Below are 57671 nucleotides of genomic sequence, written 5' to 3'. Positions count from 1 at the left end.
CATCGCGCTCGGCGCCGAGCTGACGCTGCGCAGCAAGGCGGGACGTCGCACGATCCCGCTCGAAGCCTATTTTCTCGACTATCGCCAACAGGATCTGCGCCCCGGCGAATTCGTCGAAAGCCTGTGGATTCCGCGGCCCGGCCCCGACGATCTGGTCCATATCTCCAAGCTTACGCGGCGTTTCGACAGCGATATCTCGGCGGTCTGCGGCGCGTTCAAGCTGACGATCCAGGACGGTCGCATCACCGCGGCCCGCATCGCATTCGGCGGGATGGCGGCGACACCGCGCCGCGCGCGCGCCTGCGAGACAGCGCTCACCGGCGCGGCCTTCACCCGCGCCACGATCGAGGCCGCGGCCGAGGCGCTGCACGGCGATTACACCCCGCTCACCGACGTCCGCGGCTCGAGCGGCTATCGGCTCGAGGCGGCGGGCAATCTGCTCCGCCGCTTGTGGCACAAGGCGCAAGGCGAGACCGTGTCGGTGCTCGATCTGGAGCACGCGCATGGCTGATCGCGCACCACGCCTGCCGCTCCCCGCCACGCGGTCGCGCCCGCACGACAGCGCCCGCCTGCATGTCAGCGGCGCGGCGGGCTATGCCGATGACGGCCCCGAACCGCCGGGGATGCTGCATCTTGCCTTCGGGCAAAGCGCGCAAGCGCACGCCGCGATGCGCGCAATCGACCTCAGCGCGGTACGCGAGGCCGAGGGCGTCATCGCAGTGTTCACCGCCGCCGACATTCCCGGCGCGAACGACGTCAGCCCGGTCGCGCATGACGACCGGCTGCTCGCCGACGGCGAAGTGCTGTGCGTCGGCCAGGCGATCTTCCTCGTCGCCGCGACCAGCCGCACCGCGGCGCGCAAGGCCGCGCGGCTCGGGCGGATCGACTATGAAGCGCGGCCCGCTCTGCTCTCGATCGCGGACGCCCGCGCGGCGGCATCGCAGATCGAACCGACCCAGCGCATGGCGCGCGGCGATGCGGCGGCGGCGCTGGTCACCGCGCCGCATACGCTGTCGGGCGGGTTCGATCTGGGCGGACAGGATCATTTCTACCTCGAGGGGCAGGTCGCGGTCGCGACGCCGGGCGAGGACGGGCAGCTCCATGTGCTCAGTTCGACCCAGCACCCGAGCGAAGTGCAGCATCTCATCGCGCACATGCTCGGCCGCAGTTCGGCCGATGTCACGGTCGAGGTCCGCCGGATGGGCGGCGCGTTCGGCGGCAAGGAGACGCAAGCCGCGTTGTTCGCCGCCGCCGCTGCGCTCGTCACGGTCAAGACCGGGCGCCCCGCCAAATTCTGCTGCGACCGTGACGACGACATGGTGATGACCGGCAAGCGTCACGATTTCCGGATCGATTACGACGTCGGGTTCGATGCCGAGGGGCATCTCCTCGCGCTGCAGCTGCGCCTCGCCTCGCGCTGCGGCGCGACGGTCGATCTCTCGCCCGCGATCAACGACCGCGCGATGTTCCACGCCGACAATTGCTACTGGCTCCCCGCGGTCGAGATCGTGTCGGAACGGCTCAAGACGCACACCGTCTCCGCCACCGCGTTTCGCGGCTTTGGCGGCCCACAGGGGATGATCGCGATCGAGCGCGTGATCGACGCGGTCGCGCACGCCCTCGAACGCGACCCGCTCGAAGTGCGGATCGCGAACCTGTATGGCCCCGGTCGCGACACGACGCCCTACGGCATGACCGTCACCGACAATGTTGCGCCGGGTATCATCGCCAAACTCCGCCGCGATTCGCGCTACGACGAGCGGCGCGCCGCGATTGAGGCGTTCAACGCGTCGCATACGGTGCTGAAGAAGGGCATCGCGCTGACCCCGGTGAAGTTCGGGATCAGCTTCACCACCACGCACCTCAACCAGGCCGGCGCGCTGGTGCTGGTCTATGCCGATGGCAGCATCCAGATCAATCACGGCGGCACCGAGATGGGCCAGGGCCTCTACGTCAAGGTCGCCCAGATCGTCGCCGACGTGTTCGCGGTGCCGCTGGCACAAGTGCGGATCACCGCTACGCGGACCGACAAGGTGCCCAACACCTCGGCCACCGCCGCCTCGTCGGGCGCCGACCTCAACGGCATGGCGGCGTTCAACGCGGCGATGACGATCCGCGACCGCCTCACCGCCTTCCTCGCGCGCAGCTTCGCGTGCGAGGACGATGCCGTCGCCTTCACGCCCGACGGCGTGGTCGCCGGCGCGGAGCGGATGAGCTTCGGCCAGGCGTGCCGCAAGGCGCATATCGGCCGGATCTCGCTCGCCGCGACGGGCTATTACGCCACGCCCGACATCGCCTACGACCGCGCGGCGCATCACGGGCGGCCCTTCTATTACTTCGCGTATGGCGCGGCGGTGAGCGAGGTCGCGATCGACACGCTGACCGGCGAGCACAAGGTTCTCGCGGTCGACATCCTCCACGATGTCGGGCGCTCGCTCAATCCGGCGATCGACCTCGGGCAGATCGAGGGCGGGTTCCTGCAGGGGCAAGGCTGGCTGACGACCGAGGAACTGGTGTTCGACGCGAAGGGCAAGCTGCTGACGCACTCGCCCGCGACCTACAAGATCCCGACCGCATCGGATCGGCCGCGGCAGCTCCGCATCGGCCTGTGGGACGGCGAGAATGTCGAGCCGACGATCCACCGCTCGAAGGCGGTCGGCGAGCCGCCGTTCATGCTCGCGATCTCGGTCTTCTCGGCCCTCACCGCAGCGGTCGCCGCGACCGCGCCCGCGCAGCGCGACCTTCCGCCGCTCGACGCGCCCGCCACGCCCGAGGCGATCCTGCGCGCGATCGCCGCGCACCGGGCCGCGGCATGACCGCGTGGCTCGGCTGGCTGCGCGAGGTCGCGGCGCACACGCCGTCGGCGCTGGTCCATGTGCTCGCGAGCGAGGGCTCCGCGCCGCGAGGCGCGGGCACGCGGATGCTGGTGACCCGCGATGCGCTCTACGGCACGATCGGCGGCGGACAGCTCGAATATCGTGCGATCGAGCAGGCACACGCGATCCTATCGCTGCCGCCGGGAAGCTGGCGGATCCAGGATTATCCGCTCGGGCCGCTGCTCGGCCAATGCTGTGGCGGTCGCGTCCGCCTCATGATCGAGCATATCGATCCCGCGCGGCTCGGCTGGATCGCCGATGCGACCGAGCAGCGCGTGCTCGTCTCGACCTTGCACGCCGACCGGATCGACCGCCACGTCCGCACCGACGCGGTCGCGCAGCACCTCTCGGCTCGTGGCGACCGTCCGCGCACCGGCAGCAGCTTTGCCGAGATCATCGGCCAATATCGCCGCCCGCTCTATCTGTTCGGCGCCGGCCATGTCGGCCAGGCGATCGCGCGGCATGTCGAGCATCTGCCCTTCCGGCTCGCCTGGTTCGACACGCGTCCGGTGTTCGATTCGATCGACGGGGTGGCGGTGGTACCCGAAGCCGCGATCGAGCAATGCGTCGCCGAAGCCCCCGACGATGCCGCGATCGTGATCCTGACGCACGACCATGCGATCGACTATCGCCTGACGCGCGCCGCACTACGCCGGACGCAGACTGCGTTTGTCGGGCTGATCGGATCGGCGACCAAGAAGGCGCGCTTCGCCTCGAGGCTTGCCGAGGACGGGCTCGACACCGAACAGCGCGCACGGCTGACCTCGCCGATCGGAATAGCCGGCGTGACCGGCAAGGAACCCGATGTCATCGCGATCGCGACGCTCACGCAATTGCTCCAGCTCGGCCGCGCGGCATGAGTGTGCGCGGCTTTCGCGGTGAATTGCTCTTGGTCGCGCACGATCCGCGCGATCGTGCCGATGCGATCCGCCATGAGCCCGATGGGCTGCTGATCGTCGAGGACGGGATCGTCGTCGCACGCGGCCCCTATGCCGATCTGGCGCCGCTGTATCCCGGCGTCGCGATCGAGCCGCTGCCCGGGCTGATCGTCCCCGGCTTTATCGATGCGCATATTCACTATCCGCAGATGGACCGGATCGCGTCGCACGGTGCGCAATTGCTCGACTGGCTCGACCGGCACATCTTCCCCGCCGAGAAGGCGTTTGCCGACCGCGCGCATGCCGATGGCGTCGCGGCGGCGTTCCTCACCGAATTGCTGCGCAACGGCACGACGAGCGCACTGGTGTTCGCGACCGTCCATCCGCAGTCGGTCGACGCGCTGTTCGACGAAGCCGCGCGCCGCAATATGCGGATCATCGCGGGCAAGGTGCTGATGGACCTCGGGCCAGAGGGCCTCGCCGATACCCCGCAGTCGGGCCGCGCCGAAAGCGAGGCGCTGATCCGGCGCTGGCATGGCCACAAACGGCTCGGCTATGCGGTGACGCCGCGTTTCGCGCTGACCTCGTCCGATGCGCAACTGGCCGATACCGGTGCCCTGCTCGCGGCGCATCCCGGGGTGCTGCTCCACACGCATCTTGCCGAAAATCTCGGCGAATGCGCCGCCGTCGCCGAGCGCTTCCCCGACGCGCACGATTATCTCGACGTGTACGATCGCTTCGGGCTGGTCGGCCCGCGCTCAATCTTCGCGCACGGCGTCCATCTGTCCGACCGCGCTTGCACCAGAATCCACGAAAGCGGCGCTGGGATAGCGGTGTGCCCAAGCTCGAACCTGTTTCTCGGATCGGGCTTCTTCGATTTCGGTCAAGCCGACCGGCACGCGGTGCGGCTCGGGCTAGGTACCGATGTCGGCGCGGGGACGTCGTTCTCGCTGCTATCGACCGCGGGGCTGGCCTATCAAGCGGCGCTTGCGCGCGGCGATCGGCTCGATCCGTTCCGCGCGCTGTATCTTGCGACCGCAGGCAGCGCGGACTTGCTCCACATCGCGGACCGGGTCGGCAGCCTCGAACCCGGCCAGGAAGCCGATTTCGTCGTGCTTGATACAGCCGCCACGCCCTTGCTCGCGCGCCGCACCACTGGCGCGAGCCTCGCCGAACGGCTGTTCGCACTCCAGATCCTCGGCGACGACCGAGCGATCAGCCGGACCTACCTGCTCGGCGACTGCGTATGGGACAAGCACGCCGACCGGTGACGCGCGCGCCTGCGCACAATTTTGCAAGCGCGCGTCGAATTCATTGCGTTTGATGGCATGCGGCGCGCCGGTAGATTGCCCGCATGACCCGTATCCGCCAGCTCCTCTTCGCCTGCGTCTGCCTGCTCGCGAGCATCGCGCCCGCAACAGCACAGCCCGAGCGCCGCAAGCTCATCATCGACGACGAAGGCTTCGCGCTGATGCACGTCATGCTGCTCGAGGCGCCCGACGTCGATGTGCTCGGGCTCACCACGGTGTCGGGCAACGTCTGGGTCAACCGCGCGACCGCCGAGGCGTTGCGCGGGCTCGAGATCCTCGGGCGCAGCGACGTACCGGTCGCCGCCGGCGCGACCTATCCGCTGATCAATTCGGAAAAGCAGACCGAACGCTGGGAGGCGCTGTACGGCAAGCTGACCTGGAAGGGCGCATGGATGCAGCATTGGGTCGAGCCGACCGCGCAGAGCACCCCGCCCTACCATGGCCCGAACGACCCGCTCGATCTGGCCAACGGCAATCCCGTGACCAAGCCGTCGCCCGAGATCGCCGCCAATTTCCTGATCCGGATGGTGCATCGCTACCCCGGGCAAGTGACGATCCTGGCGAGCGGCCCGCTGACCAACCTCGCGCTGGCGCAGCGGCTCGACCCGGGCTTTGCGGGACTCGCCAAGGAGCTCGTCTATATGGGCGGGAGCCTCAACCCGCAGCAGGTGCTCGACACCGTCTCGGCGGCGCAATTCGCACGCGAATTCGTCAACACGCCGCGCCGCGAGTTCAACATCCGCTTCGACCCCGAGGCGGCGAGCATCGTGTCGCGCAGCGCGTGGCGTAAGATCACCATCGTCCCCGTCGATCCCTCGACCGCGACGCAGCGGACACAGCAGTTGCTCGACCGGATGAAGGCGGTCGCCTCCCCCGCGCTCGCGCGCTTCCTCGCGCGATTGGAGCCGGGCTTTCCGTTATGGGACGAGATCGCCGCCGGGGTGTGGCTCGATCCAAGCCGCGTCACCGCGCGCGAAACGCTGTTCGTCGATTACAACACGCAGTTCGGGCCCGGCTATGGCGATCTGCTGTCGTGGCGCGCTGGGTATCAGCCGGGGCTCGGCGAGCAATCGGCCGAGGTGGTGCGCAAGATCGACCCAGCGCGGCTCGAGGCGTTGATGGTCCGCCTCGTCACCACGCGCGCCAGATAGACGCCCGCCGTCAGGCGAGGCGTTCGGGCACCGACATCGCTTCCTCGACGATCGTCTCGCTCATGCCGACGGCTTCCCATGGGAACACGAACCAGCGCTTGTCGTCGGCGCGATCGATCGTCTTGGCGTGATAATCGACGCGGACCTGCGAGCGGACATTGTCGAGCAGCACGGCAAAGCGCACCTGCGTGCTGTCGCAGCCGGAATCGGCGAGCAAGCGGCGGATATCGGCGATCGTCCCGCCGCTGTCGTTGATGTCGTCGACGAACAGCAAGCGGACGCCATCCGCGCTCTTTGCCGCGACCTTGCTGAGCAACTCTTCGGCAAAGCCGGGCACCTTCGACGAATGATCGATCGACAGCATGTGGACGTTGAGCGCGTGCGACAGGAACACCGCGGGCACCAGACCGCCGCGCCCGATCCCGACCACGAAATCGGGCATCCACGCTCCGCGCGTGACGGCCTGCGCCACGGCGAGCGTATCGGCGACGAAATCGTCGTGCGCGATGTAGAAAAGCTCTGGGCTGGCGGCGGGGCTCATGGCGCGACACTCCAAATGGCGGCGCAATGCGCGGCCGCCGAAGCGAGGCCGGTTATCGCGTCTGATCGATCAGGGCAACCGGCGCCGCGCATCACGCGGGCCCTGCCGCGACCGGCTCGATCGAAGCGGGATAGCTCAATTGCGCAAAGCCGTGCTCGATCTCGCTCAGCACCAAACCCGCGGCGTGCGACGGCGTGCGCGCCGCGGCGGTGCACAAGGCCAGCGTCATCGGCCGCAGGATCGGATCGGAGATGCGCGTGAACGACAACAGCCCGCGCTTCACCTCGGTGATGATGTCGAGCGAGGTGAGGATCCCGATCCCCACCCCCTGCAGCACCAGCGAGGTGATCATCTGGATATTGTCGGACGCGACCTTCTTGTCGAGCACGACGCCCGACGTGCCCTCGAGCACCGCGATCTGCTGGTACATGGCAAGCGGCTCGGCGGGCACGACCAGGGGCGAGCCGACCCCGGCCGAGAAGCGCGCCTCGCGCCGCTGGCCGAACGGATGCCCGGCGGGCGTGACGAAGCCGAGCACGACATCGACGAACGCGCGCACGGTGATGTCGCGGAACGATTGCGGTTCGAAGAAGATGCCGAAATCGACCTTCCCGCTGGCGATCGCGAGTCGCACCGCGTCATTCTCGAGCACCTTCACGCCGATCGAGATGCCGGGATAGCGGCTCTGGATCGACTGGATCATGGCGGGCAGGAAACCCTTGGCGAGCGCGTCGATCACCGCGATGTCGACATGCCCACGCTTGAGGCCCTGCAGATCCTCGATCTGCGCGCGGACGTCGGCCATGTTCTTCTGCCAGCGTCCGCCCGCCGCCATCATGATCTCGCCTGCCGCGGTCAGCCGCAGCCCGGTCGGCAGGCGCTCGAACAGCGGCATGCCGATATCGGCCTCGACGTTGAGGATCTGCCGATCGATCGCCGATGCCGACACATTGAGCTCGTCGGCCGCCTTCCGGATCGAGCCGAGGCGACCGACAGCAATGAAATAGCGCAGAAAACGGGAAAACGCGGGCATACCACTCTAACTTTTGCAACACTGTGTCGAATTCATTGCATTTGCTCGCTGCAGGTCAAGCGATTACCACTCGAACTGTCAAAAAGTAGCGCAGAAACATCCGGCCCGACACGATACCAATAATGCGGCCGGCGTTCGAAGCGTAACGACGATCAAGTGGCAAGCCGACCCGCTGTGGTTCTGGCAACAAACCCTGTCGCCTCAGTCATTCCAGACAATAGAATTACACGCAGACGAACCGCGACTTAGATGTCACCGCGCAGGTTCATTTCAAATGCGTTACGAATATGTATTTACACTTCGATGACGGCAACGATAGTTTGTGCAACGCAACAAATTGGCGGGATCGAGCTACCGGCCCGCCAAATCACGCACAACGGCCCGGGGGGATAACCGGCCGTTGGTTCACCAAGGGGGGAATTCCGGACCATGACAGAGACTTCATTCGCTACGGGCACGTCGCAGGCAGCAGCATCGCACGGGCGCTTGCGCAGATCGGTGCTGAGCGCGGCGGCACTGTTGTGCTGCACCGCGATGACCGCGCCAGCCTTTGCGCAGACCACGCCCGAGCCCGACGCGCCCGCGAAGACGGATGCCGACCAGGACATCGTCGTGACCGGTTCGCTCAACGCGATGCCCGACAAGAATGTCGGCTCGATCTTCGGCTTCAACAAGACGCTGGTCGAAACGCCGCGCTCGGCCTCGACGATCAGCAGCGAGCAGATCGAACGCTTCGGCATCACCGACATCTATGATCTCGTCGCGCAGGCGCCGGGCACCTTCACCAACTCGTTCTTCGGCGTCGGCGGCGCGCTCGATATCCGCGGCACGCCGGGCGAGGTCTATTTCCGCGGCGTCCGCCGGCTCGACAATCCCGGCAACTATCCCACGCCGATCGCCGCGTCGGACCGGATCGACATCGTGCGCGGGCCAGCCTCGCCGATCTATGGCCCGTCCAAGACCGGCGGCTATATGAACTTCGTGCCCAAATCGGCGCGCGTGAAGGGCGGCGCGCTGCTCGACCATGCCGAGGGCGAGGTCAGCTACACCGGCGGCAGCTGGTCGTATAACGTCATTAAGGCGCAGGTCCGCGGGCCACTGCGCGTCGGCGGCACCGAATTCGGCTACAGCCTGTATGGCGAAGTCGAGGATTCGGGCAGCTATTATCGCAACATGTCGACGCGCAACGTCGTGCTGCAGGCCGCGTTCGACAATCAGATCACCGATCGGCTGCGTGTCGAATTCGGCGGCATGTACCAGAAATATGACGGCCAGCAGAATGGCGGCTGGAACCGCCTGACCCAGGCGCTGGTCGACAACGGCACCTATATCACCGGCTCGGCCAAGCCGCTCGACACCAACGGCGACGGCCAGATTGCGCCGAACGAGTTCACCTCAGTCGGCACGTTCTCGCCCTTCGGCACCTTCGCCTGTGGCGGGGGCAGCACGTCGGCGGCATCGTTCACCAACGCCTGCTTCACCGGGACCTATCCCTATCTCGGGCTGACCAATACCGGCACGACGACGCTCAGCCGCAAGAATGTGCTGACCGGCCCGAACGATTTCCTCAAGAACGTGGCGAAGACCGGCTATTTCGACATCATCTTCGATGCCGGCAACGATCTCGAGATCAAGAACCAGCTCTTCTACGACGGCATCAGGAACGACAACAACAACGCCTATGGCTTCTCGCAATTCCATCGATCGTATGTGATCGAGGACAAGATCGTCGCCTCGAAGACGATCAAGAGCGACATCGGCACCTTCTCGATCCAGGCCTCGCCCTCGATCCGCTACACCAAGTTCCTCCACGGCGATGATTTCACGTTCGAATATTTCCACCGGGTCGATCTGTCGGTCGGCTACACGCCACTGTCGGACCGGCTGCTATCGAACGAATGCGGCTGCAACTATACCGACTATCTGAAGGGCCATTATACCGATTACGGCGCAGCGGCTTTGGTCGATCTTGATTTCGCGTTCGGCCTCGATGTCATCCTGGGCGGGCGCTACGACCAGATCGACGTCAGCTCGACCAACATGCTCGGCAAACTGCGCGTCGCGACCGGGGTCGCGCAGTCGGGCTCGGGGAGCAAGGGCGGCTGGTCGTACAATGGCAGCATCTCGTACAAGCTGCCCTTCGGCCTGATCCCCTATGGCACGATCTCGCGCCAGACCACGGTGATCGCCGGCCAGGGCTCGGAAATCGCCGCCGCTGACGCGACCGGCGGGACCTTCATCACCGCCTCCAAACTCTATGAGGGCGGCATCAAGGGCAGCTGGCTCAACAACAAGCTGTACGCCGCGCTGTCGGTCTACAAGCAGGAGCGCGTCGACCACAACATCCAGTCGTCGACCGTCAACCAGTCGGTCGAGACCCAGGGGCTCGAGGCCGAGGCGCGCTGGTCGGTCGACAAGCACCTGCTGCTGACCGCCGCCTATACCCGCACCAAGGTCTATAATCTGACCTTCCTCGATGCCGGTTCGACCTTCAGCTTCTTCGGCATCGGCGATCTCGTAAACGTGACCAACCCGACGCTGTTCCTCGGCGGGCAGCCGGGCGGGCTGGTGCCGATCCCCAACAAGGAAGCGTCGCGCCGCCAGGGCATTCCGACCAACCTCTATTCGGCGACGGCGTCCTATGCGTTCGACAACGGGCTCGCCTTCACCGCGAGCCTTGCACAGGTCGACTCGGTCTATTCGGGCCAGTCGCGCGTCGTGAAGCTGCCGGCTTATACGCTGGTCGATCTCGGCGTGTCCTATGCGCGCGACAATTGGCTGTTCCGCGTCGTCGTCAAGAACGCGACCGATGCCGTCTATTACCGCGCGAACTTCACCGAGCTGTTCGGCAGCACGATCGTGCTCCCCGAAAAGCCACGCAGCTTCCAGGCGAGCGTGACCTACAAGTTCTGATGCGCCGGCGGGCACCGGTTCGCGCCGGTGCCCGCCCCGCCCTATAACGCCCCCGTAACGCCGCAGCGTTCCCGACCGTCGAAGGCCATTGTCATGCGTTTCCCACTCCGCGCGATGCTGTTTGCGCTTGCCGGGCTCGGCCTGGTCGGCGGCGTCGCCGATGCGCGCCCGCAAGCGCCGGCCCCCGTCGCCGATTGCCAGCCCGGCGGCCCCTGTTCGCACCCGCTTCCGGTCCGCATCGTCATCGTCACGCTGTTCGAGATCGGCAAGGATAGCGGCGACGTCGCGGGCGAATTCCAGCTGTGGAAGGAGCGGCGCCACCTCGATGTCCGTATCCCCTTCCCCCAAGGGTCGCACGATCTCTATTACAATCCCGACAGCCAGATCCTCGGCGTGGTGACGGGGGTCGGCAACATCCGCTCGGCCAATACGACGATGGCGCTCGGGCTCGATCCGCGTTTCGACCTCCGCCACGCCTACTTCCTCGTCGCCGGGATCGCCGGGATCGACCCGCACCACGCGTCGATCGGCTCGGCGGCATGGGCGCGCTTCCTGGTCGATGGCGATCTCGCGCATGAGATCGACGCGCGTGAAATCCCCGCCGACTGGAAGACCGGCTATTTCCCGCGCGACAAGAAGGGCCCGAACGACACCTCGCCGCCCAAGCCGTCGGGCGAAGTGTTCGAGATCAATCCCGCCTTGCGCGACTGGGCTTACACTCTGACGCGCGATGTGGTCCTGCCCGACGATCCGCACATTGCCGCCGAGCGCGCGCGCTATGTCGGCTATCCGATGGCGCAACGCCCGCCCTTCGTGCTCACCGGCGACAATCTCGCCGCGCTGACATTCTGGCACGGCGCGAAGATGACCGATTGGGCGGCCGACTGGGTACGCTATTGGACGCGCGGGCAAGGCATGTTCGTCACCTCGGCGATGGAGGAAACAGGCACCTATCAGGCGATCCTCGGGCTCGACAGGATCGGGCGCGTCGACAAGAACCGCTTCATGGTGCTCCGCGCGGGCAGCAACTACACGATGCCGCCGCCGGGCGTCGACGCGGCGACCTATCTACTGCGCGAGAATGAAGGCTATGCCGGGCTCGAGGCCTCGGTCGAGAGCCTGTACCGCGTCGGATCGAAAGTGGTCGACGAGCTCGAGGCGCATTGGCCGAAGTACGAGAAGACCGTCCCGCAATGACGCTGAGCGTCATCGCGCATGCCGAGAGGCTCGTCTGCGTCGATGATGCGCGGCGCGAGATACCCGACGGTGCGATCGGCTTTCGCGGCGGCGAGATCGTCGCGGTCGGCACGACCGCCGAGCTCGCAGCGCTGATCGCCGAGGCCGACAGCGTGATCGATGCGCGCGGCTGCGTCGTGACGCCGGGCCTAGTCAACACGCACCACCATCTGTTCCAGTCGCTCACCCGCGCGGTACCGGGGGCGATCAACGCGCCGTTGTTCGGCTGGCTCAAGCGGCTCTATCCGATCTGGGCGCGGTATCGGCCCGAAGACGTGTTCGCGGCGACGCAGCTCGGGCTCGCCGAACTGACGCTGTCGGGCTGCACGCTCAGTTCGGACCATCTCTATCTGTTCCCCGACGGCGTGACGCTCGACGATACGATCGCCGCGGCGAGCGAGATCGGCATCCGTTTCCACCCGACGCGCGGCGCGATGAGCGTGGGCGAGAGTATGGGTGGCCTGCCGCCCGACAGCCTGGTCGAGGACGAGCCGGCGATCCTCGCCGACACGATCCGCGTGATCGATCGCTTCCATGATTCCGCACCGGGCGCGATGGTGCGTGTCGGCGTGGCCCCCTGCTCGCCCTTCTCGGTCAGCCAGGGGCTGATGCGCGATTCAGCGCTGCTCGCACGCGATAAGAAGGTCATGCTCCACACGCATCTCGCCGAGGATGCCGACGATGTGGCTTTCTCGCTCGAACGCTTCGGCTGTCGGCCCGGCGAATATGCCGAAAACCTCGGCTGGACCGGCCCCGACGTATGGCACGCGCACTGCGTCCAGCTCGACGCACAGGAAATCGCCTTGTTCGCGCGGACGCGCAGCGGCGTCGCGCATTGCCCATGCTCGAACTGCCGGCTCGGCGCCGGGATCGCACCACTCCGCGCGATGGTCGCGGCCGGGGTGCCGCTCGGGCTCGGCGTCGATGGCTCGGCGTCGAACGACAGCGGCAATTTGCTCCACGAGGCGCGGCAAGCCTTGCTGCTGCAGCGCGCAGTCGGCGGCCCCGCCGCGTTCGATCCGCGCGCCGCTTTGTTCCTCGCCACGCGCGGCGGTGCCGAGATGCTCGGTCGCCACGATTGCGGGTCACTCGAAGTCGGCAAGCGCGCCGACATCGCGGTCTGGGACATGGGCGACGTCGCGAGCTGCGGCGCATGGGACTTGGTCGCCGCACTGATCCTCAGCCCGCCGCCGGGCGCGCGCGACGTGTTCGTCGAGGGCCGCGCGGTCGTGCGCGACGGCGAGCTCGCGCAGGCCGACCGCCGTACGATCCTGCGCGCGGCGGCGCGGTCGCGCACGCGCCTCATGGAGCTTGCCTGATGTCCGAGCTGATGACGCGCGAGCAGGCGCGCGATCCCGACTATTTCCCCGGGTTCGCCATCGCAATCCCGCTCGGCATCCAGCATGTGCTGGCGATGTTCGTCAGCAACATGACGCCGGCGATCATCGTCGCGGGTGCGGCGGGCTTCGGCTATGGGTCGAAGGATCCGAGCGCGATGATCTATTTGATCCAGATGTCGATGCTGTTCGCCGGCATCGCCACGCTGATCCAGACGATCGGCGTCGGCCCCGCAGGCGCGCGGCTGCCGCTCGTCCAGGGGACGAGCTTTGCCTTCCTGCCGGTGATGATCCCGATCGTCGCCGGGCAAGGCCCCGCCGCGATCGGCGCGCTGATGACCGCGGCCTTGTGCGGCGGGCTGGTGCATACCGCGCTCAGCTTCTTCGTCGGGCGGATCCGCTTTGCGCTGCCGCCGATCGTCACCGGGCTGGTCGTGCTGATGATCGGCCTCTCGCTGATGCGGATCGGGGTGCAATATGCGGCGGGCGGCGTGTCGGTGCAGGGCAGCGCGGCCTATGGCGCGGGCGAGAGCTGGCTGCTGGCCGGGGTCGTCGTCGTCGTGACGCTAGGCTTCAGCTTCTACGGGCGCGGCATCGGATCGAGCGCGGCGGTGCTGATCGGCCTGATCGCTGGCTACGTCGCCGCCGCCGCGCTCGGCAAGGTGTCGCTCGCACCGATCGGCAACGCGGATTGGGTGATGCTCCCCTCGCCCTTCCATTTCGGCTTTGCGGTCTCGGCCTCGGCGATCGCCGGGTTCGTGCTGATGGGGTTCATCTCGGCGATCGAATCGATCGGCGCGGTCTCGGCGATCTGCGAGGGCACCGCGCAGCGCCCCGCCACCGACCGCGAGCTGATCGGCGCGACCTGCGCCGACGGCGTCGGCACCGCGATCGGCGCGGTGTTCGGCGCCATGCCCAACACCTCGTTCAGCCAGAATGTCGGGCTGATCGCGATCACCGGGGTGATGAGCCGCCACATCGTCACGATCGGCGCGCTGTTCCTATTGCTGTGCGGGCTCGCGCCCAAAGTCGGCGCGGCGATCATCACGATCCCGATCGAAGTGCTCGGCGGCGGGGTGATCGTGATGTTCGGGATGGTCGCCTCGGCGGCGCTGTCGATCCTGTCCGAGGTCGACTGGAGCCAGCGCAACATGCTGATCTTCGGCGTCGCTCTGTCGGTCGCGGTCGGGCTCGAGCTCGAGCCCGGCGCGGTGGCGCATTTGCCGACGACGCTGCGGATCCTGGCGACATCGGGCGTGCTGCCTGCGGCGGTGATAGCTGTGGTGCTCAATCTGGTCGTGCCGCACCCAGTGAAAGAGCTGGCGGCGGCGTGATCGCTCCTTCGTCACCCCGGCCCTGTGCCGGGGCCCACCGTGCCACGCGCACACCACCGGCAGAACGCGCATGCCGGTAGACCTTGGAACAAGTCCGGGGTGACGGAGGAATGCGTTAGCGCCGCACCGCCTCGAACACCGCCAGATCCCGCTCGAGCGCCGCCTGTTTCGCGGCCTTGGGGTTCGCCGCGAGGAACGTGGCGCAGCCCGGCGACGTCGCCACCCCGCACACCGTCACCCGCGCGCAACCCGCACGATCGCGCCACAGGCTCGCTCCCGGGAGAAACGAGTATTGCAACCCATCGCGCACGATCTGCTTGAGATCGGCGTAGCGCAGATGCTGTTCGGTGACCGCGCGGACATATTCGTTGGTCATGTCGGAACGCGAGACGCCCTCGTCGTCGGTCGACAGCACCACCGGCACCCCCGCCGCGCGATACAGCGAAAGCGGATGATCGCGCCCCTTAACGCCCAGGATCACCGCGTTGCTCGTCAGGTTGATCTCCACCGCAACGCGCTCGCGCGCCATCCGCGCGAGGAGTGCGGTCGCGTCGGTCTCGTACGCGATATCGACCCCGTGGCCGATCCGGCGCGCACCCGCCACCGCGACCGCATCGCGGATGTGGAAGGCGAGATCGCGTGGCGGCACCAGCCCCATCGTCAGCTCGCCGGCATGAAGCGACAGACCCACGCTCGGATGCCGCGCCTTGAGGAAGGCTATCATCCGCATGTGCAGCGCATAGTCGCGCACCGCGACCGGATCATGCTCGGGCGCGGCGATGTTGATCCCGACGAAGCGCGGATCGGCCTCCGCGACCGCGAACCCCAGCGCGAGCTGCGCAAACACCGCCGCGGCCGGCAGCGTGCGGATCGCGGTGTAGAGATAGCGCGTCTCGACCCCGCACGCGGGCGCGGGCGTCGCGCTGCGGCACCCGTCGATGGCGGCCGCCTTGGCCTCGGTCTCGTCCAATTCGGCGCGGACCTTGGCGACCGCACCGGGCAGCATCGGCGCGAGCCGCGCGGCCATCGCCGCAAAGTCGCTCGCGTCCGCCACGCTGCCCAGCGCGGCGACGGCGGCGACGGAGGTGTGCGACCCCGCACCGAGTTCGATGTAGGACACATGGTCGGCCGCGGCCTGTTCACGCGTCAGCGCAAGCGACGCCCCGTTATTGCCGCGCGACGCCGCCGAGAACGCGTCGAAGGTCGCGAAGAAGCGGTCATAGCCCGACACGCTCCGATCGCCGACCCCGGATTCGAACCCGCGGGTCGAGAAAGCATCGATCGCGCGGCTGTAGCGCGGATAGTCGCGCTCGAGCCCGGCGGCGGGGACGCGGTTGGGCGCGTCGCACGGAGGATCGACGACGCGCCAGCTGTCGGTCGCGATGCACAGCCCGCCTGCCGCCGCCCAGCGCAGGAAATCCTCGGCATAGATCGATCCGCCATTGTGATTGTGGAGATCACCACCCTTGGGCATTTGCGCGAGGAAGATGCGCAGCCGCGGCGGGCTGTCGGCGATCCGGTCGAGCGTGGCAGCGGTGCGCGCTTCGTCGGTCGCAGCGGGTGGCCCGGATGCCACCGCCGGCGTCGCCCATAACGATATCGCGACCAGAACCGCCTTGCGCATGTACGTACCCCCCCGGCCGCCGATCGACGCAGGCCTTCTGGCCAGCGCGCCCCATGAGTTCAATGTCGATATTGCGCACGATCCGTTGCGGAAATGCGCGCTGCGCAGGGCTAGCCGCCGCGGCACTGGCGCGCTCTTTTTGCGGTACCCGTGTCGCGTTAACGGCAATGGACGCGAGCACGGCACCCCGATAGCCCGACAGCGAAACAGGGGTGTGGCAATGAGCGTGCGTAGGCGTCCAACTCTCGGCAGCAGCGTGTTCGCGCTGAGCGTCGTGCTGGCCGCGACCGCGGTGTTCGCGCATCCCGCGCCGCAGGTTGCGACCGCTGCCCCGCGCGAAGCGGCACCGCCAATGCTCGGGACCTATTGCGCCAGTTGCCACAATGATGACGACCGGATCGCGAACCTGTCGATCGACGATCTGCGCAGCGTCGATCTCACCAACGGCGACCACGGCGACGCATGGGAGAAGATCCTCCGCCGCGTCCGCATCGGCGAGATGCCGCCCGCCAGCAAGCCGCAGCCCGACCCGGTGTCGCGCGCGGCGTTCGTCGCCTGGCTCGAAAGCTCGCTCGACCGGTATGCCGTGGCGCATCCCGATCCGGGCCGCGCGACGATCCGTCGGCTCAACCGCGTCGAATATGCCAATGCGGTGCGCGATCTGCTCGGGCTCGAGGTCAATGTGTCGCGCGATCTGCCGCAGGACAATTCGGGGTACGGCTTCGACAATATCGCCGATGTGCTGAGCGTCTCGCCGACCTTGATGGACCGCTATGTCGCGGTGGCCGGCAAGGTCGGGCGGATGGCAACCGGGCTGACCTCGCCGCGGCCGTTCGTCACGGCGTACGAACTGCCCAAGGACGGCTCGATCGCCAATGGCGGCCGCCCCGCCTATAACGAGCGCGCGAGCGACGATCTCCCGCTCGGCTCGCGCGGCGGTGGCAGCATCGCCTATTTCGCGCGCTACGACGCGACCTATGAAGTCAGCGGCTGGCTCAACGCCAACACCAATAACGAGACCGACCATCTGAACGAGGACAAGGTCAGCGTCCGCGTTCCGCTGAAGGCGGGTGCGCATGTCATCGGCCTGTCGTTCCACCGCGAGATCGCGCCCGACGAGAGCATCCAGACGCTGCGCAACGATCTCGACAAGGTGCCGCTGCCGACCGCCGCGCCGGTGCCGCTCCCGCTCGACGTGTCGGTCGACGGGGTCCGCGTCGCGCAGATCAGCGTGCCCTCCTACCGACTGTCACCGCGCTACGCGCAGCAGAACTTTCTGCGCGACGTCCAGCAGATCGACGTGGCAGGCCCGTTCGGCCCGACCGGCATGGCGAACACGCCGAGCCGCAAGCGCATCTTCACCTGCACGCCGACCAGCGCCGCCACCGAGCGGCCGTGCGCGACGCGGATCGTCTCAGCGCTTGCGCGGCGCGCCTATCGGCGCCCGGTCACCCAGGCCGATCTCGCGCCGTTGCTGCGGCTCTACCGCGCCGAACGCGCATCGTCCGATTTCGAGCATGGCGTCGAGGCGATGGTCGAGGCGCTGCTCGTTTCGCCCAACTTCCTGTTCCTCGTCGAGCAAGACCCCGCCGGCAGTGCGCCCGGCAGCGTCCACCCGGTCAGCGATGTCGAGCTCGCCTCGCGCCTGTCCTTCTTCCTGTGGAGCAGCATCCCCGACGACGCCCTGCTGCGCACCGCCGAGCAGAACCGCCTGCACGATCCCGCGATGCTCAAGGCGCAAGTCGCGCGGATGCTCGCCGATCCGCGCGCGGCGGCGCTGACCAGCAACTTTGCCGGGCAATGGCTGTATCTGCGCAACCTCGACCAGCAGCGCCCCGACATCACCGCCTATCCGCAGTTCGACGCCCGACTGCGCGCGGCGATGGGCCAGGAGACGTCGCTGTTCTTCGGTTACGTGCTGCGCACCAATCGCAGCGTGCTCGATTTCATCGCCGCCGATTACACCTTTCTCAACCAGCGGCTCGCCGACCATTACGGCATCGCCGGCGTGCGCGGGACGGCGATGCGGCGCGTCAGCCTCGATCCCGCCGAGCATCGCGGCGGCCTGCTCGGCCAGGCGAGCATCCTGACCGTGACGTCCTATGGCAACCACACGTCGGTGGTGAAGCGCGGCAAGTGGATCCTCGAAAACCTACTCGCCGCAGCTCCGCCGCCGCCACCGCCCGACGTGCCCGCCTTGGTCACCGTCCATGCCGGACGCGCGCTCAATGCGCGCCAGCAGCTCGAACTGCATCGCACCAGCCCGGCGTGCGCCGCGTGCCACGTCAAGATGGACCCGCTCGGCTTCGCGCTCGAGAATTTCGATGCGATCGGCGGGTATCGCCTCGCCGATGCCGGGCAGCCGATCGACGTGTCGGCGCAGATGCCCGACGGCACGCGCTTCGCCGGGCTTGCCGGGCTCCAGAAGATCCTGCTCGCGCACAAGGACGAATTCACCAGCGCGTTCACCGAGCGGCTGCTGACCTACGCGCTCGCGCGGGGCCTGACGCCGCGCGACATGCCCGCGGTGCGCCATGTCGCGAACGGTGCGGCCGGCGATGGCTATCGCATCCAGACGATCGTGCAGGGGGTCGTCGCGAGCGACCCGTTCCGCCTGCGCAAAACCCCGAAATGAGGAGGCCGGCATGATCGTCCTGCGCAAACCGATGGCCCGGCGTACGATGCTGCGCGGGCTCGGCACGATGATCGCGCTGCCGTTCCTCGAGGCGATGATGCCCGCGGCCAAGGCAGCCGATCTCGCATCACGACCGAAGCGGCTGCAGGTGTTCTATTCGCCCAACGGCATGATGATGGAGGGCTTCCAGCCGAGCGCTGCGGGCGGCGGCCTCACGCTGCCCCCGACGTTGGAACCGTTGGCACCGCACCGCCGCTACGTTTCGGTGATCAGCGGCCTCGGGCATCCAAGCGCCGCGGCGATGGGCGATCGGCCTGCGGGGCATGGCCGGTCGTGCCCGGCGTTCCTCACCGGCGTCCATGTGAAGCAGACCGAAGGCACCGACATCCGCTGCGGCATCTCGGCCGATCAGGTCTATGCCAACCATCTCGGTGACGCGACGCAGCTCAGTTCGCTCGAACTCGGCATCGACCAGCCGAGCCTGCTCGGCAGCTGCGACATCAATTACAGTTGCGCCTATACCAACGGCATTTCGTGGCGCAACGCGACGGTGCCGATGCCCGTCACGGTCAACCCGCGCGATGTGTTCGAGCGGCTGTTCGGCGATGGCGAGGCGCTCGACGCGAAGAGCCGCCTCGCCCAGCTCCGCCGCCAGACGAGCATGCTCGATTTCGTGCGCGACGATACCGCGCGGCTCGCCGGGCGGCTCGGCGCCGAGGACAAGCACAAGCTCGCCGAATATCTCGAGGCGACGCGCGACATCGAACGCCGCATCCAGCGCACGGCGACCTCGGGCGGTGGCCCCGAAGCGAACGGGCTCGAGCGCCCCGGCGGGATCCCCGATTCGTTCGACACGCATGTCCGGATGATGATCGACCTGCAGGTGCTGGCGATGCAGGCCGACATCACGCGCGTCGGCAGCTTCATGATCGGGCGCGAGCTGAGCAACCGCACCTATCCCGAGATCGGCGTCCCCGATTCGCACCACATGCTCAGCCATCACGGCCACGACCCCGCCAAGATCGCCAAGCTGTCGCGGATCAACCGCCATCACATGGAGTATTTCGCCTATTATCTCGACCGGATGGCGGCGGTGAAGGATGGCGAAGGCAGTCTGCTCGACCGTACGCTGGTGCTGCGCGGCTCGGCGTTCGGCGACCCCAACGAGCATGATTTCATGGATCTGCCGATCATCGTCGCGGGGGGGCTGGTCAAGGGCGACCGGCATATCGTGGTCGAGAAGAAGACCAGCGCGTCGAACCTGTTGCTCGCGGCGCTCAACGTGCTCGACGTGCCGATCACGACGTTCGGCGACAGCAGCGGGCCGCTCGCGGCGCTCGCCAATGCGTGAGCGCCTGCCTCGGCTGTTGCTCGCCATCGCCTGTCTGGTCGGCTGCGGCACGGCGCAGGCGAGCCCGCCCGCGACCGACGCCGACACGGCGCTCGGCGCTGCGATCCGCGCCAATGACGTGGGTGGTGCACGCGCCGCGCTGGCGCAGCATGCCGACGTCAACCGACGGCTCGCGTTCGGCGCGACGCCGCTCGGCTGGGCGGTCGATACGCAGAATGCCGAGATGGTGTCGCTGCTGCTCGAGCGTGGCGCGACGCTCGATGTCGCGGACAGCGACGGCGTCTCGCCGCTCGGCCTCGCCTGCGAGCTCGGCAATGCCGCGATCGTCACCAAGATCCTCGACGCCGGCGCCCCGCTGCGGACGACGCGCGTCGACGGCGTCACCCCGCTTGCGATCTGCGCGCGCTACGGGCCGGTCGAGGCGGTCGCGTGGATGCTCGCGCACGGCGCGACGCCCGACGCGCTCGACGCGCGCGGACAGACGCCGCTGATGTGGGCCGCAGCCGCCGGGCGGCGCGAGGCGGTCGCGCTGCTGCTCAAGGCGGGCGCGGATGCCAATCGCGTGTCGAAGGCGGGCTTCTCGCCGCTGTTCTTCGCGATCAAGAGCGGCGACGTGGCGGCGACCGACGCCCTGCTATCAGCGGGTGCGCGCGCCGATTATCGCGGACCCGAGCAGACCAGCCCGCTGCAGCTCGCCGGCTATCAGAAGCGCTACGGCGTGGCGACGCTGCTCGTCGCACGCGGCGCCGACCTGACCGAGCGCGACCGCGAGGGCAAGCAGCCGCTCCACATCGCCGCCGCCGCGGGTGACCTGGACCTCATCAAAGCCTTGCTCGCGAGGGGCGCCGATCCCAATGGCCTCACCGGGCAATCGCGGATCACCTGGGTGACCGAGGCCAATTTCGGCGTCCCACCGCCCGCCGTGCCCCCCACCCCGCCGCTGCTGCTCGCCGCGGCAAACGGCCAGGCCGCGGCGATGACATTGCTCCTCGCCGCCGGTGCCGACCCGCATTTCGTCGCAGCGAACGGCACCACTGTCGTGCTCGCGGCGGCGCGCGGCGGGAGCGCGGCCGCGCTGACGCTCGCACTGCGGCTCGCGCCCGATGCCAACGTTGCCGACGCCCATGGCGATACCGCGCTTCACGTGCTGGTCGGCGGCGGGATGCAGCCCGAGCTCGGCGCGATGCTGCAGCTGCTCGCCGCACACGGCGCCCGCGCCGACATCGCCAATCGGCGCGGCACGACGCCCACCCAAATGGCGGATGGCGGCCTGTCGGAGGTCAAAGCGGTTTTTCACGAACATTTTCCCGATCGCACTGGCGTCAAACTCGCAGATGCGGGACACAGGCAAAAGCTGCCGGCAACGGCGCAGAATTGATCGTCCCCTTTTAGTCATGGATATTCGCGATGCTTAAACTGCGTACCTTCAAGACTGTGTCGCTCGCCGCCGGTGCGCTGTGCGCGACGGTGCTGGCGGGATCGCTCGCCGCCGGTGCGGGCCCGTCGACCGACGCCGTGATCGCCACGCGCGTCGCGGGCTTCAAGAAGATGGGCGGCGCGATGAAGGCGCTCAACGACCAGCTGAAGAGCGGCGCGCCGGTCAAGGCGACGATGGTCGCCGCCGCGCAGACGATCGCCGAGAACGCGCGGGCGCAGGGCAAGCTGTTCCCCGCCGGCAGCGGACCAGCGGCCGGGGTCAAGACCGATGCGCTGCCCAACATCTGGACCGACCGCGCGACCTTCGATGCGCAGATGGCCAAGCTCGTCACCGCCGCCGACAAGCTCGTCGCGGTCGCGAACAGCGGCGATGCCGCGGCGATCGGCGCGCAGGCAAAGGCGACCGGCGCGGTCTGCGGCGGCTGCCATCGCCAGTTCCGCTCGAACACCTGACGCGCCGATGCTCGCCCGCGACACCAGCGAGAGTGCCGAGACCAAAGTGCGCATCTGGGACGTGCCGGTGCGGCTGTTCCATTGGCTGCTCGTCGGCCTGCTCGGCTTTTCGTGGTGGAGCGGGTCGCAGCATCTGATGGACTGGCATCGGCTGTCGGGCTTCACCATCCTCGCGCTGCTGCTGTTCCGGCTGTACTGGGGCGTGGTCGGCAGCCCGACCGCGCGCTTCAGCTATTTCGTGCGGGGGCCGCGCGCGGTTGTCGCGCATTTGCGCGCCAAGGAGCCGAGCGCTCCGGGGCATACCCCGATCGGCGGATGGAGCGTCGTCGCGATGCTGGCGACGCTCACCGCGATGGTGCTCGCCGGGCTGTTCGCGATCGACGTCGATGGGCTCGAATCGGGTCCGCTCGCGGATTATGTGAGTTTCGACCAGGGGCGGCTCGCGGCCGAGATCCATCACTGGATCTTCAACGCGCTGCTCGCGCTCGTCGCGCTGCACGTGCTCGCGATCGCCTTCTATCACCTGCATCGGCGCAAGAACCTGATCGGCCCGATGATCACCGGTCGTGGACGCGCGAGCGCGACGATCGCGGCGCCGGAGCTGGCCCGCGCCTGGGCGTTGAAGGCCGTGCTCGGCGGCGTCGGCGCAGGCCTGATCGCGCTCGCCGTCGCGCGTGGCTTTCGGTTCTAAGCGGGGACGATAGCTCCTCCGAAAACCGATCGTTTGCTCGAAGGCGGTCTGCTATTCATCGCCAATGGCAATCAGCCCGGCCCTCTCGGCATCGTTGACCGCGGTCGGCACCATCATGGGCCAGGCGAATGACCCCTGGTGGATCATCGCCAGCGCCGCCGTCGCGCTCCATGGCGCCGATCCAGGACACGTGGCGGACGTGGACGTGCTGCTGAGCGCCGCCGATGCCAACCGCATCCTGCCGACGATCGGCGTCGCGGTTCGGGGCGGGTCGGCGCATGCGACCTTCCGGTCGAGCATCTTCGGATCGTGGCCGGGCACGATGCTGCCGGTCGAGTTCATGGCCGACTTTCAGCACCGGTCGGGCGGGGAATGGCTGCCGGTGCAGCCAGCAACCCGACAAGCTATCAAGGTCGATGCCGCGATGGTGTTCGTCCCTGAGAAGGCGGAGCTACAGGCAATGCTCGTCGCGTTCGGCCGGCCGAAGGATATCGAGCGGGCCAGAAGCCTTGCAGCGGTGCTGTAGCGGCGCCTCTCACAACACCATGTCGAATAGGCGTCTTTAGCTGCGCAGCACCGTTGCCAACCTGTCGTCGAAGGCAACGCCCCATTCGCGTTTCCACTGCGCTTTGACGGCATCCGCCATCCAGGCGCCGTCGATCCCGTTCAGCATCATTGCGCGCAAGGCGGGCAGCTCGAAACCCAGATGCGTATACATCAATTCCCACGCCCCTGCCGGGCTGACCGCATGGAGCGTCGGATCGTCGGTATTGGGATGCAAGCGCAGGCCCAGCTCCGCCATCCGCCGGATCGGATGATCGAGCGCCCAGCGGTCCGGCGCGAGCGTGCGCATGTAATAGGAATTGGTCGGGACGACGGTGAAGACGATCCCGCGATCGGCATAGCGCCGCGCGAGATCGGGATTGTCGACGATCGTATAGCCGTGATCGACCCGGTCGACGCCCAGCACATCGACCGCAGTCGCAACGTTGCGCCACGACGTGCCGAACTCCCCGGCATGCGCCGTCGCGCGTAAGCCCGCACGGCGGGCCAGCGCGAAAGCGTCCGCGAACAGTTCGGGCGGGCGGTCGATCTCGCCGTAATCGATGCCGATCCCGCCGACGCGCTCGTCGCGCGCGGCGAGCATTGCCTCGACCATCGCCACCGCCTCGGCGGGCGATGCCTCGCGGTCGATGCTCGGGATCAGGACGGACGTGATGCCGTAATCGGTCTGCGCATCGCGCATCCCCGTCACGATCGCCGCCTGCATCTCGGGATAGCGTAAGCCCGACGTCCGCAAGCTCGCGGTCGGGTTCCAGAAGAATTCGGCGTGGCGGACATTCTCGGCAGCGGCGCCAGCAAGATATTCGTATGCGATCCGCCGGAAATTGTCGGGCGCCAGCAGCAGATGCTGCTCGAGCGCACGCAGCACGCGCAAGACGCCGACGGGCTTCTCGCCGCGTTCATAGAAGGAGGCGATGTCCTCGGCGCTCAACGGCGCGCGATGCTCGGCGACGAGATCGGTAAAGGTCTCGCGCTTTACGGCGCCGAGCAAGTGGCAGTGCAACTCGGCTTTCGGCATCGCGGCGAAGAAACCGCGCAACGCGTCGCCCGCGACACGGTCGAGCGGCGACGAGGGAACATGGCCGATCGACGGCCTGGTGTGGGTCAGCGACATAAATCTCAATGGGGCTTGAAGGCAGCGTAAAGGTAGTAAGCGAGCGGGATCGCGAGAACGATCAGCCCGATCGGCACCTGGCGGATTCGTCCGGCGAGGAACTCGACCGCGACGTACAGCAGGATCCCCGCCGCGATGCCGGTGCCGAAGCTGTTGGCGATCAGGGTCACCAGCACCATCGCGATCGGCGCGAAGAGCTCGGTCGGGTCGTCCCCCGGCAGCTTGCGGATCGTCGCGAGCATCGCAATGCCGATCAGGATCAACGCCGGCGCCGTCGCCTGCCGCGGCACCGCCATGGCGAGCGGCAACACCGCCAGGCATAGCAGGAAACACAGTGCCGCGACGATCGGCGTCAGGCCGGTGCGCCCGCCCGCTTCGACACCGGCGGCGGATTCGATCAGGGCGGTCGCGGCCGGTATGCCGATCAGCGGGCCGACGGTCGCGGCGATCGCATCGACCAGGAACGGCTTGCGGATGCCGGGCAGATTGCCCGCAGCATCGGTAAGACCCGCCTTGGCGCCGATCGCCAGCGTCGTGCCGAGCGTCGAGAAGAACTCGGCGGCGAAGAAGGCGAACATATAGGGGAAGGCGGCGAGCGTGAGCGCGGCGAGCGGATCGGCCTTGTCCGCGATCGCGCCGATACCGTGCGGCAAGGACAGCGGCGCGCCGCCGAAATGCGTGACGCCCAGCGGGATGCCGACCAGCGCCGCGACGACGATCCCCGCGATCACCGCACCAGGCCAGCGCCGCGCGCTCATCGCCAGCGCGACGGCAAGCCCGACCAGTGCCATCACCGGCCCCGCCTGCGTCAGATCGGCGAGCGCCAGCGCGTTGGTCTTGGCGTTGACCGTGACCATCCCGGCGTCGCGAAACCCGAGCATCGCGATGAACATGCCGATCGACGCGCCGAGGCCGAGCTTGATCGGCAGCGGTACGAGCCGCACCACGATCTCGCGCGCGCCCGAAAGCGTGAGCCCGAGGAACAGCAGACCCGAGATCAGCGCGATGCCGAGCCCGGTCTGCCAGCCGATGCCCGGCATATGCGCCAGCGTCGCGCCGAGCAGCGCCGAGCCACCGATGCCCGGCCCGACGATGAACGGCAGATTGGCATACAGGCCCATCGCGATGCTGCCCGCGGCAAGCAGCAGCAGCACGGCGGTCGTCGCCGCACCCCGCTCCATGCCACCGCTCGCCAGGAGCGAGGGGATAACCGCGATGAGATAGGCCGCGGCGAGGAAGGTGGTGAGCCCGGCCGCCACTTCGCGCCCGACGGTGCTGCCGCGCGCGGTGATGTCAAAGCGACGCTCGAGCGCCGCGGGAAAGGTCGTCCGCATCGCCTAGCGGGTCGCTTGCGCGGTAAAGCGGTCGAGGAAGCGCGTGGTGTCGATCGCCTGCACCAGGTGGACGTCGCGCTCCCCGGCATTGGGCGCGAACTTCGCGTTCCAGATCTGCGCCTGGCCATAGGTCGCGCCCGGCAACAGATCGACGTCCATCCGCACGACGATCTCCTGCGTCACCAGCGTGCGATCGACCGCGACGGCGCTGACGATCTCGTCCCACATCGGCTGTCCGCGCTTGGCATAGCTGTCGAAATAGCGCGCGACCGGCGTGCCGGCGGCACCGATCCTGGTGGCGAGCTCGGGCGTGACCTTGACCGATCCCGTGACGTTGCCGAGCACGGTGACCTTGGGCCATGCCGCGGTCAGCACGATGTGCGCGGCTTCGGGGTCGAACAGGAAGTTGAAGTCGGTCGCATAATCGGTGTTGCCGGTGACGCGCGCGAGCGCGCTGTCGATCCCGCCGCCCTCGATCACGATCTCCTTGGCGAGCGCAGGGAGATCGGGTGCGATCCGAACCGCGAGCGCGATATCGGTGAGCGGCCCCGCAGTGACGATCGTGATCTGGTGCGGATGCGCGCGGACCTGGCGGATCAGGAAGGCGACGGCATCCTCGTACGCGGCTTTCAGCTTCGGCGCCCCTTCGGCGAGCGGGGGAACAACCGCGGGATCATCGGGATGATAGGTGCGGCCCGGCTTCACCGCGTTCCACGCGCCCTTCCACGGGATCGCACCATAGCGCGCTTCCCAGTTGCGCATCTCGGCCTGGGTGCGCAGCAGCGGCATCTCGGCCCCGGCGAGCACCGGGACATCGCCGCGCCCGGCGATTTCGAGGAAGCGCAGCGTATGCGCCAGCTCCTCGCGCAGCCAGGCATCGCCGGTGACGACGCCGATCCCGACGAGATCGACGCGCTCGTCGCGCAGCAGCGGGATCAGCGCCTGGATGTTGCTCTGCCCCGGCCCCAGGAAATCGTTGTCGAAGAAGATCGACACCTTCCCCGCGCCCGCCGCGTCTTTGGCAGGCGCGGCGGGCGCCGATTGCGCCATCACCGGAAGCGGACACGACGCGAGCAGCGCTGCGAGCACGAGGAAAGGCGTACGCATCAGAAGCGCGCCGTCACGCCGGCGAACACATAGCGCCCGAGCGAATCGTACATGCCAGCGAAGAACGCGCCGTTGGAGGTTTGCCCGGTCGACGCCGCGCTGGCGGTCAGCGGCGGATCGCGATCGAGCAGATTGTTGACGCCACCGCGCAGCGTGAAGCGCTTGCCGACATTGACCGCGGCGGTCAGGTCGAAATAGCTCGTCGCGCCGAGCCGCGCATCATAGGCGAAATAGGTGCCGGTCAGGTACGTCGCGCTGCTCGATTTGTCGTTCTTGGTCGGCCCGATATAGCGCCACGTCCCGCCGACGCTGAACCCGCCCTGCGGTGAGGTCCAGTTGACCAGCAAGCGATGCCGCCAGTGCGGGATCGGCTGGCCACAGGTCGTGCCGAAATAGCCGTCGCAGCGATAGACCGGGGCACCGGGGAGCACCTGCACCGCGTATTTCTCGGTACGGGTCCCGCCGAAATTGAGATCGACGCGGCCGAGATGGCCGCCGAAGATGTCGCCCAATTGCTGCGACGCGGTGGCGGTGAAATCGATGCCGCTGGTCTGCAGATAGCCGGCGTTGACATAGGTCGTCACTACATAGCCGCTATTGACCAGCGATCCGGTCGCGGGATTGCGCACAATCAGGTCGCAGGCGACGCCGGTCGCGATGCACTGGTTGAGGATGATCGACGGCGCCACGGTGCTGATCAGCTTCTTCACCTTGATGTCGAAATAATCGACGCCGATCGTGACCCCGCGGAGGAAGCGTGGCGTGAGTTCGGCGCCGAACGACTTGGTATAGGCGACTTCCGGCTTCAAATCGGGGTTTCCGCCAACGCGCGCGCCCGATTGCTGGCCCGCCGCCGGCGCGATGTTGCGATATTGGACCGCGCTGACGCCCGACAGCGCGCATTGCGCGGCAGTCGCCTTGGGTGCGGTGCCCTCGCACGGATCGGTGATGCTCGCCGTCGTGCCGCGCTGCGGACCGAACAATTCGGTCAGGTTTGGCGCGCGCACCGCCCGCTGGAAGCTGCCGCGCAGGCGCAGGTCGCGGACCGGCGACCATTCGGCGCCGGCCTTGAAGGCAATGGTGTCGCCGGCGGTGCTGTAGTTGGAATAGCGGATGCCGCCTTCCGCGCTCAGGCTGTGGAAGAACGGCCGCGCCTCGATCAGCGGGACGCGCACTTCGCCATAGACTTCCTTGACGTTGAACGACCCCATTGCCGGGAATTCGCCGCCCGAATTGCCCGCGACGTCCTTGCTGCTGTAGAAGCTGTCGGGCTGGAAATTGAGTTTTTCGTCGCGATATTCGGCGCCGATCGCCACGCCGATCGGATGGCTCGCGAGTGGACTGCCAAAGCCGAGATTGCCCGAGACCGACCCGCTGGCGATGAACTCCTGCGTGTAGCCGGTGCGATGGACGGTGTTCTCGACATAGGCCCGCGCGCTGTCGGTGATGCCGTTCACCGCGAACAGATTGATCGGCACGCACGACGGATTGGTCGCGGCCGAGGCGCAGACGATCTGCCCGCCGACATTCACCGCCTGCAGCGCGTTGGCGAACTTGGCGAGCGAGATCTCGTTGATCGTGGTCGAATCGTATTCGGTGCGGCCATATTGCGCATAGGCGTCATAATGCCAGTTGCTGGCGAAATCCCCGCGCAGCCCGAGCACGCCCTGATACGAGGTGTGATTGGTATAATCATGCCGCGACCCGGCGAGCGCATCGCGGAACGACACGTTGACCGTCGCGCTCTGCGCCGGGGTGAGCCCGACCGACGTGCAGATCAGGTTCACCTGCGAGGCCGAGAGGTACGGGTTGTTGCAGTTGATCTTCTCGGCGACGGTGAAGACCCCCGTCGGCGAGATGCGGATGTCCGCTTCATCGCGCATGAACATGAATTGGCCATAGACTTCGACCGCGTCCGAGATCTTGTAATGCGCGAAGATGTCGGCGTTGATCCGCTTGTCGGGGGCCTGCGCGTCGTAGGTCGGTCCGTTGCTGAAACCGTCGCTGGTGCGATAGGTGCGGAGCGTATTTCCGGTCGTCGAATCGAGCGTGTAGCTGCCACGAACCGCGCCGGTGGTCGGGTTGGTCAGCTGGAACTGCGCCGGATAGGTCGTGCTCGACAGCGAGCAGCTATACCCGGCAGCGCCCGCCGCGAGATTGCAGGTCGAAAAGTCGCGATCGGCGGTGCCGACGCCGGCGATCTGGCGATAGCTGGCAAAGGCGGTCACATTGCCGCGCCCTTCGTCGAAATTCTTGCCGAAGGTCAGCGAGACGCTCTGCTGGCCGCCATCGATCGTCTGCCCGCTGATGACGGGCTGGCCCGCCGCGCGTGCCACGCTCGCGATCGGATTGCGGTTGTCGTGCGTGAACAGGCCGGCCTGCGCATCCGCCTGAAACCCGTCGAAATTCTTCTTGAGCACGAAATTGACGACGCCCGCGATCGCATCCGATCCATAGACCGCCGACGCGCCGCCGGTCACCACGTCGATCCGGTCGACCAGTGCCGCGGGGACGTTGTTGATGTCGGCCGCCTGCGCCGCCGATCGCGCGGGGTCGCCCTGCATCAGGCGGCGCCCGTCGATTAGCACCAGCGTCCGCTGGTTGCCGAGATTGCGCAGGTTGATCGTCGCGGTACCACTCGCGCCGACCGTGCCGCCACGGTTGCCGCCGCCCTGATCGGCATAGGCTTGCGGCAGCGTGTTGATCAGATCCTCGATCCGGGTCGCGCCGCGATTGAGGATTTCCTGGCCGCTGACGGTGGTGATCGCGCTGACGCTGGTGGCGTTGGGGGAACGGATGCGCGATCCGGTGACGACGATATCGCCGCCGGTGCTCGGGGCCTCGCCATTTGCGTCGGTCGGTGCGTCTTGCGGCAGCGTCGGCGCCTGTTGCGCGAGCGCGGGCTGGATCGACCCGGCCGCCAGCGCGAGCAACCACGCGGTCGTCAGCGACGCGCCAGTCGGCATCAGGCGCGGAAAGCCGCGGGGCGAGAGACGATTGGCCGAGTGGCGAGCAGATGGCATGACGGACCCCCTTTTGGTCTGTGACTGCCTGTCAGCGCCCTCCCCCGACATATTTTCTGGCGTGCTTCGCACCTTGGAATGCTGAAGCGACTCGAAAGCTAGCCCGCTTGGGCATTAAGTGGAAAGCCATCGTCTTTATACATTCATAAATGTTGCTTATAACCAAAACCTGCGCGAGTTATCTAGCATGAGCTCCGACGGCCGACCAAGCGGCGCCCACCTCGCGACGCGCTTGCAGGCGATTTCCCTGCGGCAATTGCGATTCTTCGCCGAGCTTGCGGACGGCGCCAATTTCAGCCGCGCGGCCGAACGGATGGCGGTTTCCCAGCCTGCGCTGAGTGCAGCGATCCGACAGATCGAAGCGCTGCTCGATTTGACGCTGTTCGACAGGACCACGCACCGCGTCGCCCTTACCGATGTCGGGGCCGCCTTGCTTCCGCATGTTCGGCGCTTGTTGATCACCGCCGACAACGCCTTTGCGGACATGGCCGAAGCGGCGGTGCGGCAGCGCACCATCGTCCGGATGGGCGCGATCCCATCGGCCATACCCGCAGTCGCGAGCCAGCTCGCGGCGTTCAAGGCACGATCGACCGAGCCGATCGACGTCACGCTGTGCGACGGCAAGAGCGACAGCCTGCTGCAGCAATTGCACAGCGGGATGCTCGATCTCGTCGTCGGGGTCCACCCGGTCGAGGAGCCGACGCTTGAGTCGATCCCGCTCATCGAGGACGCGCTGCTGCTGGTCGTACCGACCAACCACGCCTTCGCAGCGGCCAAGGCCATATCGTGGAGTGACCTTGGCGGAAACGAGATCGTCCATTTCGGCGGCGGGAGCATCGGCGAGGTGACGTCGGCTGCGATGCGGCAGAACAATCTCACCCCGTCGGCGCGCTATCGCGTCGATCAGGTCGATTCGCTGTTCGGATTGGTTCGGGCCGGCCTGGCGGTGGGAATCATGCCGCGGCTTTACACGATGGGGCTCGGCTGGGACGGCGTAGCCCTCGTTCCGCTCGTCAAACCGCGGATCGTGCGCCGGCTGGTCCTGTTGTCCCGGCGAGGGCTGGCCGCCGAACATCCGGCGGGCGCCCAGTTCGCGCGCGAAATCTGCATCGGGCTCGGCGCGGCATTGATGGGATCGACCCGCGGCTAGCACAGACGCTCACATGGGGTGACGCGGATCGCGCTGTCGCGGGCTGGTCGAGAGAGAGATGCCCGAGCATGGCTGCATCGACTTCCGCCGGCTCGTCGGCGTGGCCGACAGCGCGGCATTCGCCGACCGGCTGATCGAGCGCAGCGGCGTGATCGTCGCGCAGTGTGCGTTCTTCGGCGCGCCCGACCGGATCGGGATCGGCTTCGGGCGCCACGCGCGCGCTTCGAGCCGCAAGCGGTGAATGATGATCGGGCCAGATAAAGCGGGAAAATGGTACCGGACTATTTTGAACCGACAGACCAGAAAGATGTCATTGCGGCAAGTTCAGCTTGGCCGAATCTCGGCGCTCGTTCGGGTTGGGCCGCTGGCGAAGAGATGCTCGGTGACGCCGGCTACCATGTGCTGTTCGCGTCGAATGGCGCCGCGGGCGTGAAAGTTTTGCAGTCGAGGGCGCATATTGACCTGTTGATCACTGACGTCGGCTTTCGTGACGGGATCTGGAACGTCATCTTCACGACCTGCTGACAGTCGGTTCAATCCGGTAGCTTGTCGCGCTCGGCCGGACCCGGCCACATCGCGAGCTTTTCGATGCCGCGGTCGAGGAGACCGACAATCCGCCCTTTACGAGCAGTTTCCTTGCTCCCAAGGTCCGCCGTTCGTTCCCATAAAGTCATACCCCATAGGCCAAGTTTACAGCTGCGGAACGTCGCTTTTCAGCCCTTTCAAGGTTGCGGCCGACGCATTACGTTTTCCGGACATCAAAGACGAATGCGCAGCGTTTCCACCAGTCCGTTTCGTCAAATCATCTGCGCCGATAAAGCCTCATGCCCCCGAAGCCTGCGCCGCGCGAACCGACGGCAGTTTATCGACGGAAGCCGTGAATCCTTCGGGCGCGATACCTCCGAGGTCGGGTGCGCGATAGCCATAGACGTTGTACCACGCGCCGATCGCGCGCAACGCCAATTGGCTGCCGGTGTACTCGACTGACGCGACCGCCGCCTGCAAACGAAGGCCACCCGCGGAGATGCGCTGGCCGGTCGCACCGAAATCGATGAGCGGCACTTCGATGTGCGCACTCCCGTCGGTGCGGTGATTGGGCCGGGAGCGTTCGAGCACGTTGTTCGGATCGTTCGAGAAAGCGCGACTGAGCACCTTGAACGAGGAGAGAGAGGTCAGCGGTTGGCCAACGGCGTGCAACCGCCTCGTTTCGCGCACCTTGCGCTTCTTCGCGCTGCGCGATTGCTTCTTCAAGACTAGGCGCGCGCGTCACTGCGGCGGCGATTGCCGCGTGGAAGGCGGGCGCGCCAAGCTCGCTGCGCGCGAGCGCCAGCACCGGGTCATCCTTGGGGTCTATCCGCATCGGATCGTCGCTTGGCACCGGCAGGCCGCCGGGGTGTTGCGCCCACAAACCACTCTGCAGTTCGGGCATCGGCGGTGCTGAGCTTACGCTGCGAACGCCGGATCGGGAACGCGGAAGCGCCAGCGGCGCCTGCGGCGCCTGCGGGACGACGACCGGCGTGCTTAGACGATCATTGGCAGGAAGCTCGGGCGAGGCCAGACTGAAACGCGGCGTCGCACCGGACTGCGGAGTTTGAGCAAAGACCACCGCACCCGTGCCCGCTGCGACGACCGGTCCGGGCGGGGGCGTCTGGGCGTGAATGGCCGCCGGCACGGCGAGGAACCAGGCGGTCCACAGCCGGAACCGGGCGCGTTTAAAATCGCCGTTATGCCACTCGTACATACCCACCCAGTTCGGCACCCCCCCGCGCCCCATTCGCAGGCGCGACCCTATTCGGGAGATCATCGTCTTATTGTCGTGTCGAGACAGCCCTGCACGACGCTGACTTCAGGAGAAGATAAAGTCGTTCGTGTTCAGGCTAGCAAGCGTTACGTCCAGCAATACAAGCACGTCCCTATTGTGCAAGTCGAAGCAAACGTCAGTCGTTGCGGCAGGCGTGTTGCGCCTGCATCGGACTGGCTGACGAAATGACCAACGAAATGATTCAGCACCTGCGCTTCCGTGACCGACTGGCAGGATCCCGCATCGCGAACCCGCCCCCCCGGGACAAACTCTAGTGCGGTAATGGGCTGCGTGTATGGCACGTGGCAATCGACGCTCGAAGCCGCACGTATCGCCCGAAGCTTTTCTAGCCTCGGCGCCCCTCATCCGCCGAAAGCGTTCTCCAGAAACGCGCTGACGCGGTCGTCGTCGCTCGTCACGACGTTGAAGCGCAGATAGTCTCCCCATGTTCCGCTCGGACTGAACACGTTTCCCGGCGCGAGCACGATATCCTGGCCCAGCGCGGTCCGCGCGAGCGCCGCCGCGTCCCGGCCGCCCGGCAATCGCGCCCAGACGAACAGCCCGGCCGCCGGGTCGATCCAAGGTTCGAGCCCGACGTCGCGCAACCGGCGTAGCGTCCGTGCCGTCGAACGGGCGAGCCGCGCCCGCACACCCTCGATATGCCGGCGATAGCCGCCATCCGTCAGCACGCCGTGCAGGATCTCGGCGGAAAGCGGGTTGCCCGACATCGACGTTGCGATGCGCAGGTCGGCGAGCGCCTCGATCCAGTCGGGCCGCGCGGCGATATGGCCACAGCGGATCGCAGCGGTCAGCGACTTGGAGAAGCTGCCGATCCGGATGACGCGATCGAGCCCGTCGAACGCGGCGAGCCGCGGCGCGGGCATATGTTCGAAGTCGGCGAAGACATCGTCCTCGACGATCACCAGATCGTGCGCCTCGGCGAGCTTGAGCAGGCGATGCGCGATGGTGGCCGACAGCGTTGCCCCGGTCGGATTGTGCACCGCCGAGTTGGTCAGATAGAAGCGCGGGCGATGGTCTGCGAGCGCGGCAGCGAACGCCGCCATGTCCGGGCCGCTCGGCGTCATCGGAATGCCCACGACATGCGCGCGGTGCGCGCGCAGCAGCGCCAGGAAATTGAAATAGCAGGGATCGTCGACCAGCACCGTGTCGCCGGGCTCGAGCAGGAAGCGACCGATCAGGTCGAGTGCCTGCGTGCTGCTGTCGGTCAGCAGGATCTGGTCGGGCGAGGCCGCGACGCCCTGCTCCTCCAGCCGCCGCGCGAGCAGCGCGCGCAGCGGCGACGAGCCAAGCCGCGATGCGTACCCGATCAGCGACCCGTCGGCCTTGCCGCGCGCGGCGGCGCGGAGCGCTTTGCGGATCGGCTCGCTCGCCATCCAGCTGTCGGGCAGCCAGCCGCAGCCGGGCCGGATCGCATCGGGGCGTTCGCTAAGCGACTGGCGCAGCATCCACAGCGGATCGACCTCGCGCTCGATCGGCGTGCCGATCCGGTCGAGCGAGAGCGGCGACAGCGGCGCCGACACATAGAACCCCGCGCCCGGGCGCGAGCGGATCGCGCCGTCCGCCGCAAGCCGGTCATAGGCCTCGACCACGGTCGATTTCGAGAAGCCGGTCGTCTCTGCCATCGCGCGCACCGAGGGCAAGCGCGCGCCGGGGGTGAGCACGCGCCGCGCGATCCGATCCCGGATCAGCTGCACGACGTGTCCGGTGCGCGTGCGGTCTAGATCGATCGTCGTCACTGTATTGGCCACCTTAGCAGTACGGTTTTTCGATATTGTACGGAACCGTTCCTGTGTTGGCCAGCGCGGATCGCGCATCGCTTCGCCGCTCAGGAGGTACCGATGAAGAGACTGCACTGCACCCTTACAGCCGCCGCATGCGCCCTGCTCGCGACGCCTTGCATCGCGCAAGAAACCCAGCTGGGTTCAGATCGCTACGCCGCGACTGTCCGCAGCCCGGACCTGCACCCGACGACGCTCAGCGGGGCGCGGCACACGCTCGACCGCATCGACGCGGCCGCCCTGGCGGTGTGCGGGGTGCCGTCGTTCAGCTTGCGCGAGGTGATCGCGGCGGAGCGGCGTTCGGCCTGCTGGCGCGAAGCGATGGCGGGGGCGATGGTGCGCGTCGACGATCCGTTGCTGCTCCACGCCTATCACCGCATGACAGATCGGAAGGCCTTCCCATGAATCGTCCCTTCACGCTCGTCGATGTCTTCGGCACCCAAGCCTTTACCGGCAATCCGCTCGCGGTCGTCGCGCAAGCCGAGGGCCTGACGAGCGAGGACATGCAGCGCATCACACGCTGGCTGAATCTGGCGGAAACCACCTTCCTGCTCACGCCAACGCATCCCGACGCCGATTACCGCGTGCGCATCTTCTGCCGGTCTCACGAACTGCCGTTCGCGGGGCATCCGACGCTCGGGACCTGTCATGTGTGGCTCGAAGCCGGCGGGTCACCGAAACGCAGCGGCATCGTCGTGCAGGAATGCGGGGCGGGCCTGGTCACGCTGCGGCACGAAGCCGATGGTCTCGCCTTTGCCGCACCGCCGCTAATCCGCGGAGGGCCGCCAAGCGAGGAAGACCTGGCGGAGGTTGCGGCGGTGCTCCGCATCGACCGCGCCGCGATCGTCGATGCGGCATGGGCAGATAACGGCCCAGGTTGGATCGCGGTGCTGCTCGACTCCGCCGCGGCAGTGCTCGCAGTCGAGCCGGCGCACCACCATGCCCGCCATATCAATATCGGCATCGTCGGCGCGCACCCGCCGGGCAGCGATGCAGCCTTCGAACTCCGCGCGATCCACAGCGTGCCTGGGGGCGCGCTGACCGAGGATCCCGTCACGGGCAGCCTCAATGCCTCGGTCGGGCAATGGCTGTTCGCGACTGGTCGGGCGAAAGGCCGCTACAGTGCGGCTCAGGGAACGTGCGTGGACCGGTCCGGGCGCATTGCCGTGACGCAGGACGAGCGCGGCCAGGTGTGGATCGGCGGCAAGACGCTCACGCTGTTTGCTGGGCACAGCTGCCCGACAGTCTGATCGCCGATCGCAGCGAGCCGGTTACCCCCGTAGACGGGCACCGGTCGGTTTGCCATGCAACCTCCTGGGTGCCGAACTGGACCGGACAGCGTGTCAGATGCCGTTCAAATGCCGTCTCGCAGCTCTCTTGAAGACACGTTGCAGCATATCGGATGAAGGATCCGAGATGCCGAAAAGTTGGGCGCAATATGGCGAAATTTGGGGCCCACTTTCGCTGCGTGGACGACCGCAGTTTGTGCGATTGGCCACACCCTGCACATATCGCCGGCAAAGCGTGCGTCTTCGCCATCGCTCGGCTACCGAAAGATGGTAATAGTCGGCCCACGCACAGTCCTCTACTTCGCGGCCCGCGGATGAGAGCGATCGACCCCATCACGCCCGAGGACCGACGGGAAGTGGTCGAGTCCGCCGCTGTGGCGACGATCCAATATCAGAAACCGATGGTCCCCTTCCACCATCGCAATTCCTGCCATTCTTTCAGACGTCCCCCTTGGCTCGCCCTGTCATACAGCTCCGGGATGACATTTGACGAGATTTCCCCTACACCATTCACGATGCTGCGCCGGCTCTGGTCCCTATTGCTCGTTATGATCGCGTCATCGCTGGTGATGAGCGCGACCGTGCATGCGCGCGAAATCCCGGGGCCAATGACGATCGAGTGCAGCGGCACCGTGCATAGCGACGACGACGCCGATCAATCGCCAGGCGACGCCGACAATGCGATCTCGCATCATCATGGCACCTGCCACGGCGCCTCGCTCGATGTGCCGGCGACCGAGGCGCTGCCAATGCTGGTGCGTGCCGATAGTCTGCGGGCAGTCTCCGCACCCGACAGCGCGCCTGCGTCGCGGGCGATAGATCCTGCATTACGGCCGCCGGCCGCCGCCTGACGACATCCGCCGGTCGGCTTAGCCCGGCCCGAGATATTCTGTCAGGATCAACCTCCTATGAAAACGATGTTCGCGGCCGGTCTGGCCGTGGCGTCCTGCGCAACGATCGCGCAGGCGCAGCAGGTGCAGCCGCGACCCGCGCCGGCACTTTCGTCGGCGGCGCCGCAGCCGGTCTTCACGCTCGATCAGGCCATCGTCGCCGCTGGCGGGGTTGCGCCCGCGGGCGCCGCCGCGAGAGCGGCGATCGAAGCTGCTCAGGCCGGGCGCACGGTGGCCGGGCTGCGGCCTAACCCCGTCTTCCAGGGACAGGTCGAGAATGTCGTCGGCTCCGGCCCCTATCGAGGGGTGCGCAGCGCCGAAACGACGGTCGGGGTCGCGATCCCGATCGAGCTGGGCGGCAAGCGCGGCGCCCGCGTCGCTGTCGCAAGCGCGCAGGTATCGCGCGCCGAACTGCAGACAGCGATCGTCCAGGCCGACATCCGCGTGCAGGTCACGCAGCTCTATGTCGCAGCGATCGCGGCCGAACGTCGGCTGGCGACCGCGCGCGACCAGGCGCGCATCGCTGGCGACGTGCTGCGCGGCGCCGCGGTCCGCGTCCAGGCGGGGCGTGCGTCGCCGCTCGAGCGGCAGCGCGCCGACGTCGCGCGGATCAATGCCGACGCCACGCTCGAACGGCTGACGCGGCTGAGCGAGGCGGCCCGGACGAACCTTGCGCGGCGGGTCGGGCGCTCGATCGAGGACGCGCTCGACGACGGTTTACTCGATCGGCTGCCGACCGCGACCTTCGGCCCGGCCGCGCCGCTGAAGATCGCCGGTACGCTGGCGCTGGCCGCCGCCGACGCCGATCTGACCATCGCCGACGCCGGCATCCGGCTTGCGCGCGCCAATCGCGTCCCCGACATAAACGTCGGGCCGGCGCTGCGGCGCCTGGAGGCGACCAACGACACCGCTGCGGTGTTCGCCATCTCGATCCCGATCCAGATCTTCAACACCGGCCGCGCCGCCGTCGCGCAGGCCTCCGCGGAACGCACCCGCGCGGAAGCGGTGCGGCGCGTGACCGCGCTCGATGTCGAGCAGGCGATCACCGATGCGCAGGTCGAGGTCGAGAATGCGGCGACCTCGGCACGCGCCGCGGCGGGCCCTGCCCTCACGGCAGCGACCGAGGCCGCCCGCATCGCGCGGATCGGCTATCGCGAGGGCAAGTTCGGCCAGCTCGATCTGCTCGATGCCGAGCGCACGCTCGCCGAGACCCGCGTCGCCGCGATCGACGCGCTCGCCACCTATCACAACGCCCGTGCGCAGTTGGAGCGCCTAACCGCGCCCGCGCCGGGCACCACTTCCGAGGGATTCGACCAATGAAGACCGTTCTGACGGGCGGCGTCCTGCCCTTCGCTCTCGCGCTGTTGCTCGCAGCCTGTGACGGCGGCTCCGATGCCGACGACACCACGCCTGCAGCGAATGCCGAAACCGCAACAGCGCATAGCGAGGGTGGCGCGGTGACGCTGTCGGCGGACCAGATCGCCGCAGCAGGCGTGCAGATCGGCCGCCCGGTGACCGGCGGCGCGGGCACGATCGACCTGCCGGCGACGATCGAAGGCGATCCGCAGGGCATGCAAGTCGTGTCGGCGGCGATCGGCGGGCGCGTCGTCGCGCTGACGCGCAATCTCGGCCAGTCGGTCGGGCGCGGCCAGACGATCGCGGTGATCGAAAGCCGCGAGGCGGCGCAGCTCAAGGGCGAGGTCGAGGCGTCGCGCGCCCGGCTCGCGCTCGCCACCTCCAATCTCGGGCGCGAGCAGCGGCTGTTCGCGCAATCCGTATCGCCGGAGCAGGATCTGATCGCGGCGCGCACCGCGGCGATCGAGGCGCGCATCGCCTATCGTCAGGCGCAGAGCCAGGTGTCGGCGGCAGGCGGCGGCGGGGGTGGGCTCAACCGGCTGGGCATCGTCGCGCCGATCGCGGGGCAGATCATCGCGCGGCCGGTTCTGCTCGGGCAGACCGTGGCGGCCGACAGCGAACTCTATCGCATCGCCGATCTCGGCCGCGTCTCGCTTTCGCTCAACCTCAAGCCGCAAGATGCGGGCCGGGTGAAGCCGGGCGCGATCGTCACCGTCACGGCGCCAGGCCGGCAGGCGAGCGCGCGGATCAGCTTCGTCTCGCCGGCGCTCGATCCGCAGACGCGGCAGGTGCCGGTCATCGCGACGCTCGACAACAGAGCCGGTCAATGGCGTGTCGGCGAACCCGTCACCGCTGCGGTCGAGCTCAGCGGCAGCGATGGCAGCAGCGCGGTGCGCGTGCCGACGACCGCGGTTCAGACGATCGCGGGGAAGTCGGTCGTGTTCGTCCGGACGGCCAAGGGGTTCCAGGCGACCCTGGTGACGCTCGGCGACGCGGCCGGCGATACCGTCATCGTGCAGTCCGGGCTGACCGGCCAGGAGCGGATCGCCACCACCGGCAGCTTCACGCTCAAGGCCGAACTCGGCAAGGGCGAAGCGGCGCACGAGGATTGATGGCATGATCGCGCGCATCGTCACCTGGGCGGTCAGCCAGCGCTGGCTCGTCCTGCTGCTTACCGCCCTCGTCGCCGTCATCGGCGGCTATTCGCTCTACCGGCTGCCGATCGACGCGGTGCCGGACATCACCAACAACCAGGTGCAGATCAACGTCCGCGCGCCCGCGCTTTCGCCCGAACTGGTCGAGAAGCAGGTGTCGTTTCCGATCGAGACCGCGCTCGCCGGCATCCCCGGACTGGAAAACACACGCTCGCTCAGCCGCAACGGCTTCGCGCAGATTACCGCGGTATTCGCCGATTCGACCGACATCTACTTCGCCCGCCAGCAGGTCGGCGAGCGATTGCAGGGCGTCGCCGAAAACCTACCCGAGGGCGTGAACCCCGAGATGGGGCCGATCGCGACGGGCCTCGGCGAAGTCTATATGTGGACCGTCCGACTCGACCACCGCGCCGACGACCGGCACCGTCCCGGCGAACCTGGGCAGCAGCCCGACGGCAGCTACATCACGCCCGAAGGCGAGCGGCTGACCAGCGAAGCCGACAAGGCGACCTATCTGCGCACCGCGCAGGACTGGATCGTCACGCCGCTGCTCAAGAACACGCCCGGCCTGGCCGGGGTGGATTCGATCGGCGGCTATTCGAAGCAATATCTCGTCGTGCCCGACACGCAGAAGCTCGCCTCGCTCAAGATGACGCTGACCGACCTCGGCATCGCGCTCGAGAAGAACAATACGAGCGTCGGCGGAGGCTTCGTCAACCGCAACGGCGAGGGGCTGGCGGTGCGGTCCGACGCGTTGATCCGCAACGCGGCAGACCTCGCGCGCACCGTCGTCGCGACGCGCGAAGGCGTGCCGATCACGCTCGATCAGGTCGCGACGGTGCGCACGGGCCAGGCGATCCGGATGGGCTCGGCGTCGGAGAACGGCACCGAGGTCGTGGTGGGCACCGCGATCATGCGGATCGGCCAGAACAGCCGCACCGTGGCGACCGCGGTCGCCGATCGGCTCAAGGCGATCAACGCCTCGCTGCCGCCCGACGTGGTGGTGCAGCCGGTGCTCGATCGCACCGCGCTGGTCAATTCGACGATCGGAACGGTGACGAAGAACCTCTCCGAGGGCGCGCTGCTCGTCATCGTCGTGCTGTTCCTGCTGCTGGGCAATTTCCGCGCGGCGCTGATTGCCGCCGCGGTCATCCCGGTCACGATGATGCTGACCGGGTTCGGGATGCTGCACCTTGGGGTTTCGGCCAATTTGATGAGCCTGGGGGCGCTCGACTTCGGGCTGATCGTCGATGGCGCGGTCATCATCGTCGAGAATGCGCTGCGACGGCTCGCCGAGACGCAGCATCGCGAAGGGCGGCTGCTCAGCGTCGAGGAGCGGCTGGAAGCCGTCGCGACCGCGGCACGCGAGATGATCCGGCCCTCGGTCTACGGCCAGGCGATCATTATCCTCGTCTATGTGCCGCTCCTCACCCTCACCGGGGTCGAGGGCAAGACCTTCGTGCCCATGGCGCTCACCGTCATCATCGCCTTGCTGTTCGCGTTCGTCCTGTCGCTGACCTTCGTGCCGGCGGCGATCGCGTGTCTGCTGTCGCGCAAGGTGAATGAAGAGGACGGCCGGATCATTTCATGGCTCAAGCGGCGCTACGAGCCGGGCCTGGAAAAGGCGATGCAGCGCCCGTCGATCACGATCGGCGCGGGGCTCGCCAGTCTGGTGCTGGCGGGGCTGGCCTTCACGACCTTGGGCCAGGTGTTCCTGCCGCAGCTCGACGAGGGCGACCTGCTCATTCAGGCGCTGCGCATCCCGGCGACCTCGGTCCAGCAGAGCCAGGCGATGCAGGGGCCGATCGAGCGGATGGTCGCGCAGCAGCCAGAAGTGCGCTTCGTCTTTTCGAAGACCGGGACAGCCGAACTCGCCTCGGACCCGATGCCGCCCAACGCGACCGATATGTTCGTGATCCTGAAACCGCGTGACCAATGGCCTGATTCGAAGCTGTCAAAGGCCGATCTGGTCGCGCGGCTGGAAACCAAGCTCGGGCGATTCCCCGGCAACGCCTATGAGATCACGCAGCCGATCCAGATGCGCTTCAACGAGCTGATCGCGGGGGTGCGCGGCGACATCGCGGTCAAGGTGTTCGGCGACGATTTCACCGCGATGAACCGTACCGCTGAGCAGATTGCCGGCATCCTGCGCAAGACGCGCGGGGCGGTCGACGTGAAGGTCGAACAGACGACGGGGCTTCCGATGCTCGACATCCGGGTGAACCGCGACGCGATGGCGCGGGTCGGCGTCACCGCGCAGGACGTGCAGGACACGATCACCGCCACGCTCGGCGGCCGCACGGCGGGCATGATCTTCGAGGGCGATCGGCGCTTCCCGGTCGTCATCCGCCTGACCGACGCCGAACGCGCCGATCTCGCTTTGCTCGAACAGGTGCAGGTGCCGATAGCCGGCGGTGGTTATGTGCCGTTGTCGAGCGTCGCCGATATCGGCGTCGTCGACGGGCCGAACCAGATCAGTCGAGAGAACGGCAAGCGCCGGGTCGTCGTCCAGGCGAACGTCCGCGGCCGTGACGTCGGCGGCGTCGTGGCCGATGCGCAGGCTGCGGTTGCGAGCGGGGTTCGCTTGCCGGCCGGCACCTATCTCGAATGGGGCGGTCAGTTCGAGAATCTCGCCTCCGCCAGCCAGCGGCTTCAGCTTGTCGTGCCCGCCTGCTTCGTGCTGATCCTGCTCCTGCTGTACGGCGCCTTGCGATCGGTGCGCGATGCCGCGATCGTCTTTACCGGCGTACCGTTCGCGCTGGTGGGCGGCGTCCTGCTACTGTTCGTCCGCGGCATGGACTTCTCGATCTCGGCGGCGGTCGGCTTCATCGCGCTGTCGGGGATCGCGGTGCTCAACGGCCTCGTCATGGTCAGCTCGGTGCAGGACCTGATCCGGTCGGGAATGGACCGCGCGGAGGCAGCGCGGACCGGGGCGATCCAGCGGCTGCGCCCGGTCGTCATGACCGCGCTCGTCGCCAGTCTCGGCTTCGTGCCAATGGCGTTCGCGAGCGGAGCCGGCGCGGAAGTGCAGAAGCCGCTCGCGACGGTCGTCATTGGCGGACTGATTTCGGCAACGCTGCTCACGCTGTTCGTGCTGCCGACGCTTTATGCGCGCTTCGGCCAGCAAGCGGTCAAGGGTGATCGGGCCGAGGAAAATGGGTGAGCGTCACCGGGGACATCGAGTCGTGTGATCGCCCCTTGCTCGACGTCCCCACCCCCGTTGCGTTCGGTCGAATGCTGCCGTTCAGGCGCCTGCGATAAGTCGGATATACTTGGCCGCCCTGCCCCTGCGGCATTTCCGGATGGGTCGAGGGCGATAAAATCGGGCACGGCCAGCGCAACAGCGAGACGACAATGACCTTCCGCCCAGATTTCATCAGCTTCGATTGCTATGGGACGCTCATCAATTTCGAGATGGGGCCAACAGCCGAGCGACTGTTCTCCGATCGTGTCGATCGCCAGAAGATGCCGGCCTTCCTGAACAGCTTCAAGGCCTATCGCCTCGACGAGGTGTTGGGGCCCTGGAAGCCGTTCTACGACGTGGTGGAAACCTCGATCCAGCGCGCCTGTCAGACGCATGGGGTCGACTATACCGCCGAAGATGCCGCCGCGCTCTACGCCGCGGTGCCGACATGGCAGCCGCATCCCAATGTCGTCGAAGTGCTGGAGGCGATCGCCCCGCACTATCCGCTGGTGATCCTCTCCAATTCGATGGTCGACCTCATTCCGGCGAGCGTGGCGCATCTCACAGCACCGTTCCACGCGGTTTATACCGCGGAGGAGGCACAGGCGTACAAGCCGCGCATGCAGGCGTTCGAATATATGCTCGATCAGCTCGGCACCACGCCCGACCGGATGATGCATTGCTCGTCCAGCTTTCGCTACGATCTGATGACCGCCGACGACCTCGGCTTCATGGCGAAGGCGTTCATCGACCGGGGGCACGAACCCACATCGACAGAGTATGGCGTCAGCCGCCTGACCGACGTTCGCCAGCTCCCGGCTCTGCTGGGACTGTGAAACCGGCGCCTATGCGCCCGTACCGGGATACATGATGTCGGCCGATCTCCTCACCACCGCGCCCGCGAACGGCGCGCAACTCTGCTCGAGCGTTCCCGACCTCTCGCTCGCCGAGGCGGCGGAGCTTGCCGCGCGCCTCTATGGCGTCGCTGTCAAAGCGGAATTGCTGACGAGCGAGCGCGATCAGAACTTTCGCCTCGCGGCCGCGGACGGCAGCTCGCATCTCCTGAAAATCATCAACCCGTCCGAGACGGACGAGGTGGTCGAACTCCAGACCGCCTGCCTCGAACATATCGCGCGGGTGGCCCCCACCCTGCCGGTGCCGCGCGTTCTCAGGACGCTGGCGGGCAGCGACGGCGATACCATCACCCTGTCGGACGGCCGGCGGTGCGCGGTGCGTCTGCTGACCTATCTCGAGGGCGTACAGGCCAAGAACATGCCGAGAAGCCGGGCACAGCGCGTCCAGCTCGGCACGCACCTGGCCTACCTCGATCTTGCGCTCGGTGACTTCGTTCACCGCGCCGCATCGCACGACTTGCTGTGGAACGTCGCGCGGGCCGATCGGCTGGCGCATCTGATCGACGAGATCACCGGCAGCGAGCGCCGCGACATCGTCCGCCACTTCATGAACCGGTTCGCAAGCGACGTGCTGCCGCGCCTCGGCGGCCTGCGCGCGCAGGTGATCCACAACGACTATCATCTGTATAACGTGCTCGTGGCGAGCGATCAGCCCGAGCAGGTGACGGGGATCATCGATTTCGGCGACATGGTGCATGCACCGCTGATCGGCGAAGTGGCGACCGGGGCGGCGTATCAAATGGCCGACACGCCCGATCCGCTTGCGGCCGCCGCCGAGTTCGTCGGGGCGTATCATGCGGTCCTGCCGCTGCTTGCGGAGGAGCAGGAGATCGTGACCGACCTGATCGCAACGCGCCATCTGATCACCGTCCTGATCTCGGAGTGGCGCTCGCGGCGCTACCCCGAAAACCACGCCTACATCATGCGCCACAACCCGGCCGCCTGGGATGCGCTGCACATGATGGCCGACCTATCCCGAGACAGCGCGCGCGATCGGCTTCTGGCCGGCGTGCGGAGCGGAGACATTTGATGACCAGCACGATCGATCTCAACATGGTGAACGCCTATATTCCGGGCCAAGCCGACGTCGGCGCCGAGACCGCGGCGACGATCAGCCGGCGCGATCGCCTGCTCGGCCCGGCCTATCGGCTGATGTACGAACGCCCGCTGCACATCGTGAAAGGCGAAGGCGCCTGGCTGATCGATAGCGAGGGCCGTCGCTTCCTCGACATCTACAACAATGTGACCTCGCTCGGCCATTGTCACCCACGCGTGGTCGAGGCGATCTGCCGGCAGGTCGCGACCCTTGCGACCAACACGCGCTACCTCCACGACACCATCCTCGAACTGGCCGAGCGCCTGCTCGCGACGGTGCCCGAGACCGAGCTCGCGCACCTGATGTTGACCTGCACCGGGAGCGAGGCCAACGATCTCGCTTATCGCATGGCCAAGGTGCGGACCGGCGAGACCGGGATCATCGTGACCGAGACCGCATATCACGGCTTTACCGACGCCGTGTCGCAATTCTCGCCCTCGCTCGGCGTCAGTGTCGATCTCGGCGCGCACGTCAGGCTGGTGCCGGCGCCCAGCGCCTATCACGCCGATGGCGCCGACCTCGCCGACCGCTTCACGCGCGACGTCGAGGCCGCGATCGCGGACCTCAAGCGGCATGGCATCAAGCCCGCCATGCTGATCGTCGATACGGTGTTCACCAGCGACGGCGTGCTGCCCGGGCCGAGCGGCTTTCTGGCGGGCGCCGTGGCCGCTATCCACAAGGCGGGGGGGTTGTTCGTCGCCGATGAGGTGCAACCCGGCTTCGGGCGAACCGGAGAGCATATGTGGGGCTTTCAGCGTCACCGCCTCACGCCCGATATCGTCACGATGGGCAAGCCGATGGGCAACGGCCAGCCGATCGCCGGCCTGCTCGTCACCAACGATGCGGTCGCCCGTTTCGGGCGGGATTCGCGCTATTTTAACACGTTCGCCGGCAACACCGTCTCGTGCGCGGCGGCGGTCGCGGTGCTCGACACGATCGAACAGGAAAAGCTGATCGCCCATGCCGCGACCATCGGAGACCAGTTGCGCGACGGGATCGCGGCGCTGGCCGACCGGCACGAGGCGATCGGCGATGTCCGGGGGGTCGGCATGTTCGTCGGGGTCGAGCTCGTCTCGAACCGCGAAACCCGCGAACCCGACCGGGCGACGACCAGCCGCGTCGTCAACATCCTGCGCGACAAGGGCATCCTGCTCAGCGCGTGCGCCAAGGGGCACAACGTGCTCAAGATCCGCCCGCCGCTCGTGCTTTCGAGCGAGCAAGTTGACATGGTGGTCCAGGGCATCGACGAAGCTTTGGCCGAGGCGATGTCGGCCGGTGCAGACTGATCACGTCGCTGGAGGCCTATGCGCGCGGAACTCGAACTCGATCGGACGGATCTCAAGATCCTCGCGCACCTTCAGCGGATGGGGCGATGCTCGAATGTCGAGCTTGCCGATGTCGTCGGGCTGAGCCCCAGCCCCTGCCTCGCGCGCGTCAAGCGGCTGGAAAAGATCGGCGTGATCGAAGGGTATGGCGCGCATCTCGCCATGGCCAAGCTCGGCGATTTCCTGATCGTGTTCACCCAGATCACGATCAGCAGCCATCGGCAGCGAGATTTGCGTCGCTTCGAGGAAGCTGCGGAAGGATTTCCGGAGATCCTGGAATGCTATAACGTCAGTGGCGGTTATGACTTCCTGCTGAAGATCGTCACGCGCAACGTCTCGCACTTTCAGCGTGTCATGGACGATCTCTTGCGGGCCGACCTGGGGATCGAAAGGTTCTCCAGTTACATCGTTTTACGCGCGCCCTTTGCCAAGCATGGCTTCCCGCTCGACCCGCTGTTCCAGGCCCATCCATAGCCCCTCATGTGGCGACGCAGCGGCCCGGCAATTTTCGGGTCCAAATCGGCATGCTATGCCGCGTCGCGCGATCAGTGAGTGGAAAAATCCGTGCACGACGCTGCATGACCGGAGCTGTTGCCAGAGCACCGCCTCAAGATCGGAAAGAGCGCACCACGATGCACCAGCCCAGCCCCGCCTCGTATTGGCTCGCCTCCGCGCCCGACTTTAGCGGCGGAACCGACGGTCCGGTTTCCGGTAGCGTCGACGTCGCCGTGATCGGCGGCGGTTTCACGGGGCTTTCGGCCGCGCTGGCGCTGCGCGAAAGCGGCGCCTCGGTCGCGCTGCTCGAGGCCAATCGCGTCGTCGGCGAGGCGTCGGGGCGCAATGGCGGGCATTGCAACGCGAGCACGCACCAAGACCATGCCGCACTCTCCGCAGCGCTCGGGCGGGAGCGCGCTGCCGAATATTACCGCGCGCATCTCGACGCCGTCGACACGGTCGAACGACTGGTGCGCGATCATGCCATCGACTGCGACTTCCGCCGGTGCGGGCGGCTCAAATTCGCCGCGAAGGCCGAACATTTCGAAAAGATGGCGAAATCCTATGAGATCATCAAAGCCGACGTCGACCCCGACGTCGAGCTGATTTCTGCCGATCAGATCGCCCGCGAGACCGCCACGCCGGGCTATCACGGCGGCTTGCTGCAGAAGACCAGCGCGCAATTGCACGTCGGCCGCTTCGGCGTCGGCCTTGCCGAAGCCGCGTCCGCGAAAGGCGCGGCGATCTTCGAGAATGCCGCCGTCTCCGGTCTGGTCCGCGAAGGGGCCGGCTGGCGGGTAACGACGGCGCGCGGCACGCTGTTCGCAAAGCAGGTGCTCGTCGCGACCGGCGGGGCGGGCACGCCGTCGCCCGTCGCGTGGTTCCAGCGCCGGATCGTCGGCGTCGGCTCCTTCGTCGTCGCGACCGAGCCGCTGCGCCCCGCGCTGATCGACGAATTGCTGCCGATGCGCCGCAATTACGTGACCAGCCGGGTGATCGGCAACTATTTCCGTTTCTCGCCCGACAACCGGCTGATCTTCGGCGGTCGCGGGCGGTTCTCGATCTCGGATTCGAAAGCCGACGTCAAAAGCGGCGCGATCCTGATCCGCGCCATGCGCCGCATGTTCCCGCAGTTGGAGAGCACCCGGATCGATCACGTCTGGGGCGGCATGGTCGACATGACCGCCGATCGCCTGCCCCGCGCCGGCGAGCAGGACGGGCTGTTCTACGCGCTCGGCTATAGCGGCCACGGCGTGCAGATGGCGCCGCACATGGGCGTGCAGATGGCCCGCTACATGGGCGGCGACATGAGCGCGAACCCGTGGAGCGAACTCGCCTGGCCGGCGATCCCCGGCCATGTCGGCAAGCCGTGGTTCCTGCCGGCGGTCGGGCTCTGGTACAAGCTGCAGGACATCCTGCACTAAGGCGCCGCGACCGACGGGCAACGTTGGACATGAAAAGGCCGGGGATGGTGAACCATCCCCGGCCTTTTTCGTGAGACCAGGTCAGAAGTATTTGAGCCAGGTGATGTCGCGGCGACGCCGCTTGAGCCGCGAATACCATGCGGTGGGAATGTAGAGCGGCACGATCAGGCCGACATACCAGGCCACCACCCAGCCGTAGTTCTCGACGCCAAAGGTCGTGCCGTAGTTCGGCCCCCAGATCGCGAGTGCGCTGTGGTACAGGATGCGCAGTACAGTGAGGTGGAAGATGTAGAAGAACATCGGCGCGCCACCGAACACCGATATGGCCCGTACCAAGCCGCTGTCCGCGATCGCATCGAACGCGACCAGCAGCAAAGTCCCCACGCCGAGCGTCAGCAGCAGGAACAGCAGCGACGCCGGATATTTGGTCAGCGCGAAGAAACTCATCGCGGTGCGCAGCGGGCTGTCCGCGACGACGAACCACGGCTTGTCGCCATAGACGTTCAGCCCACGCAGCACGAAGAACGCGACCAGCATGCCGATCCCCAGCAGCAACAGCCGGCGGCGGCGCTCGGCCGGCAGCACATCGGACAGAAACCACGGGCCGATGCCGAAGCCTAGCGAGATCACGCCGATCCAGGGCAGCACGGGGTACGTCGTCTTGACGATCAGCCCGAACGGCAGCGCGAACGTGTCACGCTGGTGGATCATCGCCCAGAGCGGGAAAAAGGGATCGCCCGCCTGCAACCGGATCGGATCGAGCAGATTGTGGGCGCAGACCAGCACCAGCCCGAGCCCGATCAACACCGGACGCGGTAGCCGCATCAACACCGACAGCACGATCATGCACACACCGATGCACCAGATCACCTGCAGCCAAAGCGTCGGCTGGGTGATGCCCCAGTACAGCTCCGAGAGGTAGAAAACCTCGATCGCCATCAGCAGCAGGCCACGCTTGAGCAGATATTCGGTGGTCTCGGCCTTGGTGTGATTGCTGCTGTACAGGAACACGCCGAGCCCGGTCAGCGCGACGAAGACCGGCGCGCACAGGCTGACGATGAGGCGGGCCAAGAACACCGCCGGCATGATGGTACGCGCATCGACCGGATCGGTGATGGCATAATGCACGAACCAGGTCTCGCGGACGTGGTCGAGGAGCATCAGCACCATCACGAAGCCGCGCAGCGCGTCGATATTCTGCAACCGCACGCGTGCAACGGGTACTGCCTGCGCAGCACCCTGCCCGCCTAGAGATCCCGATGCCATTGTCACCGCCCCACCCATTGCGTTCGTCCTTGCTGCGCGGCGAAGATCGCCGGATCGTGGAGATTAAGCCAGTATTCGCTGGCAACATCTCCCGAATGTTGCGGTTTGATGGCACCGCGATGCGGCGGGATCGACCGGGCGCGACATTTGCTGCCGCGCCCGGCCGGCGGGATCAATAGCCGACGATCGCCTTGGTTTCGAGATACTCCTCGAAGCCCGCCTCGCCATATTCCCGACCATTGCCCGAGCGCTTGTATCCGCCGAACGGCGCATGCGCGCACCACGCCGGAAAGTTGAGATGCACCTGTCCGGCGCGGATCTGCCCGGCGACGCGCCGCGCGCGATCGATATCCTGCGACTGGAGATGCGCGCCAAGACCGTAGACGGTGTCGTTCGCCAGCGCGATGCCGTCGGCTTCGCTGTCATACGGCATGATGCACAGCACCGGCCCGAAAATCTCCTCCTGTGCGATCCGCATAGCGGGGGTCACGTCCGAGAAGATCGTCGGGCGCGCATAATAGCCGAGCTTCATCGTGTCCGGCCGCCCGGGCCCACCACAGATCAGTCGGGCGCCGTCGGCGATCCCGGCCTCGATCATCGCCTGCACCCGCCGATATTGCGCGGCATTGGCGATCGGACCGAGCACCGTCGCCGGATCGGCGGGGTCGCCGACCTGGATCGTCCCGACCGCCGCCACCGCGAGCGCCTCGACTTCAGCCAGCCGCGCCTCCGGCACGATCATCCGCGTCGGCGCGCTGCACGACTGGCCGACATTGCGCATCCCCGCGAGCACGCCCTTGGCGACGCCGGTTTCGAAATCGGCATCGTCGAGGAACAGATTGGGGGACTTGCCCCCCAGTTCCTGCACCACCCGCTTCACCGTGTCGGCCGCTGCCTTCGCGACCAATATGCCGGCCCGCGTCGATCCGGTGATCGAGATCATGTCGACATCGGGATGCGCCGACAAAGCCGCGCCGACCACCTCGCCCGCGCCGCCGACCATGTTGAACACGCCAGCCGGGGTGCCCGCCTCGGCCATCACCTGCGCGAACAGCAACGCGCTATAGGGCGACAGCTCGCTCGGCTTGAGCACCACGGTGCAGCCCGCCGCGAGCGCGGGCGCCACCTTGGCGGTGATCTGGTAGAGCGGCCAGTTCCACGGCGCGATCAACGCGCAAACCCCGATCGCCTCCTTCGCGACCGCGAAGCCTGCGCGTTCGGTCAGGAACGGATAGTGTTCCAGCACCTCGATCTGTGTACGGACATGGGCGATGCCGAACGGCACGTGCGACGCGCGCGCGAAGGTGATCGCGCACCCCATCTCCATCGAGATCGCCTGCGCGAACGCTTCGGCGCGCTCGTCCAGCAGCGCGAGGATGCGGCGGAGCAGGTCGATCCGCACCGCCCGGGGGGTGGCGGCAAATGCCGGGAAGGCACGGCGTGCGGCCGCGACCGCTTCATCCACGTCGGCCGCGTTGCCGCCCGCGACATGGCCGATCACAGCCTCGGTCGCGGGGTTCACCACGGGAATCGCGGACGCCGCGACCGACGGACGCCAGCGCCCGTCGATATAGAAGTCCATGGCGTGATCTGCCGTCATCGGTACCTCGCTAAGCCAGCCCGGCCGGCGCCCGTCGCACCGGCGCGGGACGCCACCGGGTAAAGATTGACCATGACGCGCGCGGCATGAGGTGCCGCTTTATCCCGCCGGGAAGCCAATCGTTCGGCGCATCGGCCCGGCGGCGCACGAAGATGCGTCAATAGCCGATAGTACGGTCGATTTGCCCCGCCGGCACGCCCCCGCGCTGGATGGCGAGGATCGCCTCGGCCATCGCGCGCGCTGCCGCGGCGGGAACCGTGTCGCTCGCGATATGCGGCGTCAGCACCACCGCGGGATGATGCCACAGCGCGCTGTCGCCAGGCAGCGGCTCGGGCGTGGTCACGTCGAGGATCGCACCGCCGATCTGCCCGGTGGCAAGTGCGGCGAGCAGATCGTCCTGCACCAGATGCCCGCCGCGGCCGACGTTGATGACGCCCGCGCCTGCGGGCAGCACGTCGAACAGCGGCTTGGCGAGAATCCCGCGGGTCTCGTCGGTCAACGGCAGCGCACAGATCAGGATATCGACGTCGCGCGCGAACGCCGTGATCTGGTCCGCGCCATGCCAGGTGGCGACGCCGTCGATCGTCTTCGCGCTCCGGCTCCAGCCCGACAGGGCGAAACCGAACGGCGCGAGGCCGTCCAGCACGGCCGTGCCGATCGCGCCCAGCCCCATCACCCCGACCCGTCGGTCCGCCGCCGCGACGCGCCGCCGCGGCGACCAGCGGCGGGCCTGCTGGTCGTCGCGATAGCCGAGCATGTCCCGCTGGAGCATCAGCGTCGCCATAACCGCATATTCGACCATGCCGCGCACGAGATCCGGCTCGATCAGCCGGACCACCGCGACGTGCGGCGGGATGGTCGCCAGCTCGAGCTGATCCACGCCGGCACCGATCGACGCGACCATGCGAAGGTTGGGCAGACCAGCCGCCAAACCCGGCGGCAGCGTCCATGCCGCGACATATTCGATATCGGACGGATCGCCGAGATCGGGCCAGTGCCGCACCGTCAGCCCCGGAACCAAGTCGGGCAGCACGGCGCGCCACAGGTCTCCCCGCGCGGCATCGCCGCAGTGCAGCAGGGTGGTCATCGGCGCGGCTCCGGGAAAGATCGGCCGTCGGAGCGAGGTTCGCCCGACGGCCGGAGGATCAGAACGAATAGCTCAAATGCGCCATGAACTGGCGCGGTGCGCCCGGCATCACCCAGAGGCGCGAGTAGGAGCTCGGGAAATACTGGACGTCGAACAGGTTCGTCACCTCGCCCGAGACCTTGATCCGGTCGGTCGGCGAGAAGGACGCCATGACCCGCGTCAGCGTGTACGATGGCAGCATGAAGAACGATCCGTCGGCAAAGCGATAGCCGGTCTCGCCGAGCCGCTTGCCGACATAGTTCACGCCGACGCCGACATTGGCCTTGCGATCGAAAACCGAGAAATCCTTGAACACCAAGGCGCTGGCGCTGTTCTTCGGGATGTTGATGAGCGGATCGCCGCGGCGCAGGGCATAGCCGAAATTGGGATCGACCGCGTCCTTGGCGACGATCGCGTCGGTGTAAGCGTAGCTCAGATCGACCCGGAAGCCATAGGGCAGCTTGCCCGAGACATTGACCTCGACGCCGCGGCTGCGGGCCTCGCCGATCGCGAGCGAGAAACCCGAATTGATCGGATCGGCGGTCAGCACGGCCGACTTGGTCATCGTATAGAACGCGACCGCACCGTTCAGGCGGTTGCCGAACGCCGAGAGCTTGGCGCCGACCTCGTAGGACTTGGTGCGTTCCGGCGCGAACGGCTGGTTGTTTACGTCGAAGCTGACATTGGGGCGGAAGCCACGGCCGTAGCTGGCATAGAGTTCGATCGGTTCGGAGATTGCATAAGCGAGGCCGACCGTGGGGCTCAGCGCCGTCTTCTGCTGGCCCGAACGGACGTTGTTGAGCCGATTGCGGATCGCCTGATCGAAATTGTCGTAGCGCACGCCGCCGCGCAGCTTCAGCCGGCTGGTGAGGTCGATCTGATCCTGCAGATAGGCACCCCACGACACGTCGTCCTCGACGCTGTTGATGAACGCGCCGACCGTGGCGAGATTGCCATACACCGGGTTGAAGATGTTGATCTGGTTGCCGCGAACGGCCGTCGTCTGCGCGGCGACCGCGGGCGCGCGGAAGCGCTGCTGGATCTGGTCGAGCGTGAACTCGTCCCAATCGGCGCCGACCTGCAGGTGATGCTGGAGCCCGAAGGTCGTGAACTTGCCGCTCAATTCGGTCCGGAAGGTCAGGTCGGTGGTCTTGTAATCGCGCAACCGGCGCTGACGGGTCAGCGTCTTGCCGTCGACATACAGCGCCTGCCGGCTGGCCGTGCTCTCCGCCTCGGTCGCATAGCCCTTGAACGACGATGTGCGGTACCCCGCGCCGATCAGCAGCGACCAGTCGCTGCTGAAATCATGCTGGAGCTGCGCCTGATGGCCGAGCGCTTCGGTCGTTACCGGCCCGTCGCCGGGTTCTCCCAGGAAGCGCGACCGCGGCACCGTATTGAGATTGCCGTTCACCGCGACGATGCCGCGATCGAACGGCGCCGCGGCGTGGACATATTCCAGTTCGTAGGACAGGCTGGTGTCCTCGCTGATCTGGAACAGCACCGACGGCGTGAAGGTGTATTTGCGGCTGTGGATATAGTCGCGGAAGCTGTCGCCATTCTCATAGGCGCCGGTCACACGCACGGCGACCCGATCGGTCAGCGCAAGGTTGATGTCGCCTTCACCGCGGAAGGTGTTGAAGCTGCCGCCCGACACGGTGAAACTGCCGCCGGTCGTGAAATTGGGCTTCTTGGTGATGATATTCACCGCCCCGCCCGGATCGCCGCGACCGAACAGCGCCGATGTCGGCCCCTTGATGACCTGGATCTGTTCGATGTTGGAGGCGTCGCGGGCGCCGCCATAGCCGCGCGACGCCGGGAAACCGTTGATCAGATAATTGCTCGCCGAGGATTCGTCGCCCGCAAAACCGCGGATCGCATAGCTGTCGAAGAAGCCGCCGAAATTGTTCTGTCGCGCGACACCGGCGACGAAATCGAGCGCGGCGGCCAGCTTGGTGATGCCGGCGTCCTTCAGAGTCCGCGAATCGAGGGTCTGCACGTTCTGCGACAGCGAGTGGACGGGTGCGTCGCCGAGATATTGCTGGCGTTGGCCCCGCACGATGATCGTCTGATCATCCGGCGCGGCGTCATCGGTCGCCGCCTTGGTTTCCTGCGCGAATGCGGGCATCGCACCGATCAGGCAGGCAGTTGTCGTCGCCAGGAAGCTGAAACGTCGCACGGACTTGGAGCTTAGCATTGAGTATCCCCCGCAAAGAGTGATGTGAGCCGCTTTCCTCCTGAGGTCCGGCGCGCGCGAGAATTGTCACCATTGACCCCATCGGGGGCATCTGTGCTTCCGCTGCATCGACAAACCGTTTCGGCACTGACGAGTATGCGGGTCTGCGCTGGCATTTTATTGCGATTTGATGACTGGCAGCCCCCCGCAGCTCATCAAAATTCCCGTCCGGTGCGCAGGAAATGCCGGTTATCGTTTCGCAGCGGGAATCGGCATTTCCTGAGATACGAGCGCGGCGAACAAAGCGATGCCGGTCGCGATGACGCTGTCGTTGAAATCGTAGCGCGGATGATGGAGCGGCGCGGCATGGTCGGGCGATGCCTGACCGAGCCACAGATAGGCGCCGGGCCGCGCCTGCAACATGAAAGCGAAGTCTTCCGACGTGAACGCCGGCACCGGCGCCTCGGCCACATCGGCCGAGACGGTCGCCGCAGCGGCGAGCGCGGCGCGGGCGGCGTCGGCGTCGTTGATCGTCGCGGGGTAATAGCGGTCGTATTCGACCTGTACGCGCGTCTCGCTCGACCGGGCGACGCCTTCGGCCATCGCACGGATCGACGCCTCGATCCGGTCCTGCACGGCGGGGTCGAAGGTCCGCACCGTGCCCATGATCTCGACCGTGGCGGGCAAGACGTTGTGCGCGTGCCCGCCAGCAATGCGCGTCACCGACAACACCGCCGAGTCGGTCGCGGCCACCCGGCGCGAGACGATCGTATTGAGCTGTTGTACCAGTTCCGACGCCGCGAGGATCGCGTCCGGAGTCTGGTGGGGCAGCGCGGCGTGGCCGCCACTCCCTTCCACGGTGATGCGGAATTTGTCAGCCGAGGCCATGATCGGGCCGGGCCGCGTTCGGATGCTGCCGGCCGGAAGATCGGGCCAATTGTGCACCGCGAACACGCGGTCGCAGGGAAAACGCTCGAACAATCCGTCGCGGATCATCTCGCGCGCGCCGCCCTGCCCTTCTTCGGCGGGCTGGAAAATGAAATGGACCGTTCCGTCGAACCCGCCCTGGTCGGCGAGGTAGCGCGCCGCGCCGAGCAACATCGCGGTGTGCCCGTCATGCCCGCAGCCGTGGAACTGGCCGGGGTTGACGCTGGCATAGGCGAGGCCGGTCTCCTCGGCCATTGGCAGCGCATCCATGTCGGCGCGCAGCCCGATAGACCGCCCCGACTCACCCCGCCGCAGCACGCCGACGACGCCGGTCCCGCCGATCCCGGTCGAAACCTCAAGCCCCAACGATGCGAGCGTTTCAGCGACCAGAGCGGCGGTGCGATGTTCCTGAAAGGCGAGCTCGGCATGCTGGTGGATGTCGCGGCGCAGCGCGATGAGGTCGGGCACGAGCGCCTCGAACGCGGTCGTATCGCACATAGTCTTACCCTGCACCGTCACGCATCGTCCTCGAACAGCGCCTCGATCGGATCGTAGCGTTTCACCACCGGCGACTTAATGACGATGAAGCTAAAATACTTCTCGATGCCGAAATCGGCCTCGAGGATCTCTTCGATCACCTGCTGGTAATGCGCGACGTCGCGCGTCACGAACTTGACCAGATAATCGTAACCACCACTGACGAGATGCGCCTCGACGATTTCGCGCACGTTGCGCGCGCGCTGCTCGAACTTCGAGAAATCGTTGATGCGGTGGTCCTTGAGCGTGATCTGCGTGAACACGGTCAAGGTCGATCCGAGCTTCGCCAGCGCGATATGGGCGCCGTAGCCGGTGATATAGGCCGCTTTCTCGAGCCGCTTCACCCGCGACAGGCACGGGCTCGGCGACAGCCCGACCGCGTCGGCCAGATCGACATTGGTGATCCGGCCATTGCGTTGGAGGTGCGCGAGGATCCGGAGATCCAGTCGATCAAGCTTGGGAGCGGCGTTCATGCGATACGGTATCCTTGCAGCGCTCTTTTCTCAAACCAGGACGTCTCGTACCTCCCGCTGATCGAGTACGTCATCCAGTGTAGCACGCAGCCGATCGAGCAGAATGCTCATTTCGTCTGCGTTACAGCTCAGGGCGGGTGCGAGTCCGATCGTTCCATCGCCGAATGCGCGGAAGATCAGCTTGCGCTTGTACGCCGCCTGACTCAGCCGGTCGGCGATACCCAGCCCGGGTGCGAAGCGCGTCTTGCGAAGCTTGTCGCTGACCAGTTCGAGCCCGCCGAGCATGCCCGCCTGGCGCACATCCCCGACCAGCGGATGATCGCGCAGCGCATCGAGGCCGGCGGCAAGCTCCGGCACACGCGCCTGGCCGTTCGCGAGGATGCCGCCCTGCAGATACAGACTCAGCACTTCGAGGCCGACCGCCGCGCTCACGGGATGCCCCGAATAGGTGCCGCCGTGGCCGATCGGCGTGGTGGGATCGGCGCCGTCGGCGATGCCGGCATAGACCGCCTCGCTCATCAGCACCGCGCCCATCGGCGCGTAGCCCGCGGTCAACCCCTTGGCGATCGTCATCAGATCGGGCGACACCTGCTCGGCCTCGCAGGCGAACATCGGCCCGGTGCGGCCGAAGCCGGTGATCACCTCGTCCGCGACGAACAGGATGTCGAGCTCGCGGCAGGTCTCCCGGATCGCGCGCAGCCAGCCGCGCGGCGGCACGATCACCCCGGCCGAGCCCTGGACGGGTTCGGCAAAGAAGGCCGCCACGTTCTCGGCGCCGAGCGCCTCGACCTTGGCGCGCAACTGGGCGACCGAATGATCGATGATCGCCTGCGGGTCGTCGCCAACCGGGCTGCGATACGGGTATGGCGCCGGAATATGATGCTGCCAGGCGCGCGGCAGATCAAATGCGCGGTGGAAGACCGGCAGGCCGGTCAGCCCCGCACCCGTGCTCGACGAGCCGTGATAGCCCTTGTCGAGCGCAATCATCTGCTTCTTGGTCGGGCGACCAGTGACGTTGTAGAAATGCGTGATGAAGCGGATCGCGGAATCGATCGCGTCCGACCCGCCCAGGGTGAAATAGACGCGGTCCAGCCCCGGCGGCGACAGCTCGGCCAGTTTCTCGGCAAGCCGGATCGTCGGTTCGCTCGCGAAGGAGAAATAGCCGGTGGCATAGGGCAGACGGCGCATCTGCTCGGTCGCGGCGGCGACCACGCTTTCCTGGCCATAGCCGATATTGACGCACCACAGACCGGCGAAGGCGTCGAGCAATTCGTTCCCGGCGGCGTCGGTCAGATACATCCCCTTGCCGCTCGTCAACACGGTCGCGCCGCGCTGCTCATGCGCGCGATAGGCGGCGACCGGGTGGATCAGGTGACGACGATCGGCCTCGACGAGGGAGTTAGACTGCATGGACGCCTCTTTGGTTAGCCCTGTCAGGCTAGCCCTCCCGCCGCGCGGGTAACGCCGATTCGCCGATGAGCAGCAGGCCAGCCTGCCAAAGTTGGCGGGCACGCGGCATAATCTGCCGTACGCCCGACACCATGAAAACCGGGGCGCGTCAGCCGATCGCCGCGGTGATCGCGCGGCCGCACTTCTCGGTGCTGGCGGCCCCGGCGAGATCGCGCGTGCGCGCGGCCGGTTCCGCGAGGACCGCCTCGATCGCGCGCACGATGCCGGCGGCGGCCTCCGCCTCGCCGAGATGGTCCAGCATCATCGCCGCCGACCAGATCTGGCCGACCGGATTGGCGAT

General features: G+C 67.0%; 47 protein-coding genes (2 of these 47 cut by a window edge). 29 read left to right on the top strand and 18 right to left on the bottom strand.

From position 1 onward, the window contains the following. The 5 genes from xdhA to EAH76_RS22555 all read left to right on the top strand — a co-directional run. A protein-coding gene (gene xdhA / locus EAH76_RS22575; protein ID WP_140852512.1) for a xanthine dehydrogenase small subunit crosses the window boundary here: on the top strand, positions 1-511 show its 3' portion. 899 nt of this gene lie to the left of the window's left edge; only the last 511 of its 1410 coding nucleotides appear in the window; its start codon lies off the left edge, out of view; the stop codon is at positions 509-511. Beyond that, positions 504-2816, top strand: coding sequence for a xanthine dehydrogenase molybdopterin binding subunit (gene xdhB / locus EAH76_RS22570; protein ID WP_140852511.1), 2313 nt, complete (start codon positions 504-506; stop codon positions 2814-2816). The genes xdhA and xdhB overlap by 8 nt, the downstream gene beginning before the upstream one ends. Then, complete coding sequence (gene xdhC / locus EAH76_RS22565) at positions 2813-3736, top strand: xanthine dehydrogenase accessory protein XdhC (RefSeq protein WP_140852510.1); 924 nt, start codon at positions 2813-2815, stop codon at positions 3734-3736. The genes xdhB and xdhC overlap by 4 nt, the downstream gene beginning before the upstream one ends. Next, positions 3733-5025, top strand: coding sequence for a guanine deaminase (guaD, locus tag EAH76_RS22560; RefSeq protein ID WP_140852509.1), 1293 nt, complete (start codon positions 3733-3735; stop codon positions 5023-5025). The genes xdhC and guaD overlap by 4 nt, the downstream gene beginning before the upstream one ends. Positions 5026-5108: 83 nt before the next feature. Further along, positions 5109-6215, top strand: a complete 1107-nt coding sequence (locus EAH76_RS22555; RefSeq protein ID WP_140852508.1) for a nucleoside hydrolase — start codon at positions 5109-5111, stop codon at positions 6213-6215. Positions 6216-6225: 10 nt separating this feature from the next. Here EAH76_RS22555 and EAH76_RS22550 read toward each other — a convergent pair whose 3' ends face one another. Then, the gene (locus tag EAH76_RS22550; RefSeq protein ID WP_140852507.1) at positions 6226-6756 is read right to left on the bottom strand and encodes a phosphoribosyltransferase; all 531 of its coding nucleotides are present in this window, start codon (positions 6754-6756) and stop codon (positions 6226-6228) included. 91 nt (positions 6757-6847) lie between these two features. Beyond that, positions 6848-7789: a LysR family transcriptional regulator gene (locus EAH76_RS22545; RefSeq protein ID WP_140852506.1), complete on the bottom strand. Its 942-nt coding sequence runs from the start codon at positions 7787-7789 to the stop codon at positions 6848-6850. A gap of 429 nt (positions 7790-8218) precedes the next feature. On the opposite strand from EAH76_RS22545, the gene EAH76_RS22540 reads away from it, so the two are divergent. The 4 genes from EAH76_RS22540 to EAH76_RS22525 all read left to right on the top strand — a co-directional run bounded on the left by EAH76_RS22540 (position 8219) and on the right by EAH76_RS22525 (position 14609). Further along, on the top strand, positions 8219-10702 hold the full coding sequence (locus tag EAH76_RS22540; RefSeq protein WP_140852505.1) for a TonB-dependent siderophore receptor: 2484 nt from the start codon (positions 8219-8221) through the stop codon (positions 10700-10702). A 93-nt stretch (positions 10703-10795) separates the two neighbouring features. Then, the gene (locus tag EAH76_RS22535) at positions 10796-11899 is read left to right on the top strand and encodes a purine nucleoside permease (protein WP_241659851.1); all 1104 of its coding nucleotides are present in this window, start codon (positions 10796-10798) and stop codon (positions 11897-11899) included. Then, positions 11896-13257, top strand: a complete 1362-nt coding sequence (locus EAH76_RS22530; protein WP_140852504.1) for an 8-oxoguanine deaminase — start codon at positions 11896-11898, stop codon at positions 13255-13257. Before EAH76_RS22535 ends, EAH76_RS22530 begins: the two co-directional genes overlap by 4 nt. Beyond that, positions 13257-14609 carry a uracil-xanthine permease family protein gene (locus tag EAH76_RS22525; RefSeq protein WP_140852503.1) on the top strand — a complete coding sequence of 451 codons (1353 nt, stop codon included), beginning with the start codon at positions 13257-13259 and terminating at the stop codon, positions 14607-14609. Before EAH76_RS22530 ends, EAH76_RS22525 begins: the two co-directional genes overlap by 1 nt. Before the next feature lie 115 nt (positions 14610-14724). On the opposite strand, the gene EAH76_RS22520 is transcribed toward EAH76_RS22525, so the two are convergent. Then, positions 14725-16233, bottom strand: coding sequence for an adenosine deaminase family protein (locus tag EAH76_RS22520; RefSeq protein WP_140852502.1), 1509 nt, complete (start codon positions 16231-16233; stop codon positions 14725-14727). A 220-nt stretch (positions 16234-16453) separates the two neighbouring features. Here EAH76_RS22520 and EAH76_RS22515 point away from each other — a divergent pair, with 220 nt between their 5' ends. The 6 genes from EAH76_RS22515 to EAH76_RS22490 all read left to right on the top strand — a co-directional run bounded on the left by EAH76_RS22515 (position 16454) and on the right by EAH76_RS22490 (position 23326). Further along, entirely contained in the window at positions 16454-18868 is a 2415-nt protein-coding gene (locus tag EAH76_RS22515; RefSeq protein WP_140852501.1) for a DUF1592 domain-containing protein, read from the top strand. 10 nt (positions 18869-18878) lie between these two features. After that, on the top strand, positions 18879-20219 hold the full coding sequence (locus EAH76_RS22510; RefSeq protein WP_140852500.1) for a DUF1552 domain-containing protein: 1341 nt from the start codon (positions 18879-18881) through the stop codon (positions 20217-20219). Continuing rightward, a complete protein-coding gene (locus EAH76_RS22505) occupies positions 20212-21597 on the top strand; it encodes an ankyrin repeat domain-containing protein (RefSeq protein WP_140852499.1) in 1386 nt (461 codons plus the stop codon). Before EAH76_RS22510 ends, EAH76_RS22505 begins: the two co-directional genes overlap by 8 nt. Positions 21598-21626: 29 nt before the next feature. Continuing rightward, the gene (locus tag EAH76_RS22500) at positions 21627-22109 is read left to right on the top strand and encodes a c-type cytochrome (protein ID WP_140852498.1); all 483 of its coding nucleotides are present in this window, start codon (positions 21627-21629) and stop codon (positions 22107-22109) included. Positions 22110-22116: 7 nt separating this feature from the next. Next, positions 22117-22800: a cytochrome b/b6 domain-containing protein gene (locus tag EAH76_RS22495; protein ID WP_194151062.1), complete on the top strand. Its 684-nt coding sequence runs from the start codon at positions 22117-22119 to the stop codon at positions 22798-22800. A 64-nt stretch (positions 22801-22864) separates the two neighbouring features. Then, complete coding sequence (locus EAH76_RS22490; protein WP_241659850.1) at positions 22865-23326, top strand: hypothetical protein; 462 nt, start codon at positions 22865-22867, stop codon at positions 23324-23326. 36 nt (positions 23327-23362) lie between these two features. Here the strand turns inward: EAH76_RS22490 and EAH76_RS22485 are convergent, their stop codons facing one another. Genes EAH76_RS22485 through EAH76_RS22470 form a run of 4 tightly spaced genes read right to left on the bottom strand, consistent with a single transcriptional unit; the run spans position 23363 to position 29942 of the window. Next, positions 23363-24478, bottom strand: coding sequence for an adenosine deaminase family protein (locus EAH76_RS22485; RefSeq protein WP_140852497.1), 1116 nt, complete (start codon positions 24476-24478; stop codon positions 23363-23365). 5 nt (positions 24479-24483) lie between these two features. Then, the gene (locus EAH76_RS22480; protein ID WP_140852496.1) at positions 24484-25812 is read right to left on the bottom strand and encodes an NCS2 family permease; all 1329 of its coding nucleotides are present in this window, start codon (positions 25810-25812) and stop codon (positions 24484-24486) included. Positions 25813-25815: 3 nt separating this feature from the next. Continuing rightward, on the bottom strand, positions 25816-26919 hold the full coding sequence (locus tag EAH76_RS22475) for a nucleoside hydrolase (protein ID WP_140852495.1): 1104 nt from the start codon (positions 26917-26919) through the stop codon (positions 25816-25818). Further along, entirely contained in the window at positions 26919-29942 is a 3024-nt protein-coding gene (locus EAH76_RS22470) for a TonB-dependent receptor plug domain-containing protein (protein WP_206667922.1), read from the bottom strand. Before EAH76_RS22470 ends, EAH76_RS22475 begins: the two co-directional genes overlap by 1 nt. A 187-nt stretch (positions 29943-30129) precedes the next feature. Here EAH76_RS22470 and EAH76_RS22465 point away from each other — a divergent pair, with 187 nt between their 5' ends. The 3 genes from EAH76_RS22465 to EAH76_RS22455 are packed head-to-tail and all read left to right on the top strand — an operon-like array spanning position 30130 to position 31617. Continuing rightward, positions 30130-31092 carry a LysR family transcriptional regulator gene (locus EAH76_RS22465; RefSeq protein ID WP_140852494.1) on the top strand — a complete coding sequence of 321 codons (963 nt, stop codon included), beginning with the start codon at positions 30130-30132 and terminating at the stop codon, positions 31090-31092. Between the two features lie 58 nt (positions 31093-31150). Beyond that, a complete protein-coding gene (locus EAH76_RS22460) occupies positions 31151-31333 on the top strand; it encodes a hypothetical protein (protein ID WP_140852493.1) in 183 nt (60 codons plus the stop codon). A gap of 29 nt (positions 31334-31362) precedes the next feature. Next, entirely contained in the window at positions 31363-31617 is a 255-nt protein-coding gene (locus EAH76_RS22455; protein WP_140852492.1) for a hypothetical protein, read from the top strand. A gap of 297 nt (positions 31618-31914) precedes the next feature. Here the strand turns inward: EAH76_RS22455 and EAH76_RS22450 are convergent, their stop codons facing one another. Both EAH76_RS22450 and EAH76_RS22440 read right to left on the bottom strand, forming a co-directional pair. Next, positions 31915-32343, bottom strand: coding sequence for a hypothetical protein (locus tag EAH76_RS22450; RefSeq protein ID WP_161989127.1), 429 nt, complete (start codon positions 32341-32343; stop codon positions 31915-31917). A gap of 912 nt (positions 32344-33255) precedes the next feature. Then, positions 33256-34650: a PLP-dependent aminotransferase family protein gene (locus tag EAH76_RS22440; RefSeq protein ID WP_241659849.1), complete on the bottom strand. Its 1395-nt coding sequence runs from the start codon at positions 34648-34650 to the stop codon at positions 33256-33258. Between the two features lie 102 nt (positions 34651-34752). Here EAH76_RS22440 and EAH76_RS22435 point away from each other — a divergent pair, with 102 nt between their 5' ends. The 11 genes from EAH76_RS22435 to EAH76_RS22385 all read left to right on the top strand — a co-directional run bounded on the left by EAH76_RS22435 (position 34753) and on the right by EAH76_RS22385 (position 47819). Continuing rightward, positions 34753-35097 carry a UrcA family protein gene (locus tag EAH76_RS22435; RefSeq protein ID WP_140852488.1) on the top strand — a complete coding sequence of 115 codons (345 nt, stop codon included), beginning with the start codon at positions 34753-34755 and terminating at the stop codon, positions 35095-35097. Continuing rightward, positions 35094-35942: a PhzF family phenazine biosynthesis protein gene (locus tag EAH76_RS22430; RefSeq protein WP_140852487.1), complete on the top strand. Its 849-nt coding sequence runs from the start codon at positions 35094-35096 to the stop codon at positions 35940-35942. Before EAH76_RS22435 ends, EAH76_RS22430 begins: the two co-directional genes overlap by 4 nt. Positions 35943-36460: 518 nt before the next feature. After that, positions 36461-36832, top strand: coding sequence for a hypothetical protein (locus EAH76_RS22425; protein WP_241659848.1), 372 nt, complete (start codon positions 36461-36463; stop codon positions 36830-36832). Between the two features lie 57 nt (positions 36833-36889). Further along, positions 36890-38191 (top strand): TolC family protein, encoded by a 1302-nt coding sequence (locus EAH76_RS22420; RefSeq protein WP_140852486.1) that lies wholly within the window; start codon positions 36890-36892, stop codon positions 38189-38191. Further along, positions 38188-39339 (top strand): efflux RND transporter periplasmic adaptor subunit, encoded by a 1152-nt coding sequence (locus EAH76_RS22415; protein ID WP_140852485.1) that lies wholly within the window; start codon positions 38188-38190, stop codon positions 39337-39339. Before EAH76_RS22420 ends, EAH76_RS22415 begins: the two co-directional genes overlap by 4 nt. 4 nt (positions 39340-39343) lie before the next feature. Next, complete coding sequence (locus EAH76_RS22410) at positions 39344-42544, top strand: efflux RND transporter permease subunit (protein WP_140852484.1); 3201 nt, start codon at positions 39344-39346, stop codon at positions 42542-42544. 191 nt (positions 42545-42735) lie between these two features. Then, on the top strand, positions 42736-43401 hold the full coding sequence (locus EAH76_RS22405) for a haloacid dehalogenase type II (RefSeq protein ID WP_140852483.1): 666 nt from the start codon (positions 42736-42738) through the stop codon (positions 43399-43401). Between the two features lie 34 nt (positions 43402-43435). Further along, entirely contained in the window at positions 43436-44509 is a 1074-nt protein-coding gene (locus EAH76_RS22400; RefSeq protein WP_140852482.1) for a phosphotransferase, read from the top strand. Next, positions 44509-45861 carry an aspartate aminotransferase family protein gene (locus EAH76_RS22395; RefSeq protein ID WP_140852481.1) on the top strand — a complete coding sequence of 451 codons (1353 nt, stop codon included), beginning with the start codon at positions 44509-44511 and terminating at the stop codon, positions 45859-45861. The genes EAH76_RS22400 and EAH76_RS22395 overlap by 1 nt, the downstream gene beginning before the upstream one ends. Positions 45862-45879: 18 nt before the next feature. Beyond that, positions 45880-46374, top strand: coding sequence for an Lrp/AsnC family transcriptional regulator (locus tag EAH76_RS22390; RefSeq protein ID WP_140852480.1), 495 nt, complete (start codon positions 45880-45882; stop codon positions 46372-46374). Between the two features lie 158 nt (positions 46375-46532). Next, positions 46533-47819 (top strand): NAD(P)/FAD-dependent oxidoreductase, encoded by a 1287-nt coding sequence (locus EAH76_RS22385; protein ID WP_140852479.1) that lies wholly within the window; start codon positions 46533-46535, stop codon positions 47817-47819. 81 nt (positions 47820-47900) lie between these two features. Here EAH76_RS22385 and EAH76_RS22380 read toward each other — a convergent pair whose 3' ends face one another. The 9 genes from EAH76_RS22380 to EAH76_RS22345 form a co-directional block, all read right to left on the bottom strand. Then, on the bottom strand, positions 47901-49085 hold the full coding sequence (locus tag EAH76_RS22380) for a DUF1624 domain-containing protein (RefSeq protein ID WP_241659847.1): 1185 nt from the start codon (positions 49083-49085) through the stop codon (positions 47901-47903). A gap of 2 nt (positions 49086-49087) precedes the next feature. After that, on the bottom strand, positions 49088-49261 hold the full coding sequence (locus EAH76_RS24060) for a hypothetical protein (RefSeq protein ID WP_161989126.1): 174 nt from the start codon (positions 49259-49261) through the stop codon (positions 49088-49090). Then, positions 49258-50685: an aldehyde dehydrogenase family protein gene (locus tag EAH76_RS22375; RefSeq protein WP_140852477.1), complete on the bottom strand. Its 1428-nt coding sequence runs from the start codon at positions 50683-50685 to the stop codon at positions 49258-49260. Before EAH76_RS22375 ends, EAH76_RS24060 begins: the two co-directional genes overlap by 4 nt. A gap of 157 nt (positions 50686-50842) precedes the next feature. Then, positions 50843-51772: a 2-hydroxyacid dehydrogenase gene (locus EAH76_RS22370; RefSeq protein WP_140852476.1), complete on the bottom strand. Its 930-nt coding sequence runs from the start codon at positions 51770-51772 to the stop codon at positions 50843-50845. Between the two features lie 58 nt (positions 51773-51830). Further along, positions 51831-53987 (bottom strand): TonB-dependent siderophore receptor, encoded by a 2157-nt coding sequence (locus EAH76_RS22365; protein WP_241659846.1) that lies wholly within the window; start codon positions 53985-53987, stop codon positions 51831-51833. A gap of 246 nt (positions 53988-54233) precedes the next feature. Next, entirely contained in the window at positions 54234-55430 is a 1197-nt protein-coding gene (locus EAH76_RS22360; RefSeq protein WP_347233120.1) for a M20 aminoacylase family protein, read from the bottom strand. Beyond that, positions 55427-55921, bottom strand: coding sequence for an Lrp/AsnC family transcriptional regulator (locus EAH76_RS22355; RefSeq protein WP_140852474.1), 495 nt, complete (start codon positions 55919-55921; stop codon positions 55427-55429). Before EAH76_RS22355 ends, EAH76_RS22360 begins: the two co-directional genes overlap by 4 nt. Positions 55922-55951: 30 nt before the next feature. Continuing rightward, on the bottom strand, positions 55952-57331 hold the full coding sequence (locus EAH76_RS22350; RefSeq protein WP_140852473.1) for an aminotransferase class III-fold pyridoxal phosphate-dependent enzyme: 1380 nt from the start codon (positions 57329-57331) through the stop codon (positions 55952-55954). A 148-nt stretch (positions 57332-57479) separates the two neighbouring features. Next, positions 57480-57671, bottom strand: partial view of a tartrate dehydrogenase gene (locus EAH76_RS22345; RefSeq protein ID WP_140852472.1) — the 3' portion only. It continues 885 nt past the right edge of the window; 192 of the gene's 1077 nt are visible here — the last part of the coding sequence; its start codon lies beyond the right edge, outside the window; it ends in the stop codon at positions 57480-57482.

Source organism: Sphingomonas glacialis, assembly GCF_006439055.1.
Lineage (GTDB): Bacteria > Pseudomonadota > Alphaproteobacteria > Sphingomonadales > Sphingomonadaceae > Sphingomonas > Sphingomonas glacialis_A.
The sequence above is the reverse complement of the archived record's forward strand: the minus strand, read 5'-3'. Positions and strand labels throughout refer to the sequence as shown.

What these genes read in the sequence shown, in the direction of transcription:
- xdhB (WP_140852511.1), top strand. Translation starts at nt 504, where the DNA reads ATGGCTGATCGCGCACCACGCCTGCCGCTCCCCGCCACGCGGTCGCGC.
- xdhC (WP_140852510.1), top strand. Translation starts at nt 2,813, where the DNA reads ATGACCGCGTGGCTCGGCTGGCTGCGCGAGGTCGCGGCGCACACGCCG.
- guaD (WP_140852509.1), top strand. Translation starts at nt 3,733, where the DNA reads ATGAGTGTGCGCGGCTTTCGCGGTGAATTGCTCTTGGTCGCGCACGAT.
- EAH76_RS22555 (WP_140852508.1), top strand. Translation starts at nt 5,109, where the DNA reads ATGACCCGTATCCGCCAGCTCCTCTTCGCCTGCGTCTGCCTGCTCGCG.
- EAH76_RS22550 (WP_140852507.1), bottom strand. Translation starts at nt 6,756, where the DNA reads ATGAGCCCCGCCGCCAGCCCAGAGCTTTTCTACATCGCGCACGACGAT.
- EAH76_RS22545 (WP_140852506.1), bottom strand. Translation starts at nt 7,789, where the DNA reads ATGCCCGCGTTTTCCCGTTTTCTGCGCTATTTCATTGCTGTCGGTCGC.
- EAH76_RS22540 (WP_140852505.1), top strand. Translation starts at nt 8,219, where the DNA reads ATGACAGAGACTTCATTCGCTACGGGCACGTCGCAGGCAGCAGCATCG.
- EAH76_RS22535 (WP_241659851.1), top strand. Translation starts at nt 10,796, where the DNA reads ATGCGTTTCCCACTCCGCGCGATGCTGTTTGCGCTTGCCGGGCTCGGC.
- EAH76_RS22530 (WP_140852504.1), top strand. Translation starts at nt 11,896, where the DNA reads ATGACGCTGAGCGTCATCGCGCATGCCGAGAGGCTCGTCTGCGTCGAT.
- EAH76_RS22525 (WP_140852503.1), top strand. Translation starts at nt 13,257, where the DNA reads ATGTCCGAGCTGATGACGCGCGAGCAGGCGCGCGATCCCGACTATTTC.
- EAH76_RS22520 (WP_140852502.1), bottom strand. Translation starts at nt 16,233, where the DNA reads ATGCGCAAGGCGGTTCTGGTCGCGATATCGTTATGGGCGACGCCGGCG.
- EAH76_RS22515 (WP_140852501.1), top strand. Translation starts at nt 16,454, where the DNA reads ATGAGCGTGCGTAGGCGTCCAACTCTCGGCAGCAGCGTGTTCGCGCTG.
- EAH76_RS22510 (WP_140852500.1), top strand. Translation starts at nt 18,879, where the DNA reads ATGATCGTCCTGCGCAAACCGATGGCCCGGCGTACGATGCTGCGCGGG.
- EAH76_RS22505 (WP_140852499.1), top strand. Translation starts at nt 20,212, where the DNA reads ATGCGTGAGCGCCTGCCTCGGCTGTTGCTCGCCATCGCCTGTCTGGTC.
- EAH76_RS22500 (WP_140852498.1), top strand. Translation starts at nt 21,627, where the DNA reads ATGCTTAAACTGCGTACCTTCAAGACTGTGTCGCTCGCCGCCGGTGCG.
- EAH76_RS22495 (WP_194151062.1), top strand. Translation starts at nt 22,117, where the DNA reads ATGCTCGCCCGCGACACCAGCGAGAGTGCCGAGACCAAAGTGCGCATC.
- EAH76_RS22490 (WP_241659850.1), top strand. Translation starts at nt 22,865, where the DNA reads ATGGCAATCAGCCCGGCCCTCTCGGCATCGTTGACCGCGGTCGGCACC.
- EAH76_RS22485 (WP_140852497.1), bottom strand. Translation starts at nt 24,478, where the DNA reads ATGTCGCTGACCCACACCAGGCCGTCGATCGGCCATGTTCCCTCGTCG.
- EAH76_RS22480 (WP_140852496.1), bottom strand. Translation starts at nt 25,812, where the DNA reads ATGCGGACGACCTTTCCCGCGGCGCTCGAGCGTCGCTTTGACATCACC.
- EAH76_RS22475 (WP_140852495.1), bottom strand. Translation starts at nt 26,919, where the DNA reads ATGCGTACGCCTTTCCTCGTGCTCGCAGCGCTGCTCGCGTCGTGTCCG.
- EAH76_RS22470 (WP_206667922.1), bottom strand. Translation starts at nt 29,942, where the DNA reads ATGCCATCTGCTCGCCACTCGGCCAATCGTCTCTCGCCCCGCGGCTTT.
- EAH76_RS22465 (WP_140852494.1), top strand. Translation starts at nt 30,130, where the DNA reads ATGAGCTCCGACGGCCGACCAAGCGGCGCCCACCTCGCGACGCGCTTG.
- EAH76_RS22460 (WP_140852493.1), top strand. Translation starts at nt 31,151, where the DNA reads ATGCCCGAGCATGGCTGCATCGACTTCCGCCGGCTCGTCGGCGTGGCC.
- EAH76_RS22455 (WP_140852492.1), top strand. Translation starts at nt 31,363, where the DNA reads ATGGTACCGGACTATTTTGAACCGACAGACCAGAAAGATGTCATTGCG.
- EAH76_RS22435 (WP_140852488.1), top strand. Translation starts at nt 34,753, where the DNA reads ATGAAGAGACTGCACTGCACCCTTACAGCCGCCGCATGCGCCCTGCTC.
- EAH76_RS22430 (WP_140852487.1), top strand. Translation starts at nt 35,094, where the DNA reads ATGAATCGTCCCTTCACGCTCGTCGATGTCTTCGGCACCCAAGCCTTT.
- EAH76_RS22425 (WP_241659848.1), top strand. Translation starts at nt 36,461, where the DNA reads ATGACATTTGACGAGATTTCCCCTACACCATTCACGATGCTGCGCCGG.
- EAH76_RS22420 (WP_140852486.1), top strand. Translation starts at nt 36,890, where the DNA reads ATGAAAACGATGTTCGCGGCCGGTCTGGCCGTGGCGTCCTGCGCAACG.
- EAH76_RS22415 (WP_140852485.1), top strand. Translation starts at nt 38,188, where the DNA reads ATGAAGACCGTTCTGACGGGCGGCGTCCTGCCCTTCGCTCTCGCGCTG.
- EAH76_RS22410 (WP_140852484.1), top strand. Translation starts at nt 39,344, where the DNA reads ATGATCGCGCGCATCGTCACCTGGGCGGTCAGCCAGCGCTGGCTCGTC.
- EAH76_RS22405 (WP_140852483.1), top strand. Translation starts at nt 42,736, where the DNA reads ATGACCTTCCGCCCAGATTTCATCAGCTTCGATTGCTATGGGACGCTC.
- EAH76_RS22400 (WP_140852482.1), top strand. Translation starts at nt 43,436, where the DNA reads ATGTCGGCCGATCTCCTCACCACCGCGCCCGCGAACGGCGCGCAACTC.
- EAH76_RS22395 (WP_140852481.1), top strand. Translation starts at nt 44,509, where the DNA reads ATGACCAGCACGATCGATCTCAACATGGTGAACGCCTATATTCCGGGC.
- EAH76_RS22390 (WP_140852480.1), top strand. Translation starts at nt 45,880, where the DNA reads ATGCGCGCGGAACTCGAACTCGATCGGACGGATCTCAAGATCCTCGCG.
- EAH76_RS22385 (WP_140852479.1), top strand. Translation starts at nt 46,533, where the DNA reads ATGCACCAGCCCAGCCCCGCCTCGTATTGGCTCGCCTCCGCGCCCGAC.
- EAH76_RS22380 (WP_241659847.1), bottom strand. Translation starts at nt 49,085, where the DNA reads ATGGCATCGGGATCTCTAGGCGGGCAGGGTGCTGCGCAGGCAGTACCC.
- EAH76_RS22375 (WP_140852477.1), bottom strand. Translation starts at nt 50,685, where the DNA reads ATGACGGCAGATCACGCCATGGACTTCTATATCGACGGGCGCTGGCGT.
- EAH76_RS22370 (WP_140852476.1), bottom strand. Translation starts at nt 51,772, where the DNA reads ATGACCACCCTGCTGCACTGCGGCGATGCCGCGCGGGGAGACCTGTGG.
- EAH76_RS22355 (WP_140852474.1), bottom strand. Translation starts at nt 55,921, where the DNA reads ATGAACGCCGCTCCCAAGCTTGATCGACTGGATCTCCGGATCCTCGCG.
- EAH76_RS22350 (WP_140852473.1), bottom strand. Translation starts at nt 57,331, where the DNA reads ATGCAGTCTAACTCCCTCGTCGAGGCCGATCGTCGTCACCTGATCCAC.